This is a genomic window from Luedemannella helvata (genome assembly GCF_039528415.1).
In the GTDB taxonomy this organism is placed as follows: domain Bacteria; phylum Actinomycetota; class Actinomycetes; order Mycobacteriales; family Micromonosporaceae; genus Luedemannella; species Luedemannella helvata.
On record NZ_BAAALS010000022.1, the window covers coordinates 60,148 to 110,609 of the forward strand.

At 73.3% G+C, this 50,462-nt stretch carries 46 protein-coding genes (1 of these 46 running past the window's edge); 23 read left to right on the plus strand and 23 right to left on the minus strand.

Translation table 11 applies throughout. The features are described 5' to 3' along the window. Both ABD191_RS20805 and ABD191_RS20810 read right to left on the minus strand, forming a co-directional pair. Positions 1-2,069, minus strand: the 5' portion of a protein-coding gene (locus ABD191_RS20805; RefSeq protein ID WP_344084552.1) for a hypothetical protein. 1,714 nt of this gene lie to the left of the window's left edge; the window shows 2,069 of its 3,783 coding nt (coding positions 1-2,069); its start codon is at positions 2,067-2,069; its stop codon lies beyond the left edge, outside the window. A 47-nt stretch (positions 2,070-2,116) separates the two neighbouring features. Beyond that, positions 2,117-3,094: a PASTA domain-containing protein gene (locus tag ABD191_RS20810; RefSeq protein WP_344084554.1), complete on the minus strand. Its 978-nt coding sequence runs from the start codon at positions 3,092-3,094 to the stop codon at positions 2,117-2,119. Between the two features lie 410 nt (positions 3,095-3,504). On the opposite strand from ABD191_RS20810, the gene ABD191_RS20815 reads away from it, so the two are divergent. From ABD191_RS20815 to ABD191_RS20825, 3 genes are all read left to right on the plus strand, one after another. Continuing rightward, complete coding sequence (locus ABD191_RS20815) at positions 3,505-4,374, plus strand: YihY/virulence factor BrkB family protein (RefSeq protein WP_344084557.1); 870 nt, start codon at positions 3,505-3,507, stop codon at positions 4,372-4,374. Beyond that, a complete protein-coding gene (locus tag ABD191_RS20820) occupies positions 4,367-5,431 on the plus strand; it encodes a hypothetical protein (RefSeq protein ID WP_344084560.1) in 1,065 nt (354 codons plus the stop codon). Before ABD191_RS20815 ends, ABD191_RS20820 begins: the two co-directional genes overlap by 8 nt. A gap of 125 nt (positions 5,432-5,556) precedes the next feature. After that, entirely contained in the window at positions 5,557-6,900 is a 1,344-nt protein-coding gene (locus tag ABD191_RS20825) for an ABC transporter ATP-binding protein (protein ID WP_344084563.1), read from the plus strand. On the opposite strand, the gene ABD191_RS20830 is transcribed toward ABD191_RS20825, so the two are convergent. The 6 genes from ABD191_RS20830 to ABD191_RS20855 all read right to left on the minus strand — a co-directional run bounded on the left by ABD191_RS20830 (position 6,897) and on the right by ABD191_RS20855 (position 11,862). Further along, positions 6,897-7,109: a hypothetical protein gene (locus ABD191_RS20830; RefSeq protein WP_344084566.1), complete on the minus strand. Its 213-nt coding sequence runs from the start codon at positions 7,107-7,109 to the stop codon at positions 6,897-6,899. The genes ABD191_RS20825 and ABD191_RS20830 overlap by 4 nt on opposite strands. A 49-nt stretch (positions 7,110-7,158) precedes the next feature. Continuing rightward, positions 7,159-8,025, minus strand: a complete 867-nt coding sequence (locus tag ABD191_RS20835) for a serine hydrolase (protein WP_344084570.1) — start codon at positions 8,023-8,025, stop codon at positions 7,159-7,161. Between the two features lie 131 nt (positions 8,026-8,156). Next, positions 8,157-9,851 carry a collagen-binding domain-containing protein gene (locus ABD191_RS20840; protein WP_344084573.1) on the minus strand — a complete coding sequence of 565 codons (1,695 nt, stop codon included), beginning with the start codon at positions 9,849-9,851 and terminating at the stop codon, positions 8,157-8,159. A gap of 405 nt (positions 9,852-10,256) precedes the next feature. After that, entirely contained in the window at positions 10,257-10,523 is a 267-nt protein-coding gene (locus ABD191_RS20845) for a DUF6510 family protein (protein WP_344084576.1), read from the minus strand. Between the two features lie 35 nt (positions 10,524-10,558). Beyond that, positions 10,559-11,296: a ferredoxin reductase gene (locus ABD191_RS20850; protein ID WP_344084579.1), complete on the minus strand. Its 738-nt coding sequence runs from the start codon at positions 11,294-11,296 to the stop codon at positions 10,559-10,561. Next, positions 11,266-11,862 (minus strand): sulfite oxidase-like oxidoreductase, encoded by a 597-nt coding sequence (locus tag ABD191_RS20855; RefSeq protein WP_344084582.1) that lies wholly within the window; start codon positions 11,860-11,862, stop codon positions 11,266-11,268. The genes ABD191_RS20850 and ABD191_RS20855 overlap by 31 nt, the downstream gene beginning before the upstream one ends. 108 nt (positions 11,863-11,970) lie before the next feature. Here ABD191_RS20855 and ABD191_RS20860 point away from each other — a divergent pair, with 108 nt between their 5' ends. Further along, positions 11,971-12,684, plus strand: coding sequence for an HD domain-containing protein (locus tag ABD191_RS20860; protein WP_344084586.1), 714 nt, complete (start codon positions 11,971-11,973; stop codon positions 12,682-12,684). A 26-nt stretch (positions 12,685-12,710) separates the two neighbouring features. After that, positions 12,711-13,013, plus strand: a complete 303-nt coding sequence (locus tag ABD191_RS20865) for a GNAT family N-acetyltransferase (RefSeq protein ID WP_344084589.1) — start codon at positions 12,711-12,713, stop codon at positions 13,011-13,013. 30 nt (positions 13,014-13,043) lie between these two features. Here the strand turns inward: ABD191_RS20865 and ABD191_RS20870 are convergent, their stop codons facing one another. Next, entirely contained in the window at positions 13,044-15,896 is a 2,853-nt protein-coding gene (locus tag ABD191_RS20870) for a tetratricopeptide repeat protein (RefSeq protein ID WP_344084592.1), read from the minus strand. Between the two features lie 74 nt (positions 15,897-15,970). On the opposite strand from ABD191_RS20870, the gene ABD191_RS20875 reads away from it, so the two are divergent. Together ABD191_RS20875 and ABD191_RS20880 are read left to right on the plus strand one after the other, a co-directional pair. Next, complete coding sequence (locus ABD191_RS20875) at positions 15,971-17,641, plus strand: PucR family transcriptional regulator (RefSeq protein WP_344084595.1); 1,671 nt, start codon at positions 15,971-15,973, stop codon at positions 17,639-17,641. A 26-nt stretch (positions 17,642-17,667) separates the two neighbouring features. Further along, positions 17,668-18,513, plus strand: a complete 846-nt coding sequence (locus tag ABD191_RS20880; RefSeq protein WP_344084598.1) for a polysaccharide deacetylase family protein — start codon at positions 17,668-17,670, stop codon at positions 18,511-18,513. Between the two features lie 58 nt (positions 18,514-18,571). On the opposite strand, the gene ABD191_RS20885 is transcribed toward ABD191_RS20880, so the two are convergent. After that, positions 18,572-19,321 carry a DUF427 domain-containing protein gene (locus ABD191_RS20885; RefSeq protein WP_344084601.1) on the minus strand — a complete coding sequence of 250 codons (750 nt, stop codon included), beginning with the start codon at positions 19,319-19,321 and terminating at the stop codon, positions 18,572-18,574. 134 nt (positions 19,322-19,455) lie between these two features. On the opposite strand from ABD191_RS20885, the gene ABD191_RS20890 reads away from it, so the two are divergent. From ABD191_RS20890 to ABD191_RS20910, 5 genes are all read left to right on the plus strand, one after another. Further along, positions 19,456-20,385: a cellulose binding domain-containing protein gene (locus tag ABD191_RS20890; RefSeq protein ID WP_344084604.1), complete on the plus strand. Its 930-nt coding sequence runs from the start codon at positions 19,456-19,458 to the stop codon at positions 20,383-20,385. A 155-nt stretch (positions 20,386-20,540) separates the two neighbouring features. After that, entirely contained in the window at positions 20,541-24,050 is a 3,510-nt protein-coding gene (locus ABD191_RS20895) for an ATP-binding cassette domain-containing protein (RefSeq protein WP_344084607.1), read from the plus strand. A gap of 164 nt (positions 24,051-24,214) precedes the next feature. Further along, complete coding sequence (locus ABD191_RS20900; protein WP_344084610.1) at positions 24,215-25,516, plus strand: aspartate aminotransferase family protein; 1,302 nt, start codon at positions 24,215-24,217, stop codon at positions 25,514-25,516. Further along, the gene (locus ABD191_RS20905; RefSeq protein ID WP_344084613.1) at positions 25,513-27,000 is read left to right on the plus strand and encodes a CoA-acylating methylmalonate-semialdehyde dehydrogenase; all 1,488 of its coding nucleotides are present in this window, start codon (positions 25,513-25,515) and stop codon (positions 26,998-27,000) included. The genes ABD191_RS20900 and ABD191_RS20905 overlap by 4 nt, the downstream gene beginning before the upstream one ends. Positions 27,001-27,128: 128 nt before the next feature. Beyond that, on the plus strand, positions 27,129-27,497 hold the full coding sequence (locus tag ABD191_RS20910; RefSeq protein ID WP_344084616.1) for a YchJ family protein: 369 nt from the start codon (positions 27,129-27,131) through the stop codon (positions 27,495-27,497). 274 nt (positions 27,498-27,771) lie between these two features. Here ABD191_RS20910 and ABD191_RS20915 read toward each other — a convergent pair whose 3' ends face one another. From ABD191_RS20915 to ABD191_RS20925, 3 genes are all read right to left on the minus strand, one after another. Continuing rightward, the gene (locus ABD191_RS20915; protein WP_344084619.1) at positions 27,772-28,644 is read right to left on the minus strand and encodes a carbohydrate ABC transporter permease; all 873 of its coding nucleotides are present in this window, start codon (positions 28,642-28,644) and stop codon (positions 27,772-27,774) included. Continuing rightward, positions 28,641-29,552: a carbohydrate ABC transporter permease gene (locus ABD191_RS20920; RefSeq protein ID WP_344084622.1), complete on the minus strand. Its 912-nt coding sequence runs from the start codon at positions 29,550-29,552 to the stop codon at positions 28,641-28,643. The genes ABD191_RS20915 and ABD191_RS20920 overlap by 4 nt, the downstream gene beginning before the upstream one ends. A gap of 95 nt (positions 29,553-29,647) precedes the next feature. Next, the gene (locus ABD191_RS20925) at positions 29,648-30,949 is read right to left on the minus strand and encodes an ABC transporter substrate-binding protein (protein WP_344084625.1); all 1,302 of its coding nucleotides are present in this window, start codon (positions 30,947-30,949) and stop codon (positions 29,648-29,650) included. 175 nt (positions 30,950-31,124) lie between these two features. Here ABD191_RS20925 and ABD191_RS20930 point away from each other — a divergent pair, with 175 nt between their 5' ends. Beyond that, positions 31,125-31,895 carry an AfsR/SARP family transcriptional regulator gene (locus ABD191_RS20930; protein WP_344084628.1) on the plus strand — a complete coding sequence of 257 codons (771 nt, stop codon included), beginning with the start codon at positions 31,125-31,127 and terminating at the stop codon, positions 31,893-31,895. 55 nt (positions 31,896-31,950) lie between these two features. Here ABD191_RS20930 and ABD191_RS20935 read toward each other — a convergent pair whose 3' ends face one another. Further along, the gene (locus ABD191_RS20935; RefSeq protein WP_344084631.1) at positions 31,951-33,210 is read right to left on the minus strand and encodes an FHA domain-containing protein; all 1,260 of its coding nucleotides are present in this window, start codon (positions 33,208-33,210) and stop codon (positions 31,951-31,953) included. Between the two features lie 90 nt (positions 33,211-33,300). Beyond that, entirely contained in the window at positions 33,301-34,320 is a 1,020-nt protein-coding gene (locus ABD191_RS20940; RefSeq protein ID WP_344084634.1) for a lactonase family protein, read from the minus strand. 119 nt (positions 34,321-34,439) lie between these two features. Between ABD191_RS20940 and ABD191_RS20945 the strand changes: the two genes are divergently transcribed. Both ABD191_RS20945 and ABD191_RS20950 read left to right on the plus strand, forming a co-directional pair. Further along, positions 34,440-36,329, plus strand: a complete 1,890-nt coding sequence (locus tag ABD191_RS20945; protein WP_344084637.1) for a DUF1800 domain-containing protein — start codon at positions 34,440-34,442, stop codon at positions 36,327-36,329. Between the two features lie 4 nt (positions 36,330-36,333). Next, positions 36,334-37,680 (plus strand): DUF1501 domain-containing protein, encoded by a 1,347-nt coding sequence (locus ABD191_RS20950; RefSeq protein ID WP_344084640.1) that lies wholly within the window; start codon positions 36,334-36,336, stop codon positions 37,678-37,680. 121 nt (positions 37,681-37,801) lie between these two features. Here ABD191_RS20950 and ABD191_RS20955 read toward each other — a convergent pair whose 3' ends face one another. Then, a complete protein-coding gene (locus ABD191_RS20955) occupies positions 37,802-38,434 on the minus strand; it encodes an FMN-dependent NADH-azoreductase (protein WP_344084643.1) in 633 nt (210 codons plus the stop codon). 135 nt (positions 38,435-38,569) lie between these two features. Here ABD191_RS20955 and ABD191_RS20960 point away from each other — a divergent pair, with 135 nt between their 5' ends. The 3 genes from ABD191_RS20960 (at position 38,570) to ABD191_RS20970 (ending at position 40,057) form a co-directional block, all read left to right on the plus strand. Beyond that, entirely contained in the window at positions 38,570-39,055 is a 486-nt protein-coding gene (locus ABD191_RS20960) for a MarR family winged helix-turn-helix transcriptional regulator (RefSeq protein ID WP_344084646.1), read from the plus strand. A gap of 115 nt (positions 39,056-39,170) precedes the next feature. After that, positions 39,171-39,488 (plus strand): antitoxin VbhA family protein, encoded by a 318-nt coding sequence (locus ABD191_RS20965; RefSeq protein WP_344084649.1) that lies wholly within the window; start codon positions 39,171-39,173, stop codon positions 39,486-39,488. Further along, a complete protein-coding gene (locus ABD191_RS20970; RefSeq protein WP_344084652.1) occupies positions 39,485-40,057 on the plus strand; it encodes a Fic/DOC family protein in 573 nt (190 codons plus the stop codon). Before ABD191_RS20965 ends, ABD191_RS20970 begins: the two co-directional genes overlap by 4 nt. Before the next feature lie 197 nt (positions 40,058-40,254). Here ABD191_RS20970 and ABD191_RS20975 read toward each other — a convergent pair whose 3' ends face one another. Then, positions 40,255-43,044: an AAA family ATPase gene (locus ABD191_RS20975; protein ID WP_344084655.1), complete on the minus strand. Its 2,790-nt coding sequence runs from the start codon at positions 43,042-43,044 to the stop codon at positions 40,255-40,257. After that, complete coding sequence (locus ABD191_RS20980; protein WP_344084658.1) at positions 43,041-43,709, minus strand: DcrB/PsbP domain-containing protein; 669 nt, start codon at positions 43,707-43,709, stop codon at positions 43,041-43,043. The genes ABD191_RS20975 and ABD191_RS20980 overlap by 4 nt, the downstream gene beginning before the upstream one ends. A gap of 145 nt (positions 43,710-43,854) precedes the next feature. Between ABD191_RS20980 and ABD191_RS20985 the strand changes: the two genes are divergently transcribed. The 3 genes from ABD191_RS20985 to ABD191_RS20995 all read left to right on the plus strand — a co-directional run bounded on the left by ABD191_RS20985 (position 43,855) and on the right by ABD191_RS20995 (position 45,324). Then, positions 43,855-43,986: a hypothetical protein gene (locus ABD191_RS20985; RefSeq protein WP_344084661.1), complete on the plus strand. Its 132-nt coding sequence runs from the start codon at positions 43,855-43,857 to the stop codon at positions 43,984-43,986. Positions 43,987-44,070: 84 nt separating this feature from the next. Beyond that, on the plus strand, positions 44,071-44,817 hold the full coding sequence (locus ABD191_RS20990) for a hypothetical protein (RefSeq protein WP_344084664.1): 747 nt from the start codon (positions 44,071-44,073) through the stop codon (positions 44,815-44,817). 3 nt (positions 44,818-44,820) lie between these two features. Beyond that, positions 44,821-45,324, plus strand: a complete 504-nt coding sequence (locus ABD191_RS20995; RefSeq protein ID WP_344084667.1) for an RDD family protein — start codon at positions 44,821-44,823, stop codon at positions 45,322-45,324. A 3-nt stretch (positions 45,325-45,327) separates the two neighbouring features. On the opposite strand, the gene ABD191_RS21000 is transcribed toward ABD191_RS20995, so the two are convergent. Then, positions 45,328-45,729 carry a PIN domain-containing protein gene (locus tag ABD191_RS21000; RefSeq protein WP_344084670.1) on the minus strand — a complete coding sequence of 134 codons (402 nt, stop codon included), beginning with the start codon at positions 45,727-45,729 and terminating at the stop codon, positions 45,328-45,330. A 17-nt stretch (positions 45,730-45,746) separates the two neighbouring features. Beyond that, positions 45,747-46,592 carry an inositol monophosphatase family protein gene (locus ABD191_RS21005; protein ID WP_344084673.1) on the minus strand — a complete coding sequence of 282 codons (846 nt, stop codon included), beginning with the start codon at positions 46,590-46,592 and terminating at the stop codon, positions 45,747-45,749. 61 nt (positions 46,593-46,653) lie between these two features. Here ABD191_RS21005 and ABD191_RS21010 point away from each other — a divergent pair, with 61 nt between their 5' ends. Continuing rightward, complete coding sequence (locus ABD191_RS21010; RefSeq protein WP_344084676.1) at positions 46,654-47,364, plus strand: cellulose binding domain-containing protein; 711 nt, start codon at positions 46,654-46,656, stop codon at positions 47,362-47,364. A gap of 82 nt (positions 47,365-47,446) precedes the next feature. Then, positions 47,447-47,935 carry a hypothetical protein gene (locus ABD191_RS21015; RefSeq protein WP_344084678.1) on the plus strand — a complete coding sequence of 163 codons (489 nt, stop codon included), beginning with the start codon at positions 47,447-47,449 and terminating at the stop codon, positions 47,933-47,935. Here ABD191_RS21015 and ABD191_RS21020 read toward each other — a convergent pair. The 3 genes from ABD191_RS21020 to ABD191_RS21030 all read right to left on the minus strand — a co-directional run bounded on the left by ABD191_RS21020 (position 47,932) and on the right by ABD191_RS21030 (position 50,350). Then, a complete protein-coding gene (locus ABD191_RS21020) occupies positions 47,932-49,368 on the minus strand; it encodes a family 8 glycosyl hydrolase (protein ID WP_344084680.1) in 1,437 nt (478 codons plus the stop codon). The two genes, ABD191_RS21015 and ABD191_RS21020, sit on opposite strands and share 4 nt — an antisense overlap. A gap of 97 nt (positions 49,369-49,465) precedes the next feature. After that, the gene (locus tag ABD191_RS21025) at positions 49,466-50,089 is read right to left on the minus strand and encodes a hemerythrin domain-containing protein (protein ID WP_344084683.1); all 624 of its coding nucleotides are present in this window, start codon (positions 50,087-50,089) and stop codon (positions 49,466-49,468) included. Between the two features lie 117 nt (positions 50,090-50,206). Then, the gene (locus ABD191_RS21030; protein WP_344084686.1) at positions 50,207-50,350 is read right to left on the minus strand and encodes a GPGG-motif small membrane protein; all 144 of its coding nucleotides are present in this window, start codon (positions 50,348-50,350) and stop codon (positions 50,207-50,209) included. Positions 50,351-50,462: the final 112 nt, after the last annotated feature.

Below are 50,462 nucleotides of genomic sequence, written 5' to 3' on the forward strand. Positions count from 1 at the left end.
AGGGCCACCCGCAGCCGCGCGGCCGTCAGCTCGGTCACCGCCTCGCGGGCCGCCGCCGCGTCGGCGACCGCCAGGTGCCGGCCGCCGGTGGCCCGCGCGACGCACGCGAGCGCGTCGCCGGCACCGGCCGCCGCACCGTACGCGATGGTGTTGACCACCGCGAGGCCGTCGGCGGCGAGTGCCCGCGCGGCCTCGCACGCGTCGAGGCCGCAGGCGTCGCGCTGGTCGGAGATGAGCACGATGGTCGCGCCGGTGACGCCGGCGCGCCGCAGGTCGTCGGCCGCGGCGAGCAGCGCCGGGCCGGTCGGGGTGCGCCCGCCCGGGCGCATGCCGAGCACCTGGGTGCGCAGCCCGCTGTCGGTGGGCGAGGTGAAGCCGTAGCGCAGGCCGCCAGGGCCGCAGTCGTCGGCCGCGTCCGGGTAGGTGCGCAGGGCCACCGAGGCGGCCGGCGGCATCGCGTCCAGCGCGGCGAGCAGCGCCGCGTAGGTGCCCACCACCTTCGGGGTGCCCGCCTCGTCGGGCCCGGCCGTGGAGATGCCCGTGTTGACCAGGAACAGCACGCGCGGCGGCGCACCGGCGACCGCGTCGGGCGGCTGCACGTCCGGCCGGTACCGCACGGTGATCGTCGTGGGGGTGCCCGGCCGCAGCGCGGCGGTCGCGGTCAGCTCGGCCGCCGCCGTGGTGACCAGCCTGGCGGGCGCCGTCAGCGCCGTCAGCACGCCCGGGACGACCGGGGTGCCGACGCCCTTGGCGGCGCAGTCGCTGATCAGGCCGGCCACCGCGCCCTCGGCGACCTCGCCGCGCACCAGGCCGGGGACCAGCTCGGCGGCGCAGGACCGCGCAGCCGCGCGGGCGGTGCGGTCCGCGGCGCCGCCCGGGCCGCTGTCCACGAGCCCCAACCGCCCGAGTACGCCGTAGGTCGCCGCGTACGCCTCGATGCCGGCGTCCACGAGCGCGGCCGAGACGGCGACGCGGTCGCGGGTCGCGCTGATCACCGTCTGGGCGCCGTAGGAGCGGTCGATGACGAGATCGACCGGCTCGCCCGGGCGCACGACGACGCCGCGCCCGACGCCCGCGCGCGCCAGCTCGTCGGTGACCGCGTCGGCGACCGTCGCGCCACCCACACGGGGGTCGGCCTCCGGGCCGCGGCGCGACGTCACGCCGGTGCCCAGGCCCACCAGCACCGGGTACGTCGCGGCGCCCGTCACCCGCAGGATGAGCGCGCCGTCGACGATCGTGGCGCACCAGGTGACATCGGCACCCGCGCCGCTCACGTCGACACCGGCCGCGTCGAGCGACCCACCGGCCGGGCAGTCGTCCGCCCCACTTGACGTGGGGCCGCTGGTCAGGACCGCACCGGGGGGCGTGTCACGAGGACCGGGCTCGGTCGCCGGCCCGCCGGTGATCTTCGGGCCGCCACCCGGTGCGGTCGTGGTCGTGGTCGGGACACCCACGGCGACGCTCGTCGTGGGGCCGGGCGGCGTCGTCCCGGTCGACGACGTCCCGGGCGGAGGTGTCACGCCGGGCGTGGCGGGGTCGGTCGGCGGCTGTGGGGCGAGCGCGGCCAGCCACGGTACGGCGGCCGCGATCTCGTCCGCGAGGGCCGCGTGATCGAGCCAGGCGACCGTGAGGACGGTGGTACCGGTCAGTGCCGCGACCTCCGCGGTGGCCCAGCGCCGGTCGGCGTCGAGGCGGACGGGCAGGGCGCGCCACGGCGCGTCCGACGCGTCGGCGCGCAGCGCCAGCCAGGGGGTGGCGTCGGCGGGCAGTTCCGGGTCGACGCGCAGCCGCACGGTGGCGGGCTTGCGCAGCTCGACGACGCCCAGCTCCACGGCGAACGCGTCGCCGGCACGGGCCGCGTCGGGCAGCTCGGCCCGCTGCGGACGGGCGCGCAGGGTGCCCGCCTCGGACACCCCGTACGCGGGCACGCTGATCTCGACGCCCTCACCGCGTACGGTGGCGGTCTTCTCCGGGCTGACCTTCGCGGACAGCGACCGGCCCCGCTCGACGACCAGGCCGATGGCCACGGCCGCGCCCACGACCGCGACGCCCACGATCACGGCGACCACGCGCCACAGGGGGCGCGAGCCCCGACGGGTCCCACTGGTGACGGCGCTCACCCGCCGACCGCCCGCAGGGCCGCGATGGCCTCGGGGCCCGCGGTCAGGCGGCCGTCGCCGAAGACGAGGGACCCGCCCGGCGGACCCGACTCGGCGTCGACGACGATCGCCAGCCGCACGACGCCGGACGTGTCGAGCGACAGGGCGCGCGTCTGGCCGGCGCGCAGCGTGCCGTCGGCGATCTCCCTGCCGTCGGCGATGACGCGGAACCGGATGGCGCGGCCGGCGCCGTCCGTGTCGGGTTGGCCGACGACGGCGTCGAGGCGCAGCGCGCGGCGGTCGAGCAGGTACAGGATGTCCACGTCGGACGGGCAGCGCAGCGCGCGCTCGTAGCGCACGCCGTCGACCGTGACGGCGGCCCCGCCGCAGCCGGAGTTCGCGGCGGGCAGGTCCGCCAGGTAGGCGGTGGCCGGCGGCGCGGCCACCGTGAGGACCACGTGCGGCGCGGCGAGCGCGCCCTCGGCGGGGTCGCTGGCGAGCACGGAGTCGATCGGGGCGCCGGCCCGGTAGACGCGGCGGACCTCGACGGTCGCGCCGAGCTCCCGCAGGTCGCGCACGGCGGCCCGCACGTCCGCGCCGACCACCCTGGGCACGACCGCGGGAGCGGCGAGGGCGAGGGTCACCTCCCCGCCGATGGGCGCCCCGGCGGCGGGTTCCTGGGTGACGACCGTTCCCTGCGGCGCCACGGCCGGCTCCGACCGGGTGCGGACCTTCACCGCCGCGAGGCCCGCGTCGGCGAGCACCTGGCGGGCCGCGGCCTCGGTCAGCCCGCGCACGTCCGGGGTGAGCAGCTCGGTGGTGTCCCCGGCGGCGGGCGCGTCCGAGCCGGTCACCACGATGTCGGGGGCGTAGCGGGGGTGGTATCGGCCGGCCGCCCACCAGCCGGCGGCGGACCCCGCCGCGAACACCCCCACCAGCACGAGGGCGGCGGGCAGGACCGCCGATCGTCGGCGGCTGCGCTCCGCGCTTGTCATGGCCAGGTCCTCGCGGCGGTCGGGGGTACGGGCACCGCACACGCTATGCGGTCGCGTCGAGGGGCGCATCACCCGTACGCGCGGGCCCGGTGGGCCGCGCGGCGGCCCCGCGAGGCGCGTCGAGCAGGAATGGAACGACCCCCGGGGTTCCGCGTGAAGCGGACCGGCTGGACTGACCGGGCCCCGGGGGTCGGGTAGCTGTCTGGTATTCGCCACACCGCCGTCGGCGGTCACGACGAAGCGTGTCCGGTGAGGACGGCGGGCTAGCGGACAGCCACCTCACGAGTCCAGTTGCTATTCAACGTCGGACCACCTCCTCTCACGTGTACCGACAAACGTAATCGGCGTTCGGGGCACCCGCAAGAGCATTTTCGCCCCGCACGTATGCCCTGGTGGGGTGTGATGGTGACGTGCGCAACGTGATCGAGACCGCCAAGGATGTCCGCGCCGCGGTCAAGCGCCACCAGCTCCCGCTCGTCTCGGCCGGCGTGGCGTTCTACGCCATGCTCGCGATCTTCCCCGCGATGATCGCCATGGTCGCCGTGTACGGCCTCGTGACCGACCCGAACAAGATCGAGGACCAGCTGGCGCCGGTGGCCGAGAGTCTCCCGGCCGGGGCCGGGGAACTGGTCAGCGGCCAGCTGACCGCCGTGACCGAGGTCGACTCGGGCGGCCTCACGATCGGCCTGGTGATCGGTCTGCTCGCCACCCTGTGGGCGGCCGCTGGCGGCGTGCGCGCGTTGATCACGGGTCTGTCGATCATCCACGGGCAGACGGAGGAGGTCGGGTTCGTGAAGCGGGCGGCGACCTCCCTCGTGCTGACCCTCGGCGCGCTCGTCGTCGTGCTGGTGGCGATCACCCTCCTGGCCGTATTCCCGGTGGTGCTGGGCCACCTGGGCCTCGGCTCGGTCGCCGGGCTGGGCGCGCATGTGGGCCGATGGGTACTGCTGATCGTCCTTATCGGCCTCGGGCTGGCGGTGCTCTACCACTGGGGCCCGACCGGGGAACGCCCGCCGTGGCACTGGATCAGCTGGGGCACTGTCACCGCGTTGACACTGTGGATCCTCGGCTCGGTCGCCTTTTCGATCTATGTGGCGAACTTCGGCAGCTACAACGAGACGTACGGCAGCATCGCCGGTGTGATCGTGTTGATGTTGTGGCTGTTCCTGTCCGCCTTCGCGGTGCTGCTCGGCGCCGAGATCGACGCGGTACGCGCACACCGTGGCGGGACCGGGGTGGGCACCGCGGCGGACGGCGTGGCAAGCTCCGGTAGTGGGTGAACAGGGGGACTCGATCCTCGCCGCCGTCGCGACCCTGGACACGTGGTTGCTGTGGGCTATCTGGTCGGGCGTTGTGGTGCTGACGGGCTTGATCCTGCTGACGTACGGCGTCGTCGTCGTACGCCGCGATCGCAAACGCGCCCGGCTGGCTGACCGACCGTCCACTGCGGAGCCCCGGATCCCCCGGCAGCTGCCGTCGGCGCCGGCCCGGCTCGCGCTGCCCGCCGCCCCGACCGGACCGGCCTCCCCCGCACGCCCGCCGGCCGGGCGGCGCGAGCGGCGCCCGCCCGGCCCCCGTACGCCCGTGAAAGTTCCCCGGCAGCGGGGCCGGAGCACGGTCGAGACGCCGGCGCCCGAGCCCCCGGTGTCGGCGCCGCCGGACCTCGGCGGCAAGGCGCTCGCGGCGGCCACCACGACGACGGCCGAGCCGAGCAGGCCCGCCAAGCGGGGCCGGGGTGGGCGGCCCAGCGTGACCGAATGCGTCGAGCTGCGGCGGCGCTGCGAGGAACTGCGCCGGCAGGCCGCGGCGGCCAACGCGGCGGCCGCGCGCGCCACGGTCGCGGCCGAGCAGGCGGCCGACCGCCGGGTCGAGGCCCGGCGCGAGCGGGCGGCCGCCCAGGAGCGGCGCGACGAGGCCGCCCGGGCCACGGCGGCAGCGACCAGCGCCGCGCAGGCCGAGGCGCGGCGCCTGGCGGAGCGGCGCGGCACCGTGGACGACGAGGGCGAACGGGTGACCACACACGCCGCGTTCGCGGCGTTCCGGCGCGGCGACATCACCGCTGAGCAGCTGCGGGAGGTGTTCCGCCGGGCCGAGGGCTGGACGCCGCAGCAGGACGACCTGACCCACGAGGTGACCCGGTGCCGGGCCGTGGAGGCGGACGCCCAGCGGACACTGGACTTCGCGCTCACCACCGAACAGGTGGCCGACGAGCTGGCCGAGGAGGCCGCGCGCACGGCGCAGCAGCTGGCGGACGCGGCCCGCGCGGTGGGCGAGCAGGCGCGCGAGGTGTGCGCGGCCGCTGACGAGTGCGAGGGCGGCCGCAAGCGCCGGCGGTGACCCTCACGCACGCGCAGTGGCTGGCCAGTCACGGGAAGTTAACAGCGCATGAGCGGTATACGTCGATGGTGTTTCCGGGGCACTATTGACGCACGGACCCCACCACCCGTGCCGCGGAGTTCGCCATGTCCACTGTGGTCCTGCGCCAGCTCACGAAGACCTATCCGACGGGCGTCACGGCCGTCGACCATGTCGACCTCACCGTCGCCGACGGCGAGGTGATGGTGCTGCTCGGCCCGACCGGCTGCGGCAAGAGCACGGTCCTGCGCCTCATCGCCGGCCTGGACCCGGCCACCTCCGGCCACATCGAGTTCGGCGGCGCGGGCGTCGACGACGTCCCCGCGCGCGACCGCGAGGTCGCCATGGTGTTCCAGGACTACGGGCTCTACCCGCACCTCACGGTCGCGGAGAACATCGCGTTTCCACTGCTCAACCACCATGTCGAGGAGGCGGAGCGCGACCAGCGGGTGCGCGAGGTCGCCGACCTGCTCGACCTGTCGGACGTGCTGGACAAGCGGCCCGGCCGGCTGTCGGGCGGCCAGCGCCAGCGGGTCGCCATGGCCCGCGCCATCGTGCGCCACCCCCGGGTTTTCCTGCTCGACGAGCCGCTGTCCAACCTCGACGCCGCCGTGCGCGAGTCCGTACGCAACCATCTGGCCGACCTCATCCACCGCCTCGATGTCGCCACGATCTACGTCACCCACGACCAGACCGAGGCCATGTGCCTGGGCGACCGGGTGGCCGTCATGCGGCAGGGCCGCATCGAGCAGATCGGCACGCCGGAGGAGATCTACTCGGACCCGCAGTGCCTCTTCGTGGCCGCCTTCGTCGGCAGCCCCCGGATGAACCTGCTGCAGGCCGCCGTCCACATCGAGCCCGGGCGGCGCGCCGTCGTCGACCTCGGGGCCCAGACGCTCAGCCTGCCCTGGTCCAACGCGCGGGCCCGGGCGCTCGCCACGCACCACGGCGCGCGCGTCACCGTGGGCTTCCGCCCGGACGCGCTCGTGCCCACGGGTGACGCCGACGGCGCCGACCTGCACGGGGTGGTGCGTCTCGTCGAGCACCGCGGGCACGACGCGCTCGTCCACCTGGAGACCGGGTCGGTGCCCACCCCGCACCTGATCTCCCAGCTGGAGCTGCCTGACGCGCACGGGGAGCTGGCGCACATCCTCGGCGAGGAGCCGCCGGTCGCGCACCCGCTGCGCCGCCGGCTGGCGCGGATCGTGCCGCAGCCGCGCCGCGCCGACGAGCCCGGCCGCTACGCCCTGCAGCCGACCTACTCGCCCGAGGCGGAGCCGGCGCGCGAGGCGCTCGGCGACGTCACCGCGCGGGTGCCCGCCGCGTCCGCGCCCCGCGTAGGCGAGACCGTCAGCCTGCGCCTGGACGTCGACCACCTCTATCTGTTCGACCGCGCGGGCGACCGGATCGCGCTGCCCGCGACGTCGGTCGCCCTCCGCGAGGCGGTCTAGAGTTCGCGCCAGTCCTGGGTACCGGCCAGCAGCGAGCGCACCACGTCGAGGGCGGCGTCCTCGTCGTCGCGCGGGATCCAGCGGCTGCGCCCCTCGGCTCCGCCGGTCCGGTCCTCGATGAGCCACTGCCCGCCGTCCTCGTAGAGCAGCACGTCGCGGCGGGCCAGCCGTCCCCAGGATCCGTTCCAGAAGTGCCTGCGCTTCTCCATGCCGTTATTCGAACACATGTGCGATCTTCTGTGTGCCCGACGTCCGCATTCACCAGGCCAGATACTGCCGGACAAGCGTGACGACCCGCTCGGTCGTGGCGACTCCGGTGGACATTCCGGAATGGCCGTGGGATAGCACCGCCACCGTCAGGTCGGTCCGCGGACCTGTGATCCGGCCCACACTATTGATAATCCACCGGCCGCTCTCGGTGCCGCGGCTGAGCCAGCCGTTCTTCACGGCGGCCGTCTCCCCCGCCCGGGCGCCGGCCGGCACGCCCCAGTCCTGGTCGCCGTTCACGGTCGTCATCAGGCTCCTGATGTACGCCCGCGACGCCGCGGTCAGCGGCCCGGACCTGCCGAGCGCCTTGTTGACCAACGTGAGCTGGTCGCCGACCGTGGTGCGGGTCAGCCCCCAGCTGCTGCTCGGCGCGGTCGCCGTGAGGCCCAGCCGGCCGTTGGCCGCACGCAGCCCGCTGGCCCCGCCGACGCGCTGGAACAGCGTGGTCGCCGCCGCGTTGTCGCTGGCGCGCATCATCCGCTCCGCCAGGGACCGCTCGGTGGTGGTCAGCGACCGCCCGGCGTCCTGCGCCGACAGCAGCAACGCGGCCAGGATGTCCAGCTTCACGATGCTGGCCGTCTCGTACGTGTCCGAGGACCGGTAGCGGTACGTCACGCCGCTGCGGTTGTTGCGCACCGCGATGGAGAACTCGACCCAGCGGTCCAGCGGCAGCGCGGCCAGCGCCCTGGTGAGCCGTGCCGCGGCGCCCAGGCCTGTCGCGGCCGCGCCGGTCGGGGTGAGGGCGGCCGTCGCGGCGCGGGCGGCGGACGCCGCCGGGCCCACGAGCGCGGCCGCCGGAGCCGCCGGCGTCACCAGGTAGGCCCCGACGGCCGCGATCATGGCGACCGAGACACTCATCAGCACACAGAGGACAACGAGAGTGCGGGGCGACCGGCGCCGCCGCGCCAGCCCGCGGGAACATCCGCCGGCAACGGCACCGGGGGTGGGGCGCGCCGGGCGCGCCCCACCCCCGGGCCAGGTGCGTCAGGTCAGGCGCGGGACCGCCGGGCGGCGACCAGCAAGCCCATGCCGACGGCGAGGAAGGCGGCACCGACGAGCAGCCAGGTGAGGACCGACGCACCCGTGGTCGGCAGGCTCGGCCCGTCGGCCGGCGCCGCGACCGGCGCGGAGGTGGCCGGATCGCTCGCCGCGGGCGTGGTGGTCGCCGACGACGTCACCGGCGCGGACGAGGTCACCGGCGCGGACGACGTCACCGGAGGCGAGGTCGTGACCGGAGGCGACGTAGTGACCGGCGGCGAGGTCGTCACGGGAGGCGACGTGGTCACCGGCGGCGAGGTCGTCACCGGAGGCGACGTGGTCACGGGAGGCGACGTGGTCACCGGCGGCGAGGTCGTCACCGGAGGCGACGTGGTCACGGGAGGCGACGTGGTCACCGGAGGCGAGGTCGTCACCGGAGGCGACGTGGTCACCGGCGGCGAGGTCGTCACCGGAGGCGACGTGGTCACCGGAGGCGAGGTCGTCACCGGCGGCGAGGTCGTCACCGGAGGCGAGGTCGTCACCGGAGGCGAGGTCGTCACCGGAGGCGACGTCGTCACCGGCGGGCTGCTCGGCTTAGCCGAGGTCGTGGGTACGGCCGTGGTCGGGGGGACGACCGGCACGAGACCCTCGAACGGGTACGCGTGGATCTCGCCGCCGTCGCCGTTGGCGCCGTGCGAGAACGTCCTTGCGACGACCGCGCCCTCGATGTTGCTGCGACTGTGGTTCAGCAGGTTGGCGAACGGCGCGTAGAGGGTGCCTTCCACGGTGGACGAGTTCTTGTCCAGCGTCACGCTCGTCGCGTCGCCGAAGTTGATGAGCACGTGCTCGGCGTGGTTTCCGGCGAGACCGGCGAAGTTGGGCACCTGCCAGGTCAGCTTGTTCCCCGACCCGGTGGTGTCGATATTGATGACGAGGATGCGGCCGGGCGCCGGCTTGTCCCTGAAGGTGAACTCCCGGATGCCCGCCAGGTCGGCCGGGGTCAGCGTGACGACGTTCACGCCGGAGGCGAGCGGGAACGCCAGCTTGTCGCCGTCGCGGGTCGGCATCAGCGTCGGCGCGAGCCCGGCGATGCGCTGCGAGCGCTCGCGGAACTCGGCGAACAGCGACGACAGGTCGACGCCGCTGGGGCCGCCCACCGACGCGGCCGGCTGCTTGGCGGTGAGGCCGACGCGCGGCTTGCTGTCGTAGTCGGCGTTCTTGCGCACGACCACGGTGCCGCTCGGGGCACCGTTGCGGTCGCGATCGTAAACGGTCGCGTTGCTCAGGTCGCCGATCTTGATGTACCCGTTGTTGTGCACCTTGAGCTCGGCACCGGCGGCACTGTTGGCGAGGTCCACCCGACCGCCGACGAGCAGGGCCGTGCTGTTGGACTCGCTGGGGGCGGGCTGCCCGCCGTGCCCGTGCGTGAAGATCTGGTGGTTGCCGGCCAGGGTCAGGTCGCCGCCGATCGCGACGGCGCCATCGGTCTCGTTCGGGCCGAGCGTCGCGTCGCCGTCCACCAGGACGAGGAAGCCGCGGCTTCCGGCGAGGGGATCGATGCTGTCCGCCGCAGCCGCCGAAGGCGTCGCGGCGGCCACGGTGATCACGCCGGTGAACGTCACGGCCGCCAGCGCGAGGAAGGTGAGTGCGGTTCGGGACAGAACGTTGTGGCGGGTGAGCGACCGCCGGAGGGGGATGCGAGACACGGATACCGACCTTGCTGAGAAACCGAGGGAAGCATCACCGTATGCGCAGGTCAGAGGCCTGTCCACGTCATGATCGAGGCATCCGGCGCCCGTCCGGTTGCGCCGATACCCTCGCGAATGCGACAGGTCATGACTAGTACGTGATAAGCGGCAACCTGGGTAATAGCCACCGGGTACTAAACGGGACTTTTCGCCGGTCGGTCCGGTCACGCTGTGAAATACGTAACTCTTTCTCGCCACCAGGTGGGCGGCACGGGTCGCCGCCAACTGCCGGTGAGCGATGCCGCCGCCGCGCCACCCGTTGATGACGCCCGTGCCGTCGACCGCGTGGGGGTCACAAAAAACCTGCCCGGGCCGGCGTCCCTCCGGCCCGGGCAGGAGCCCGATACAACAACACTTAGCACGCTAGGGAAGGGCGAACTCCAGGCAGGTCACGCCGCGCAGGTCCAGCCACGCCCGGTCGGTGGCGCGGACCAGCCGCATGAGCACCGCGTCGCAGCCCGGGCAGCGCGCCACCAGGCCCGGCCCCCGGTCGTACACGTGGGCCCGGGCGACCTCGCCCGCCTGGCCGCACGCCACGCAGGTGCCCCGGGCGGAGGTCACGTCGACCGCGAAGAGCTCCCGGAAAGCCCCGGCCAGCTCGTTGCCGTCCACAAACGACGTACCGTCCACGCGCGCACCTCCGCCTCGTCCATCCTCTGCCAGTATCAGCCGAACCGCTCCGTTCGCACCCGCTCGGCGGCGTGTCCCGCACCTACCAGTAAATCTGCCACCGCCTCCACGAACCCCGTAGGGCCGCAGACGTAACAGGTCGGGGCGAACTCCGCGGGCCAGCCGGCCGCGCCGAGCAGGGCCGCGTCGATGCGCCCCGGTGGCCGGCGCGCCCCGCCGGGCGCGGCGCGCGTGAACGCGTACTCGATGTCCAGGCCCTTGTCCTCGCGGACCCGGCGGCGAAGCTCGTCGGCGAAGAGCACGTCGGCCGGCGTACGCACGGAGTAGATGAGGCGAAACGGCACGCGCGAGCCCGCCTCGGCGCGGGTGCGCACCATCGACATCAGCGGCACCAGGCCCGACCCGCCCGCCACCAGCAGCACGGGCGACGGGTCCTCGGGGTCCCAGGTGAAGTAACCGCCGACCGGGCCGCGCACCTCGCACCGGTCCCCCGGCGCCATGACGTCGGCCAGGTAGCCCGACACCTCGCCGCCGTCGACGCGCTGCACGGTCAGCTCGACCCGCCCGCCGGCCGCCGAGGCCAGGGAGTACGAGCGCTGGGCGGTGTAGCCGTCCTCGGCGGTCAGCCGCAGGTCGACGTGCTGGCCGGCGACGTGGCCGGGCCACTCGGGCACGTCGAAGACGAGGGTGCGGGCGGCGGACGTCTCGGCCCGGACGGAGACCAGCTCGGCCGGGCGCCACGTCAGTCGCCCCAGTACCGCTGCTCGCGCCACGGGTCACCGTAGTTGTGGTAGCCGACGCCCTCCCAGAACCCGGGCTCGTCCTCGGTCAGCAGGGTGATGCCGCGCACCCACTTGGCGCTCTTCCACAGGTACAGGTGGGGCACGAGCAGGCGGGCCGGGCCGCCGTGCTCCGGCGCGAGCGGCTCCCCTTCGTACTCGTAGGTGATCCACGCCTGCCCGTCAAGGAGGTCCTCCAAGGGGAGGTTGGTCGTGTACCCACCGTACGAGTGGACCAGCGCGAAGTCGGCGGCCGTCTCGACGTCCGCGAAGAGCGTGTCCAGACCCACCCCGACCCACTCGGTGCCGAGCTTGGACCACTTGGTCACGCAGTGCAGGTCGACGCGCGGGTTGTCCGTCGGCAGCGCCGTCAGCGCCGCCCAGTCCCAGGTGTGCTTCTCGCCCGTCTCGGTCGTGATGGTGAACTGCCAGGTCGCGGTGTCCACGCGGGGCGTCGGACCGGCCGACAGGACCGGAAAGTCGTGGGTCAGGTACTGCCCCGGCGGCAGGTGCGGATCGGCGGCGCCCCGACCTCGGAACCCCCGCGAGATGATGTCCACGCGGTCAGCCTAACCAACAGGATTGCGATCACGCGACGCCGCTGTGACGGCATTAGGTCACCAGCGCGGGCGTTACAGGTCGGCCGCACTTCGGTATACCTGTCAGGCATGGAAGGCGTATCCCCTCGGTACCTCATGACCATGCCGCTGCACGCGGTCACGGAGATCCACGGCGAGGCCGGCCTGCGGGAGCGCTTCCTGCTGGAGATCGCCGACCTGCCGGCGGCCGACCAGGCGGCGTTGTCCGACGCGCTGGAGCTCGCCGCCGAGCTGCACCGCGAGGACCGCCGGGTCCGCGAGCCCTACCTCAACCACCTGTTGCGCACGGCCATCCGCATCAAGCGGTACTACCACGTGGACGACGCCGACGTGCTGGTCGCGGCGTTGCTGCACGATGCGGTCGAGGACCACCCGGCCGAGCTGGCGGGTCGCGACGACGGCGATCCCGTGGAGGCGGCGCTGGCCGCGATCTCCGCGCGGTTCAACGCCCGCGTGGCCGACCTGGTCCGCGCGGTGACCAATCCCGAGTACGACCCGGAGCGCGACGCGGACGAGCAGTACCGCGAACACGTCGAGGCGAGCCTGACCCGCACCCCCTGGGCCCGGGTTATCAAGGTCAGCGACTTCACCGACAACGGGGTCGGCATCGTGCACACCACCGGCCCGAAGGTGGCCCGGGCCGCCACGAAGTACGCGCCGCTGGTGCCGACGCTGCGCCGGCTCGTGGCACTGCCCGACACCCCGCTGGCCGAGGACGTCAAGGAACACATCTATGAGCAGCTCGACACGGCCGAGGAACGATTCCGCGCCATCCTGAGCTGAACCGGCTGACGAGATAGGGTGAGCGCGTGGCCACGGAGATCATCAACAACGAGGCGGCGAACCGGTACGAGATCCACGTCGACGGCCAGCTCGCGGGCTACGCGCTGTACCGTACGCGGCCGGACGCCCTGGCGCTGACGCACACGAAGATCCTGCCCGAGTTCGAGGGCCGCGGCCTGGGCAGCCTCCTGGCCCGCGGCACCTTGGACGACATCCGCGCGCACAATGGACACATTGTTCCCTTGTGCCCGTTCATCGCGTCCTTCATCGCCCGCCACGAGGACTACCAGGATCTGGTCGTGGACCGGGCCCGGGACGGCCAGGCGTAACCCGCCCCGCCGTCCATTGTGGGCGTACGGTCAGCGGTCGGTGCACACCGGGGCTGACGTAGGCGAGGTCGCGTCCGGATAGATCAACGTGACCGTGGCGCACAGGTTCAGGTCCGGGCTGAGGCCGTCGAGGCGGTAGTGGTCGACGCCCGCCGGCATGTCGCCCTCGAAGAGGATCTGGCCGTCCCGGTTGACCTCCAGGCGGGCCACGGCGACGCCCTTGCTCGGGTCGTGCCACGAGATGGTCACGCTGCGCTGCTCGTCGCGCAGGCTCACGTCGCTCGCCGGCAACGCTTTGCCGCCCTGGCCGGCGGTGGCGCGGGGACGCGACGCCTTCGACGTGCCGGGCGGCGCGGAGCCCGCCGCGCCCATGACCGTCTCGGGCGACCCGCCCTGCTCGTCGCCGGGGGTGGTGATCACGGCGGCGGCGACCGTGCCGGCGATGACGACGAGGCTCGCCGCGAAGACCGGCCAGCGACGGCGCAGGACCCCCGTCACGCCGGTCAGCGTGTCCTCGTGCGGGTCGCCGTACCCGTCGTCAACAGGGCGGCGGGGCCGGCGACGGGGTGGCGGTGGCGCCCCGGGCAGGTCCACGGGCCGCCGCTGACCGGGCGCCGGGCGGCGGGAATCCCGGGGGGCGTCCGGATCGCGCGGGCCGGGTGCCGGCACCGGCCGGGGACCGCCGGCACGCGTACCGGTCGCGCCGTACGGACCTGCGACCGGCATCGCCTGCGAGCCCGACGGCGGCCGGTGGCCCGCGGCCGGGCCCGGACGCGGCGCCGCCTGACGGGGCCCGGCCGGGTCGGGTGGCGGCCCCTGCCGTTGCCCGGGCTCCGGGCCGCGGGCGGGCATCTGGTGCTGGCCCGTCGGGCCGAACCCCCGGGCCGGCGGCGACCGGCGCGGGCCGGACAGCGGCGCGGCCGACTGCGGCGCCGCGGACAGCGGCGCGGCCGAGTACGGGGTGGCGGAGAGAGGCGCCACGGACGACGCGTCGCCGCGGCGCAGCGGCCCGCCCGGCGGCAGCGCTCCCCCGCGCGGGCCCGCGTCCATGCGGGAGGGACCGGCCCAGGACGGCTCGTCGGCGGCCGGCGCGGCGTCCGCCGGGCGTACGGGCGGCCGGGACGCGACCGTGGGCGGCGTCGCGAACGGCCGCGGGCCGGACGGGAGTACGGGCGCCGAACCGGTCGCGGGCGCGGCGGCACGGCCGGACAGCGGGACCGGTCCGGAGGGGTCCGGGTCGGTGGCCGGCCGGTGGTGGTCCGCGGGCGAGAGCGGGGGCGGCGGCACGGCCACCATCGGCGGCGTCACGCGGGCCGACGCGGACCTCGCTTCGGGTCCGAACAGCTCCTCGGGCGAGACCCGCCGGGTGGCCGCCTCGGGCGGCACGGGCGGCATGCCGATAGCCGTGTCGGCCTCGTCCCGTGCCGCGGGCGGCACGCCCGGCGGCACGGCGCTCGACACGGGCGACGAGATCGGCGGCGGGCCGATGCCGGCCGGCGGCGGGCCCGCCGGCGCGGGCAGCCAGCCGGCGACCGAGGGGCGCGCCCAGGACGGCGAGGGTCCGTCGGATTCAGCGGGTGGCGCCCACGCCGTGATCGGCACGTCGCGCTCGACGCTTCGCCGCCTGCGCCGGCGGCGCGGCTGAGGTGGCGCCCAGCCGACGGAGGGCTCCGGCGCGGGGTCCGGCCGTTGCGGCGCCCAGCCGCCCGTGGCCTGCGACCAACTGCCCGACGCCGCCGAAACGTCCCAGACGCCGGAGGACCCGGACAGCGCACCGCCCGATGTCTGCGGATCCCGCTCGCCCCCGGCCGGCTCGGCACGCCGCCGGCCGCCGGGCACCTCCGCACGGCCGTGACCGCCCGACGAGTCCGGCAGCCAGCCCCCTGACGTCTCGGGCGCCAGCCAACCGCCGGACCCGTCCGGCACCTGCCGGCCGCCGGCGGGCTCCGGCGGACCGTCGGGGCCGGACCGACCGCCGACCGGCGGCTCGGCCCGGGGCCGCCCGCGGACAGGGCGCGGGGACGGCAGCCGGCCGCCCGACGAGGACCAGCCGTCCGACGAACTCCCGTCCTGCGCGACCTCCCGGTCCTCGGGCGGGCGGCGGGTGGCGCCGCGCGGGCGGGGTACCCGGCGTGGCCTGGGGCGGGCGCGCCACCGGGACGGCTCCTCGTCCTCGGCGTCGAGGGCCGGGTCGACGCCCGGCGCGATGGTCAGGCGGGCCGGCATCGGGGGCTCCACCTCGGCCAACGCCTGTTCCAGTTGGACCGTGAGCGGGTGCGCGTCGTCGAAGGCGCTGCGGGCGCCGGCGTGCGCCACCGTGAGCACCCGGCGCGCGGCGGCGATGTCGCCGAGCAGCCGGTGCAACGCCGCCAGCTCGACGCCGAGGCGCACGGCGTCGGGGTCGCCCGGCCCGTACGCCCGGCGGAACGCCGCGTACGCGCCGGCGAGCTGGTCGCGGGCCCGTTCGGGGTCGCCCCGGTCACGGGTGACCAGGGCGAGGTTCGCCCGGGCCAGCGCGACCGCGCGGCCGGCGGGCCCGGACGCGTCGCCGCCCGCCTCGATGACCTCGCGGTAGGTCTCCTCGGCGAGGTCCAGGTCGCCCCGGTCGTGCATGATCGCGCCGAGCAGCGCGGTCGCCCGTACGGTCGCGGGGTGGACCTTGCCCAGCATCCGGCGGCACTCGCGGACGGCGGCGTAAGCCAGGTCGTAGGCCGCGTCGTCGTCGCCGAGCTCGCGCAGGACCTCGGCCAGCATGCGGCGCGCGGTGGCCACCTCGCCGGGTGCGCCGCCGCGCTCGAGCGCGGTCCGCAGGATGTCGCGGGCCGCGGCGAACTCCCACCGGCCCTGATGGCCGGCGGCTACGGTGAGCAGTTCGCTCAACACGCAGCAAGACTATCGATTAACATCACCGTCCGCATCCCTCAGTTATGCGAAGGGTGATCGCTTAGCGTAGAGCCGTGTTCCCCACCGTCCGCGAGGTTCTCGCGCTGGATCCGGTTCGCAACGGCGCGCCGCAGGTGGTGGCCGGTGCGGCGGGCCTGGACCGGCCGGTGCGCTGGGTGCACGTGGCGGAGGTACCGGACATCGCGACCCTGTTGCGGGGCGGTGAACTTGTGCTCACCACCGGGATCGGGCTGCCCGCCGACGACGAGGGCCTGCGCTCGTTCGTCACGGAGCTGGCGGACGTGGGCGCCGCGGGCGTGGTCGTGGAGCTGGGCCGCCGGTTCACCGACCACCTGCCGCGCTGCATGGTGACGGCCGCCGAGCGGCGCGACCTGCCGCTGGTCATGCTGCGACGGACGACGCCGTTCGTGCGGGTCACCGAGGCCGTCCACGTGCTCATCGTGAACGCCCAGGTGACCGAGGTGCGGGCCACGGAGGAGATCCATCAGCGGTTCACCGAGCTGTCGGTGGAGGGCGCCGCGCCGGCCGAGGTGGTCAGCCAGGCGGCGACGCTGGCGGGCTGCCCCGTGGTGCTGGAGAACCTGTCGCGGCAGGTGCTCGCGTACGACGCGGCCGGCGAGCGACCCGACCTGCTCCTGGACGGGTGGGAGGCGCACTCGCGGCGCATCGCGCCGCCGGGTCGCACGGCCTACGACGCCGCCGCCGGCTGGCTGGTCACCATGGTCGGCGCGCGGGGCCAGGACTGGGGCCGGTTGCTGCTGCGCTGGCCACCGGCCGCGGACACCACGGGTACGGGCGGCACGCCGCCGTCGCGGCTGACCATCCTCATCGAGCGCGCGGCGTCCACGCTGGCGCTGGGCCGGCTGATCCGCCGCGACGCGGAGGGCCTGGAGCGCCAGATCCACGGCTCGCTGCTGGCCGCGCTGCTCGACCACAGCCGCCCGGTCGACGAGGTCGTGCTGCGCGCGAAGGCGCTCGGCGTACCGCTGGAGCGCCGGCGCCTGGTCGGTGTCGTCGTGCGCGGCCGGGGCGAGGACGGCGAGTCGGCCGAGGCGGCCCAGGCGTGGCTGCGCGACCTGGCGGAGGCCGTGGGTCAGGCGATCCGGGACGTCAAGCTGACAGGCCTGGTCGCGACGCTCGACGACCGCTCGGTGGGCACCCTGCTGGCGCTGCGACCCACGGACGACGAGCCGCACGCGGTGGATCAGCTGGCCGCCGTGTTGCGGCGCCTCGTCGGGGACGCGCCGCACCGCGGGACGGTCGACGGGCCCCGTACGGGACTGACCGTGGCGGCGGGCTCGGCCGTCGACAGCCCCCGGGAGGCGCGCCGCACGCTCATGGAGGCCCGGCAGGTGGCCGACGCGGCGCGGCACGACCGCCGCGACGTGCCGGTGTTCCGGCTGCCGGACGTCGGCCTGGCCGGCCTGCTGCACCTGCTGCGCGACGAGCCCCGGGTGCAGACGTTCGTGGAGCGGGAGCTGGGCGCGCTGCTGGCGCACGACGCGAAGCACCCGCGCGACCAGTTGCTCGGCACACTGCGGGCGTACCTGGAGCAGGGGCGCAACAAGTCGGCCGCGGCGAGCGCGGCGCACCTGTCGCGACAGGCCCTCTACGAGCGGCTGGCCCGCATCGAGCGCATCCTCAACACCGACCTGGAGTCCGTGGAGGCGTGCATGTCGCTGCATGTGGCGTTACTGGCGCTCGACGCCATCCGGGACGCCTGAGCAGGCAATTCAGGCATAATGGACACATGCGTAGTTGCTGGCGAGTCGGGGTCACCGTGGCGGCGTCCGCCGTTCTCGTCGCGGCCACCGCGTACTCGCTGGGTTGGCTCGCCGGGACGACCGCGGGCCCGGAGGCGCCCCGCGGCGCGCCACCGGCGAGCGGCTCGCGGCCCCACGTCGACGGACCCGCGCGCGTGCGCCCGGCCCCGCCACCGGTGAAGCGCCCGCGCGCGCCGACGACGCGGCGGCCGGGGACCGCGGACCGGCACGGCCCGTGGGGCGCGTGGGTGAGCACGGGCACCCGCGGGGTCGCGCTGACGTTCGACGACGGCCCCGATCCCCGCTGGACGCCGGACGTGCTGGGCCTGCTGCGCCGCTACCGGGTACGCGCGACGTTCTGCCTCGTCGGGCGCGAGGCGGCCCGCCATCCGCGGCTGGTCCGCGCGATCGCGGCCGGCGGCCACACGCTGTGCAACCATTCCTGGCGACATGACCTCGACCTGGGGCGACGCTCGCCGGCCGCGATCCGGGCCGACCTGGTCGCCACGACGCGGGCCATCGAGCGCGCCGCACCCGGGGCCACCGTGCACTACTTCCGCCAACCGGGCGGCCGGTGGCGCGAGCGCGTCGTCGCGGCGGCGCGCGGCCTGGGCATGACGTCGCTGCACTGGTCGGTGGACGCGCGGGACTGGCGCCGGCCGGGCCGGCGGGCGATCGTCGGCATCACCCTGCGCCACACCGGACCCGGCTCGATCATCCTGTTGCACGACGGCGGCGGCGTGCGGGCCGGGACGGTAGCGGCGCTACGGGAGCTGCTGCCCTCGCTCACGAGCCGGTTCGCGCTGGTGGCGCCGGCCACACGCGCGCCGTGACCCCGGCGGCCGTCGACCACCGGCCCGGCTTGCGTGGCCGCCTCGAAGAGACACCTGGTCAACTGAACGGAGTGCGGGGCCGTTCCCACCGCTCGCCGTCCACGACGAGGTCGACCTTCTCGTTGTAGAAGCACGCCAACCCGGCGATCTTCTGGCTCTCCGGCAGCGGCGCGCGGTAGATCCACACAAGGTCCTCGTGGCGGGTGCCGTTGACCTCCACCGACCAGTATTCGGCCGTGCCCTTGTACGGACACCGGGTGACCGTCCCGGACGGGCGCAGCAGGTCGCGGCGCACGTCCGACAGCGGCAGGTAGAACCGCACCGGCAGGCCGGTCTCGAACAGCAGGCGCGGCGCGCGCGACTCGGCGAGCACGACCCCGTCCAGCTCCACCCGTACGTGCCGGCTGCTGGCCAGGATGTCCACCCGCGAGTACGGGTCACGCGCGTGCACGTAGACCGGCTCGTCCTCCTCCAGCCACTCGTCCATGGCGCCCCAGTCGAGGCGTACCGCGTCGCGCAGCGCCTCGATCGGCGAGTCGGGGAAGCGCAGCCCGGCCTCGCTCGCCACGCCCGAACCGGTCACCACGTCGAGCACCCGCCCCTCGCCCCGGCTCGGCGACCGCTCGGTGGCGCCGGTCTCCCGCAGCTCGGCCCGCACGTCGGCGGCCGGGAGGTAGTACGTGGGGAAGTACGGCACCTCCCAGACCAGCAGCGGGGCGCGGGTGTCGGCGATCAGCTCGCCGTGCAGGTACACCCGCACCCGCTTCGTGCCGGTCTCGACCCTGACCCGTCCGCGCCGCCCGTCCACCCATCCAGGCTAGAACGTCGTCCTGCCGATCATGGACGGATCGTTCCTCCCCGATTCGTCGCCTCCGGTGTTACATTGCAATGTGTCTATGTTCTGGCTCTTGAACGTCCCCTTGAAGCTGGAAGGACACGCTCATGAGGCGTACCCGCACTCTGTCTCTCGTCGCCGCGACGTCGCTCGCCGCCGGCCTGTCCCTCGCCACGGTGCTGGCCGCGGCGCCCGCATCCGCCATCACGCCGGGTGTCGCCGCCGTCGTGACCGCCACCCCGCCCGCCACCACGGCGACCGCCACGGCGATCACCTCGCGGCCGCTGATCTCCCCGACTGTCACCCGCACGAGCCCGTCGCTCGTCGCCGACGCGATGTGCTTCGTCAACTGGTACGTCCAGAGCCAGACGGCGACGACGTTCCAGGCGCTGGTGACGTTCCGCAACCCGACCTCCGGCACGATCGCGCCGCCCTGGACGCTGTCCTGGAGCTTCGCCAACGGCCAGACCATCACCGCCATCCTGGGCGGCGCCACGTCGTTCAGCCAGACCGGCACGCGGGTGACCGTCAGCGGTACGGAGACCGTGGCCGGCGGCCAGTCGCACTCCTTCATCGTCACCGGCACCTGGAACGGCTACACGAACACCACGCCGACGGGCTTCTCCCTGAAACCGCCGCCCGGCGTGTACTTCTTCAGCTGCACGGTCACGACGGCCGCGCCGCAGACCACGCCAGCGGTGATCACGTCCGCCGCCCCGGCCACCTGCGTGATCGACTACCAGGTGCCTTCCTGGTGGCCGGGCGGCTTCCAGGCAAACGTCGCCATCACCAACAAGGGCGCGCCGATCACCGGCTGGACGGTGCGGTTCACCTTCCCGAACGGGCAACGCGTCACCCAGCTGTGGAGCGGGGTCAACCAGAGTTCCGGCAGCGACGTGGTGGTGGGCAACGCGTCCTGGAACGGCAACCTGCCCACCGACGGCACGGCCTGGTTCGGCTTCCAGGCCGCCGGTGACGGCCCGTCCAGCCAGCCGACGACCGCGACCCTCAACGGGGTGCCCTGCCAGGTGATCTAGCGATCGGAAGACCGGGCCCGGCCGGCCCTCCCGCCGGCCGGGCCCTCCGGTTCGTTGACCTGCGGGGTCCCGTGGTGACCTGCGCCAAATTCGCTTGAGTGATTTCTCCGGGAGGGCCACGCTGGGCGCATCCCCTGCCCCCCGGAGGCCCCCTCATGCGCCTGTTTCGCGACCTATGGGTCACTTCGCCGCGTTTAACCACGGCGGTGGCCCTGCTGATCGTGCTGGGCGGCGGTGGGCAGGCGGCCGCCGCCGCGCTGGCCGGCCCCGTGCTCGTGGACCGCTCCGTCGGGCTGTTCATCCTCCTGGCGGTCGCGCTGGTGATCGCGGTCCTGACCGACCTGGTGGTCGGACTCATGGCGGCCCGGCTGACCGCCGACTGGACCGCGGACGTGCGCCGGCGGCTGTGCCGGGTGGCCTTCGGCCAGGACCTGCAGACGCTGGAGCACACGCCCGTCGGCGAGCTGCTCGACCGCATCGACGGCGACGTCTACCAGGTCGGTTCCGAACTTCGCGGGCGCGGCGTCCGCATCGCGCAGTGCCTCACCGTCGGCGGCTTCTCGATCATCACGGCGCTGTTCGTCTGGTGGCCGGCCGGGCTTGCCATGGCCGCGCTCTCCGTCATCCTCTTCATCAAGCTGGCCGGCCCGATCAAAGCGATCGGCCCGGCCCGCATCGCCGAGGAGGAGGCCTGGTCCGACGCCGCCGCCGTCATGGAGGAGGCCATCCACGGCCAGGACGACGTGCGCACCAGCCTCGCCCGCCCGTACGTGCTGCGCCTGTACGCCCGCCAGGCCAGCCGGGTGCTGCGGCTGGGCCGGCGGGTGTGGTCCCTGTCGTCGCGGGCGTCGATGATCGCCTCCGCCATCATCCGGGCCGGCATCGCCGGGGTCGTCCTCGGCGGCGCGTGGGCGCTGGCCACCGGCAACATCGAGGGCGCCCGGCTCACCGCGATCTGGCTGCTCGCCCTCGCCTTCGGCGGCACGGTCGAGCAGCTCACCCGCATGATGCCCGAGCTGCAGAACGCCCTGGGCGCGTGGGCGCGCGTACAACTGCTGGCCGACGTGCCTCAGGAGCCGGACGGCGGGCTCGCCCCGGTCGACGGCGACCTGACCGTACGCGGGCTGACGTTCCGCTACGCCGACTCCGAACGCGAGCCGGTGCTGCGCGACATCAACCTGTCGTTCGAGCGCGGCAAGTCCTACGCCCTGATCGGGCGCACCGGCTCCGGCAAGTCGACGCTGGCCAAGGTGCTCACCCGGGCCGTGGACGTGCCGGCCGGCACGGTGCTGCTCAGCGGCGTGGACATCACCGAGCTCGACGTCGAGCAGCTGCGGCGGTGGATCGCGGTCGTGCCGCAGCGCACGGAGATCCTCGCCGGCACGCTCGCGGAGAACATCGCCCTGTTCGACCCCGACCTGCTCGACGCCGCGGCCGACGCGCTCGACCAGCTCGGCCTGGCCGCGTGGGCGGCCGACCTGCCCGACGGGCTCGACACCAGGCTCGGCGACGGCGGGTACGCGCTGTCTGCCGGGCAGGAACAGCTCGTCGCGTTCGCGCGCATCCTCGTGCGCGATCCGCACGTGGTCATCCTGGACGAGGCGACCGCCCGCATGGATCCGGTCACCGAGGCCCGGGTGCAGGCGGCCACCGAGCGGCTGCTGCGCGACCGCATCGGCCTCGTCATCGCGCACCGGCTGTCGTCCGTGAGCCGCTGCGACGAGGTCGTGGTGCTGGCCGACGGCGCGGTCGTGGAGGCCGGCCCGCTGCGCGAGTCGCGACGCTTCGCTCAGCTGCTGCGCGCGGGGCACCTGCCCGCGGCCGTGGGCGCCGGCCGCGGGGCGGGCGGTCCGGACGCGGACCTCGGTCTCGCGGAAGCCGACGACGACCTGTGGCCGCGGGCGCAGGACGAGGAGTCGTCCGATCCCGGTCGCAAGATCGAGCTTGCGGTCGCCGGCAAGACCGACCCGCCCGTACTGCCCGACCCGCCGAAAGCCCGCACGCTGCGGGAGATCTTCCGCCTGGCCACGAACGACGCCCGCTTCGGCCTGGGCGCGGTGGCGTTGTTCATCGTCATGGTGCTGCTCGGTCTCGACGGCGTGGTGCTGCCGTGGCTGTGGGCGGACCTCGTCGACGGCGCCGGCTCGCCCATGTGGCCCGCCGTGGCGATCACGGTCGGCCTGCTGGTCGCCCTCCCGGCGGTCTACTACACGGGCACCTGGTTCCCCGAGTGGTGGGTGCGGCAGATGCTGCGCATCGGCGTGCGGCTGGTGAACGGGCAGACCGGACCCCGCCGGATCAGCGCCCACACGCCGGCCGAGGTGATCGCGCAGAGCGGCGACACCGAGCGGGTCGTCATCCTCGCCGACAACCTCATCGACCAGTTCATCTGCCTGGTCTACCTGGTGGCCATCGTGGCGGTGTCCGGCTCGGTCGTCCCGGCGCTGTTCTTCTTCGCCACGATGGTGCTCTCGGGGCTGGCCGCCCTGCTGCTCGGCCGGGTGCTCGAGCGCTCGGCCCGCAGGACCGTGGCGGCCCGGGCGGCCTTCGCCACGGCGCTGGTCTCGTCGCTGTCGGCGGCGCGCACGGTCAAGCTGGCCGGCGCCACCCGCCCGGTGCTGGCGCACCTGGCCCGCCTCGACACGGTCCGCAGCGACCGGCAGCGGCGCGAGATCTCCGTACAGGTCTGGGCCCGGTCGACCCCGGCCCTGGTCGGCGGCCTGCTCCCCATCGGCGTGTGGGCGCTCTACCTGGGCGGCACCCTGTCGGCCGGCGCGGCCCTCGTCGCGGTGTCGTCGTTGAGCGCCGCCCGCTGGTTCGCCTGGACGACGGCGTCGCTGGTCTCCCAGCTGCCCTCGGCGCGCGTGTGGACCCGACGGACGGTCGCCATGTCCGGCACCTCGGCCTACTCGGCGCACGTACCCGGGGTGGACCTGTCGGCGGGCACGGCACCCGACGCCGCCGTGGCGCCGCGTCACCCGCTGCGCCGGCTGGAGCTCGCCCGGTTCAGCGCCGTGCACGAGGACGGCACCGTGGGCGTACGCGACGTGGATCTGGCCGTGGACAGCGGGCAGCTCGTGCTCGTCGTCGGCCCGGTCGGGTCCGGCAAGTCGTCGCTGCTGCGGGCGCTCGCCGGCATCGTGCACCACACCGGCCAGCTGCGCTGGAACGGCGAGCCCGTCAACGAGCCGGAGGTGTTCCTGCGGCCCAACCAGGTCGGCTACGTCGCGCAGCTGCCCCGGGTGCTGTCCGGCACGATCGCGGACAACATCCGGCTGGGCCGCGAGGTCGACGCCGAGAGCGCCGTGTCGACCGCGCAACTGCAGCACGACCTCGCCTCGGCGGGCGGGGGACTGAGCCTGGTCATCGGGCACAAGGGCACCCGGCTGTCCGGCGGTCAGCTGCAGCGGCTCGCGCTGGCGCGGGCGCTCGCCCCGCGTACGGAACTGCTCATCGCCGACGACGTGTCGTCGGCGCTGGACGTCACCACGGAGCTGGACCTGTGGCAGGCGCTGCGCGGCCATGGCGTGACCGTGGTGGGCTCGACCTCCAAGCGCGCCGCGCTGGCCCAGGCCGACCACGTCGTCGTCCTGGTCGGCGGCGAGGTGGCCGACCAGGGGCACTGGGACGAGCTCGCGTCGCGCTGGGGGCATTACGCCGGCTGACGCCGCAGCCGCCTGCTGCCCGCGCTGTCCTCGGGCCCAGCGGCCCGGTGGCGGTGGACGATGTGTCAGGTCGGCCGGCGGCGGGGCGTGCAGGGTGTGGCTTGCCTGAGGGGCCGCGGGATGCGAGCGTGCCAGGAGGGCCCGCTACGCGAAGGACGACCAATATGACCAGCGACGACCTGCTCGCCCGCCACCGCGCCGTGATGCCGGCGTGGATGCCGATCTACTACGAGGAGCCCCTGGAGATCGTCTCCGGGAAGGGGCGGCGGGTCACGGGTGCCGACGGGCGGGTCTACCTGGACTTCTTCGGCGGCGTGCTCACCAACATGATCGGGTACGACATCCCGGAGATCAGCGACGCGGTGCGCCGCCAACTCGACACCGGCATCGTGCACACCTCCACGCTGTACCTCGTCCGCCAGCAGGTGGAACTCGCCGAGAAGATCGCCCGGCTGTCCGGCATCCCGGACGCCAAGGTCTTCTTCACCAACTCCGGCACGGAGGCCAACGAGACCGCGCTGCTGCTCGCCACGGCGTACCGGCGCTCCAACCAGATCCTCGCGGTGCGCAACAGCTACCACGGCCGCACGTACGCCACGATGGGGGTCACCGGGCACCGCAGCTGGTCGGCGTCGTCGCTGAACCCGCTCAACGTCACGTTCCTGCACTCCGGCGACCGGCTGCGGGGGCTGCTCGCCCACCTCGACGACGACGCGCACATCGACGCGGCCGTCGCCGACCTGCGTGAGGTCCTCGCGACGACGACGAGCGGCGACGTCGCGGCCCTCATCGCCGAGCCGATCCAGGGCGTGGGCGGGTTCGTGCACTCCCCCGACGGGCTGTTCGGGGCGTACCGCAAGGTGCTCGACGAGACCGGCATCCTGTTCATCTCCGACGAGGTGCAGACCGGCTGGGGCCGCACGGGCGAACACTTCTGGGGCTACCAGGCCCATGGCGTCACGCCCGACCTGCTGACCTTCGCCAAGGGCGTCGGCAACGGGTTCGCCCTGGCCGGCGTGGTCGGCCGGGCCGAGATCATCGACGCGATCAACGTGGTGTCGTTCTCCACCTTCGGCGGCAACCCGATCTCAGCGGCGGCCGGCAACGCGGTCGTCGACTACGTACTCGATCATGATCTTCAAGCGAACGCGGCGCGGGTCGGCGCGATCCTGCATGACGGCCTGCGCGAGCGCACGCGCGACCTCGGCATCGTCGGCGAGGTGCGTGGCAAGGGCCTGATGATCGGCATCGAGTTCGTCGAGCGGGGCACCACCAACCCCAACCCCTACGCCACCACCCGCGCCTTCGAGGAATGCCGCCGGCTCGGGCTGCTCGTCGGCAAGGGCGGCCTCTACGGCAACACGCTGCGGATGGGCCCGCCGCTCACCCTCACCGGGGATGAGGCCCGCGAGGGCCTGAACATCCTGGTCGAGGCCCTGACGATCGTGGACGGGGAGACGGCGTGATCACCCATTTCGTCGACGGGCGGCCGTGGACCGCCGGCGCGGCCCGCCTCGGGGAGGTCTTCGACCCGGCCACCGGCGCCGTGCGGGCGCAGGTCGACCTCGCGTCCGTCGCCGACGTGGACGCCGTGGTCGCGGCCGCCGCCAAGGCCGCCCCGGCGTGGCGGCAGACCTCGCTGGCCAAGCGGACCCAGGTGCTGTTCGCCATGCGCGAGACCGTCAACGCGCGCCGCGCGGAACTGGCCGCCCTCATCACGGCCGAGCACGGCAAGGTGCTCTCCGACGCCGCTGGCGAGGTGCAGCGCGGTCTGGAGATCATCGAGTACGCCTGCGGCATCCCCACCCTGCTGCGCGGCGGCTTCTCCGAGGGAGTGTCCACCGGGGTGGACACCTACTCGATCCGCCAGCCGCTCGGCGTCGTCGCGGTCATCTCGCCGTTCAACTTCCCCGCCATGGTCCCGCTGTGGTTCGTACCGATCGCCATCGCCTGCGGCAACGCGGTCGTGCTCAAGCCGTCGGAGAAGGACCCGTCGGCGTCGGTGAAACTCGCCGAGTGGTTCACCGAGGCCGGCCTGCCCGACGGCGTGTTCAACGTCGTGCACGGTGACAAGGAGGCCGTCGACGCGCTGCTCGACCACCCCGAGGTGCGGGCGGTGTCGTTCGTCGGCTCCACGCCGATCGCCCGCTACGTCTACGAGCGCGGCACGGCCGCCGGCAAGCGGGTGCAGGCGCTGGGCGGGGCGAAGAACCACATGGTGGTGCTCCCCGACGCCGACCTCGATCTCGCCGCTGACGCGGCGGTCTCGGCCGGTTTCGGCTCCGCCGGGGAGCGCTGCATGGCCGTCTCGGTCGTCGTCGCGGTGGGTACGGTCGGCGACGATCTCGTACCGAGGATCGCGTCGCGCATCGGCGAGATCCGCACAGGCGACGGGCGCCGCCCCGGCTGCGAGATGGGCCCCCTGGTCACGGGAGCGCACCGCGACCGGGTCGCGTCCTACATCGCGGCCGGCGCCTCCGCCGGCGCCTCGGTGGTGGTCGACGGGCGCTCGGTCGTGCCGGACGGTTCTCCCGACGGGTTCTGGCTCGGCCCGACCTTGATCGACCACGTGCTCCCGGGCATGTCCGTCTACACGGACGAGATCTTCGGGCCGGTGCTGTCGGTCGTACGTGTGGCGTCCTACGAGGAGGCCCTGGAGCTGGTCAACGCCAACCCGTACGGCAACGGCACCGCCCTGTTCACCAACGACGGCGGCGCGGCCCGGCGCTTCCAGTACGAGGTGGAGGTCGGCATGGTCGGCATCAACGTGCCGATCCCGGTCCCGATGGCGTACTACTCGTTCGGCGGCTGGAAGGCGTCGCTGTTCGGCGACTCCCACGCCCACGGCACCGAGGGCGTCCACTTCTTCACCAGGGGCAAGGTCGTCACGTCCCGCTGGCTCGACCCCTCCCACGGCGGCGTCTCGTTGGGATTCCCGACCCAGACCTGACGATCCATCACCAGGCACCGGCGCACGCGGCCGGGCCCGGTCCGTGACGTTCGGCGCCCAGGCCACCCGCAGTCCCGATCGACGCCCCTCCGCCGATCGTTCTGACCGGCACCGGCCATGATGGGTGCATGGCCTGTCCGTGCGGATCCGGCGCACCCTACGACGACTGCTGCGGCCGGTGGCACCGCTCCCCCGGCACGGCACCCACCCCCGAGGCGCTCATGCGCTCGCGCTTCACGGCGTTCGCCCGCGGCGACGCGGCGTACCTGCTACGCACCTGGCACCCGGACACCCGCCCGCGCACCCTGGACCTGACCGGCGGCCCGCGCTACACGCGCCTGGAGGTCCTGAGCGCCGACGGCGGCACGATGTTCCACCAGAACGGCACGGTCCACTTCCGCGCCCACTACACCGACCGGGGCAGGCCCGGCGTCCTGGAGGAACACAGCCGCTTCACCCGCGAGAACAACACCTGGCTCTACGTCGGCCCTAACTGACCCCCGAGCCCCGCCGCCCCACCGCCCCGCCGAGCCCCCCGCCGCGCTGCCGCCCCGCCCCGCTGCCGCCCCGCCCGGCGCCGCGCCGCGCCGGGGCCGTTCGACGTTTGGGCAATTCCGCGTGTAATTCCAGCACCGGATAACACGCGGAATCGCCCAAACGTCGGCGGGATCGGGCGCGGGGCGCGCACCGGGCGCGCATCGGGCGCGCATCAGGCGCGGGGCGGGCGGGCGCGGGGCGGGCGGGCGCGGGGCGGGCGGGCGCGGGGCGGGGTCAGCCCTTGACGGCGCCCTCCATGATGCCGGCGATGATCTGGCGGCCGAACACCACGAAGACGAGCAGGAGCGGGACCACTGCCAGGGCCGTACCCGTGAAGATCTGGACGTAGTCGGTGCTGTAGTTGCCCGCCGCCAGGACGCTCAGGGAGTACTGCACGGTGGGGGTCTTGTTGGTCAGCACCAGGTACGGCCAGAGGAACTCGTTCCAGGTCTCCATGAAGGTGAGCAGGGCGAGCACGCCCGCCGCCGGCCGCACCAACGGGAGGACGACCTGCCAGTAGATGCGCCAGGTGGAGCAGCCGTCCACGCGGGCGGCCTCGATGAGTTCGTCGCTGATCGCCGAGGCGGTGTACTGGCGCATGAGGAACACGCCGAAGCCCTTCACGAGGAACGGCACGATGACGGCCTGCAGGCTGCCCAGCCAGCCAAGCTTGATCATCAGCATGTAGAGCGGGATGATGCCGAGCTGCGTGGGCACCATCATCGTCAGGATGATGATCAGCAGGAGGATGTTGGCGCCCCGGAACTTCAGCTTGGCGAACGCGAAGCCGGCCAGCGTGGAGAAGAACACCACCGAGATCGTCACGATCGTCGACACGATCAGCGAGTTGGCCAGGCCGATGAGGAAGTTGGCCTGGTCGTTGGCGAGCAGCCGCTCGACGTTGGCGACGAACTGACCACCCGGCAGCAGGGGCGGCGGGATGTCGTACACGGAGCTGTTGTCGCGTGAGGCGATGATGAACGACCACACGATCGGGAAGGCCGACAGCACGCAGGCGATGACGAGCCCGACATAGGTCAGCGGGGACGCCTCCCACAGGCGCCCGCCCGGGACCCGGCGCCGACGGGGCGTGACGACAGTGCTCATGTGGACGACCCCCGCACGGAACGGCGTACCAGAGAGAAGTTGAGCAGCGCGAAGGCGATGATGATCGCGAACAGCAACCACGACATCGCGGCCCCGTAGCCGTATTCGGTGTTGCCACGGAAGGTGCGCTGGTAGATGTACATGGCGATGGTCTGGTATTCGCCCAGCGGCCCGCCCTCGATGCGGCCGTAGTTGAACAGCAGCGGTTCGGTGAACAGCTGCATCCCGCCGATCGTCGAGATGATGATCGTGAACAGGATGGTCGGCTGGATCATCGGTACCGTCAGCCGCCAGAACTGGCGCGCCCGCGACGCACCGTCGAGCGCGGCGGACTCGTACATGTCGCGCGGGATGGCCTGCATCGCGGCCAGGTAGATCAGCGCGTTGTAGCCGATCCAGCGCCAGTCGACCATCACGGAGATGGCGAACCAGGCGGTCCCCCGGCTGCCGCGCCAGTCCACCACGTCGGCGCCGACGAGGTCGAGCAGCCAGTTCACCAGGCCGTACCGGTCGGCGAAGATGAAGCCGAACACGATGCCCACGGCCGCGACCGACGTGATGTTGGGCAGGAGCACGCCCATCCGGAAGGCGGTCTGCAGCCGCAGCTTGCGGTTGAGCAGGTTCGCCAGCCACAGGGCGATGAGCAGCTGCGGCACTGTGGCGACCAGGAACAGTCCGAACGTGTTGCCCAGTGCGTTCCAGAACCGGTCGTCGGTGAGCACCTCGGCGTAGTTGTCCAGGCCGACGAAGCCCCGGTCGCCACCCACCAGGCGCCAGTCGCGCAGCGACACCCACGCCGTGTAGATGAGCGGGAACAACCCGAACGCGGCGAAGAGCACGAAGAACGGGGCGATGTACAGGTAGGGCGCGGCGGAGCGGCGGCGTGGCGGGCCCGTATGGGCGGTCATGGGAGAAGGCGTCCTTTCGCCAGGGGTCGTTACTGTGGACGGGCCGGGCGGCGGAGCCTGGAGAGGACAGGCCCCGCCACCCGGCGTCTGGCGGGTCAACCCGTGGCGAGCTTCCTGCCGTCCGTGACCGCCTTGGCGAAGGCGGCGTCCGCGCTGAGGTCGCCCTTCTCGGCGGCCTGCATGGCGCGCTCGAGGACGTTCTCCCACAGCTGCTGGTGCTTCGGGCCGAGGTAGATCGGCTTGAGCGTCTTCACGCTGGCGCCGAAGATCTTGCCGACCGGCGCGTTGCTGAAGTACTCGTTGGTGGCGTTGGCGAACGTGGGGTCGTCCAGCGCGGCGATGGTGGACGGCATGCCGCCCTTCTCCTTGAACTCCGCCAGGTGCCCGTCCTTGCCTGTCAGGTAGGTGAGCAGCTTGTACGCCGCCTCCTTCTTCGTCGACTGCTCGGGGATGGCCAGGTACGAGCCGCCCCAGTTGCCGCTGCCGCCCGGGATCGTGGCGATGTCCCACTTGCCCTTGCCGGCCTCGCCGGCCCGCTCGGAGATGACGCCCGTACCCCACGCCGCGCACGGCACGGTGGCGAAGGCCGCGTTCTTGAAGGCGGCGTCCCAGTCGGGCGTCCAGCGGACCAGCTTGCTGGTCAGCCCGTCCGAGGCCAGCTTGAGGCCGAAGTTGTAGGCCTCGCGCACCTTCGGGTTGGAGTCGAGGATGAAGTTGTTGTCGCGGTCGTAGAACCACGTGTCCGAGTTCTGCATGATGTACGGCTGCATGATGCTGGTGGCCGAGTCGATCCAGGCCGCGCCGGTGTTGGCGGCCTTGAACGTGCGACCCTGCTCCGCGTAGGCCTCCCACGTCGGCCAGAGCTTGCTCACGGCCTCCCGGTCGGTGGGCAGCTTGGCCTTGGCGAACAGGTCACTGCGGTAGCACATGGCCAGGCCGCCGATGTCCGTACCGAGGCCGACGAGCTTGGACTTGTCGGCGGTGAAGCCGTTCTCCCACTTGTACGGCAGGTAGTCGTCCTTGAGGGACCCCGCGCCGAGGTCGAGCAGGTTCGTCCACTTCGACGGGTCCTGCAGGAACTCCAGCAGCGTGCCCTCCTCCATCATGATCACGTCGCCGAGCTGGGTTGAGCCGGTGGCGAGCCACTGCACGAGCAGCGGCTGGAAGTCGCGCAGCTGGCCGCGGTTCTCGGACTTCACGACGATGTCCGGGTTGGCGGACTGGAAGTCCTTGATCGCCTGGTCGAACCCGGGCGAGCCGAACCACTGGATCGTGATGGTCGTCTTGCCGTCCGCGGACTTCGGTTCCTCGGCGGAGCAGGCCGCGGCGCCCAGGACGAGTCCCAGGGAGAGCGCGGCCGCGGCGAAGCCCCGCAGGCGGCTTCGGATGGCGCCCATGTGTGACACCTTTCGGCAGTGATGGCGTGCTGTGACGGGACAGCGGCGCGCCGCTGTCGGCTAACACGGTGGCGCCGAAGGCGTGGAAAACGCGTCCAAGATCAGTGGAAGCGTGCAACCGGAAGGCATCGACCTGACTCGCAGTTGTTACGTCGACACGGGGAGGGTGTTGGACATGGAGATTGAGCTCGAGGTGCTGGGCCCGGTGCAGGTGCGTCGCGACGGCGCGCGGGTCCGCCTGGGGCCACGGCTGGTCGCGCTGCTGTCGGTGCTCGTCGTGGAGCTGGGCCGCGCCGTGCCCGCGAACCGCCTCGTGGACATGGTGTGGAGCGGCGGCGCGCCGGACGCCGCGCCGGCCACGCTGCGCAGCCACGTGTCGCACCTGCGGCGGGCGCTACGCGGCGCGCACGGCACGGCCCCGCTGACCACGCTCGGCAACGGGCACGGGGTGGGGTACCGCCTCGACGTGCGCGCCGAACAGGTGGACGCGCGCCGGTTCGAGCTGACGTACGCGCAGGCCAGGCCGTTGTTGACCGGCACGGCCGGCGATCGGGAGCGGGCCGTGCGGCTGCTGCGCGACGCGCTGGAGATGTGGCGGGGCCCGGCGTTCGCCGACGTGGCGGACCGGCCGTTCGCGCTGCCGGAGATCGCGCGGCTGGGCGCGTTGCGCCGGGCCGTCCGCCGCACGCTCGCCGAGGCGCTGAGCACGCTGGGCCGCCACGGCGAGGCCGTCGGCGAGCTGGCCGGTCACGTGGCCGAGGACCCGTACGACGAGGGCCTGCGCCGGCAGTTGGCGGTCGCGCTCTACGCCGAGCACCGCACGGATGAGGCCGCTCAGGTGTGCCGCGACGGCCTGCGGCTGCTGCGCGAGCGGGGCATCGAGGCCCCGGACCTGCACAGCCTGCAGTTGACCATCCTGCGCCGCGAGCTCGCCGTGCCGCGCTGAGGGCCCCCGCCGGCTGACGGGCGCGGTGGCTGGCCGCCGCGCCCGTCAGGAACCGTCAGGGGTCGTAGCGCAGCCAGCGGCGGCCCAGGATGACCCGGGCACCCGCGGTGAGGACGGTCGGCTCGCCGGCCGTGAGGCGGTGCCGCTGCGGGTCGCCGGGCAGCTCCATGAACGTGCCGTTGGCGGAGCCCAGGTCGAACACGCGCACCTGGCCGGCGACGACCGTGATGCGGGCGTGCCGGCGGGAGATGACCCCGTCCGGGTCGGCCACCCGCAGGGACTTCACGACGCCGGCGATGACCTCGGGGTCCTGACGCGGGTCGCGCCCGACCAGGTAGTCGCTGTCCAGCGGGAACGTCGTGCCGTCGTCGAGGGTCAGCGCGCCCGGGCCGGCGGCGGCCGGCTCGCCGCCATTGGACGACGACCCGGACATGCTCGGCAGGTCGTCGCGGTCGCGCATGAACGACAGCCGCGACTGCTCGGACTCCGCGGCGCGCGGCTCGGTGGCCACGGACGCCAGCGCGGGCGTGGGTACCTCGGCCTGGTAGGGGTCCGGCAGGGCGGGCGGCTCGACCCGGAACGGCTCCGGCTCGGCCACGACCTCGGCCGGCACGACCGGCGCGCTCACGGGTCGCGGCGGCGGCGGGGGCGGGGGCGGCGGGACGGGCGGGGCCGCGGGCTCGACGGCGGCCGGCTCGACGACGACCTCGGCCACCTCGATGACGGCCGGCTCGGGCGGGGGCGCGGGGCGCCCCGCGCTGGGACGGGCGGGCGCGGACCGGCCGGCCGACGGGCGCGACGAAGCCGGGTCCGGCTGGAAGATCAGTGGGGAGGCCACCTCGACGAGCACGCCCGCGCCGAGCACGACGCCGCCGTCGAGGCGCAGCCGCGGGTCGGTGCCGCCGGCGTCCGGCAGGTGCAGGCTCAGGGTCGACACCGGGCCGGGGATGAGCCGGTCGACCGAGGTGATCGCGTCGACGCCGGACAGTTCGACCAGGCCCGACTCCGTCTCGGCGGTGACCATGGCGGCCTTGTGGACCAGCACGGCGATGCGGCCGTCGGCGACTGGGCCGGCCACGGCGCACGCGGGATAGTCGCCGTCCTCATCGGAGGCCAGCAGCGCCGACACGCGCCGCACGAGCGCGTTGCCGTCCCCGCCGTTGCCCGCGACCGCCGCGAGGGCGGCGAGCAGGTCCTCCACACCGGCGCCGTAGTCCTCGCAGACGAGGACGAGGGCGTCAGCCCTGGCGATCACGCCGGGCCCGGACAGCGGCCGCACGACAACGTCGGCCGAATCGACTCCGATCGGGTTCATCCGCACCGCCCAAGGATCAAGGGTCGGGGTCGCCGGCGTCAACCTGACACCGCGCGCCCGCGAGCCGCCCCGGGGCGGACGGCCACGAGCTCAGCTCATCACACGCACACAAGTTGGGCTAGGCACGTGACGCACGCAACCCGTGGGCGCGGGCAGGCCCGTGTCCGGGTCGAGCCGGAACACCACCACGGTGTGTGACCGCTCGTTGGCCACGTACAGCAGGTCGCCCTCGCGGGTGACCTGCCGCGGCCATGAGCCGCCCGTTCCGACCTCCCCCACGAGCGTGGGGTGACCATCACGCAGCGCGAAGGTGGCGATGGTGTCGGGACCGCGACTGGCCACGTAGAGGAAGCGGCCGTCCGCGGACAGCAGGATCTCCGACAGCTGACCCTTCTCCGTGCCCCCGGCGACCCGGTCGTGCTCGCGCCACGCGCCGTCCGGCGTGTCCACCGCGAACACGGTCACGGACGAGTCCAGCTCGCCGCACACGTAGGCATAGCCGTCCGCGGCGGCGAGATGCCGCGGTCCGGTGCCGGGCCGCAGCGGCGTGCGGTCCACTTCTTCGGGTACGCCGTCGGCGAGGCGCAGCGCGTACACCGCGTCGCCGCCCAGGTCCACGACCCGCAGCAGGTCGTCGGACTCGACGACGACCTCGTGGGCGTGCGGACCGGCCTGGCGTTCGGGGTCCACCTTCGAGCCCTCGCCCAGCACGTGGTGCGCCGTGCGCCCGGCCAGCGCGCCGTCGGGGCCGAGCCGGTGCACGGTGACGCTGCCGTCGCCGTAGTTGGCGGTCACCAGGTGCCGCCCGTCCGGGGTGACGGCGAGGTGACAGGGCGACGAGCCGCCGGTCAGGTCGCGGCCGAGCGGGGTGAGGCCCTGGTCGGGGCCGATCGCGAAGGCGGCCACCGCGCCGGTCTCGCGCTCGTCGACCGCGTACAACACGGAAAGCGACGGATGCGCCACCAGATAGGACGGTGCCGGGGTCTGCGCCACCGTGACCGGCTCGTCGAGCGCGCCGGTACGCGGGTCGCGGCGGGCGAGCATGATCCCCGTTCCCTCACCACCCGCGCCTGTGGTGTAGCAGCCGAGATAGACATGGCCGGTACTCACAAGATCACCCTACCTGGTCGATATTGAGCCCACACGGACGAACCGCTAAGGTCCCCATTACTAGCTCCGCAGTCATATCGGCGACAGTCACCTATCGTGACGGAAGGCGCTACCCCTACATGGCTGGCCAGCGAAGCAACGACACGGCGGCGCCCGACGGCGACGCCGCGCTCATCGATCTCATCTTCCCCAACCGGGACGCGCCCCGCCAGCAGGCCTTCGAACCGACCGCCGCGCAGTTCGAACAGCTCGCCGGGTTCGGCCCCGAGGAGCGCCACGCGTTCCGCCACCGCCGGGTCCCCACGGTCGCCCGCTGGCTGCGCCGGGGGCGCCCGGTGCGCACCGTACGCACGAGCGCCCCGGTGCGCGCCGTGCGCGGGCGCCGGCGGGTGCTGCTGCGCCTCGGTGGCGGCGCGGCCGCGGTCGCCGGGGTCGCCGGCGCGGCCGTGGCGGTGAACAGCGTCGTGGGCGCCCTGACCCGCGACACCGTGCCCGCCGGCCCACCCATCAAGGACATCAACGCGCTGGCCGCCGGCGGCGTCGCCGACACCCTCGAAGAGGCCGCGCGCATCGCCGGCGCGGCGATCGCCGTCCAGCTCACCCCGCTGAGCCCCGAACCGGCGCTGCACCTGCTCAAGCGGGCCACCTTCGGCCCGACGCTGCCGGACCTGCTCGCGGTGCGTCAGCTCGGCCTGGACGCGTGGCTGGAGCGGCAACTGCACCCGAAGGACATCGCCGACCCGGAGGGCGAGCGGATCGCCTCCCTCTACCGGACCACCGGCATGTCGACCGCCCAGATCCGCGGCAGCGTCAAGCAGTACGCCTGGGACTCCATGTACGAGCTGGGTCACGCGACACTGGCGCGGCAGATGTGGAGCAGCCGCCAACTGTACGAGGTGATGGTCGACTTCTGGGCCAACCACCTCAACGTCACCAACCCGTTCGACGGCGGCTGGGACGTGCGCGCCCCGTACGACAAGGACGTCATCCGCAAGCACGCGCTGGGCCGCTTCTCCGCCATGCTGCACGACTCGGCGCGGCACCCGGCGATGCTGCGCTACCTGGACAACGCCAGCTCCGACCGGCGCAACGTGAACGAGAACTACGGCCGCGAGGTGCTGGAGCTGCACACCGTGGGGGTGGAGGCCAAGTACACCCAGCGCGACGTGCGGCACAGCGCGTACATCATGACCGGCCGCACGGTCGACCAGCAGGGCAAGTTCCGCTACGAGCCCTACCGGCACTGGACCGGCAAGGTGAAGGTGCTCGGCTTCACCCACAAGAACGCGTCGCAGTCGGGGGGCCTCGCGGTCGGTGACGCGTACCTCAACTACCTGGCCAAGCACCCCAAGACGGCGCGGCGCATCGCGCACAAGCTGGCCGTGCGCTTCGTGACCGACCGACCGCCCAAGGAGCTCGTCGACCGGCTGGCCAAGGCGTACCTGGACAACAACACCGCCATCGTGCCGGTGCTCAAGCTGTTGTTCCGCTCGGTGGAGTTCTGGGTCGCGACCGGGCTGAAGACCCGCCGGCCGCTGGAGAACCTGGTCGCCACCGCCCGGGTGCTCGGCGTGCGCGCCGGCAGCGCCGCCAAGGAGACCAAGGACGGCGTCGAGGGCCTGTACTGGCTCTCCGACCAGCTCGGCCAGACGCCGCTGGGCTGGCTGCCGCCCGACGGGTACCCCGACGTGCAGACCATGTGGAACTCGGCGCACGCCACGCTGGGCGTGTGGAACAGCCACCGGGCCCTGGCGGAGGGCTGGCACAAGGGCGTGAAGTATCCCGACCCCGAGCAGCTGGTCGGCCTCAAGCCCAAGACCGTCGGCGAGTACGTCGACAAGCTCTCCCAGCGGCTCGTCTTCCAGAAGATGAGCCCGGCCCACCGCAAGGCGGTGCTGGCCTTCCTCGGCGCGAAGGAGTCCACCAAGGTGCGCAACCTGAGCCTCGACGGCAAGGCCAAGCTGCTCGTACCGATGATTCTCGACTCCGTCTACCACGGGTTGCGGTGACCTCATGAGCCAACTGCGAGGCAGGGCCCGTCACCGGGCCGCCGACCTGCGCCGGCGCGGGCCCAACCTGACCGAGGCGGCCCTGCGGGTCGAGGCCGAGCAGGTCTGTTCCGACCTGACGGCGCAGCGCGAGGCGTGGCGCTTCGGCTTCACCCGGCGCCGGGTGCTGGCCGGCGCCGGGGCGGTCGGGGTCGCGGCGCTCGGCTCCCAGCTGGTCACGACCCGGGTCGCGTTCGCCGCGCCGGGGACGGACACCCGTACGCTCGTGGTCGTCTTCCTGCGGGGCGGCCTGGACGGCCTGTCGGTGATCGTGCCGGCCGGCGACCGCAACTACCTCAACGCGCGGCCGAACATCGGGGTGCAGACCAGCCGCCTGCTCGACGGCGACGGCACGTTCGGGCTGCACCCGGCGCTCGCGCCGCTGGAGCCGTTCTGGAAGGCGGGCACGATGGCGGCCGTGCACGCCGTGCACAACCCGGACGCCAGCCGCAGCCACTTCCAGGCGCAGGACTGCCTGGAGCGCGGGTCGGCGTCGCAGGTCGTGCGCACCGGCTGGCTGGACCGGACGCTGGGCGCGATGGGCCCGGGCACGACGTTCCGGGCGATCGCCGAGGGCGACTCCATGCCGCGCTCGCTGGTCGGCACGCAGGCCAAGCTCGTCCTCGACGGGGTCGAGGGGTTCCGCCTCGCCGGCCCCGACTACCTGCACGACAAGACGCTCAACGCGCTGCGCACGCTCTACACCGGATTCGAGCACCCGGTCGTGCAGCAGGCCAAGGTGACCCTGTCGGCGCTGGACGAGGCGCGCCGGCTGGCCAACACGCCCTACCAGCCGGTCGCGCCGTACCCGCCGGGCGGCTTCGGCAACCAGCTGCGCGACGTGGCCCGCCTCATCAAGGCCGGCGTGGGCCTGAGGGTCGCCGCGATCGACCTCGGCGGCTGGGACATGCACACCAACCTCGGCAACGTCGACGGCGGCGACATGGTCAACAACCTGCGCGCCATGGCGAACGGCCTGGCCGCCTTCGCCACCGACCTCGGCGACAAGTTGAGCGACGTCACGCTCGTGACGATGAGCGAGTTCGGCCGCCGCGTGGGGCAGAACGGCAACGCCGGCACCGACCACGGCCACGGCAGCCTGATGATGATGCTCGGCGGCGGCATGGCCGGCGGCAAGGTGCACGGCAAGTGGCCCGGCCTCGCCCCGTCCGCTCTGGACAACGGCGACCTCGCGGGCGTCAACGACGTCCGCGACGTGCTCGGCGAGATGCTGTCGCGTCGCTTCAACATCGGCGACGTCAAGAAGATCTTCCCGGAGCACGACTTCACGGCCATCGGCGCCTTCCGCTGAGCCGCCGCCGGCTGAGCACTGTTGTGGCGCCATAACGCCTCCGGCCCGGCGCGCCGGGCAACGCCCGTGCCGGCCGGGAGATGCTGCCGCCACGGGCCGGTCCGTGGCGGCAGCTCCACCATCAGGCGGGCAGGGGCACTGCCCCGAGCGCGCGGCCGGCCTCGCGGGCCGCCTGCAGCGCGCCGGCGTGCATCTGCGCGGCCTGCTCGGTGAACGGGTCCAGGGCCGGGTTGACGCCGACCAGGGTGAACTCCCGCTCCACGACGGACAGGTCGGCGCCCCACTGGTCGGCGAGGATGCGCCGCAGGTACGGGGTCGAGTGGTCCCAGCCCTCCCGCGGGGTGCCGCCGCCGTACGCGCCGCCGCGGACCGTGGCCAGCACGGTCGGCTTGCCGGCCAGGAACGACGGGCCCGACGCCCGCGGGTCGGTGCAGACCAGGTCGATGTACGTCTTGAAGTGCTGGGAGACGCCGAAGTTGTACAGCGGCACGGCGAACAGGATCGCGTCCGCGGACAACAGTTCGTCGGCGAGCGTCGCGGCGAGGGCGACGGCCTCCCGCTGCTCGGCGGTGCGCTCCTGCGGCGCGGTCATGCCGGCGGTGACCGCCGAGGCCCACGCGGTCGCGGGCAGGGTGTCGACACCGATGTGGCGGCGACGGACATCGTCGCCCGGCCGGGCGGCGCGCCACTCCTCCTCGACGATGTCCGCGATCTCGCGGCTCGCGGAGCCGTGGGTACGGATACTGGCGTCCAACCTGAATAGGGTCACGACCACTCCCAAGAAGTGAAGTTCAAGCTTGAAGTTCAATCTACCGGGACCAGACTTCAAGCTTGAACTGTTTGTGATGTGTGTTACTTCACGGCTGAAGCCGGTCGTATGCTGGCTGGCGTGCCGGACGAACCACGATGGTTGAACGATTGCGAGCGCGATGCCTGGCTGGCGCTCGCCAAGCTCGTCTTCAACCTCCCCGGCGCACTCGACGCGCAGCTGCTGCGTGACAGCAGACTGACGCTGTTCGACTACTTCGTGCTCAGCATGCTGTCCATGACGCCGGACCGGACGCTGCGGCTCAGCGAGCTGGCCAACCACATCGGAAGCTCGCTGTCGCGGCTGTCGAACGTCGTCAAGCGCCTGGAGCAGCGCGACCTGCTGCGCCGTGAGCCGGACCCGGAAAACTCCCGCTACACCCGGGCCGTACTGACCGACGCCGGGTGGGACACCGTGGTCGCCGCGGCGCCCGGCCACGTCGCCGCGGTGCGGCGCTACGTCCTCGACGGGCTCACCGAGGACCAGGTCAACGTGCTACGCGACATCGCCTGCCACGTCACCGAGCGGCTCGACAGGACCGCGGAGCAAGACGTACGCCGCGGCTAGCCATCCCCGAGGGGCCCATCCTTCGAGGTCGGCAGCGTGATCATCGACGGCGCAGCGAACCACGGCGCAACAAGGGTTGTGTCGAATCGTGTACACAATCGGGTACACTTTGTGAATGTTGATCCAGACGTTGTCTGTGCGTGAGGCCCGTGAGCAGTTGCCGAGCGTTCTCGAACGGTTCCGCAACGGTGACCGCACCCCGGTTGGCGTGGGTTCACATCGCAAGACCGAGGCGGTCATGGTGCCGGTCGAGGTGTTCGACGAACTCACCGCTGAGCGAACTCGGTCGCTGGCGCAGGCAGCAGCATCGGTGCGGGCCGAAGGTCTGACAGTCGCCGACGATGTCGACGCCATCACCGAACGTTGGGCGCGTGGTGAGATCACGACCGCACGCATGCGTGAGCTTGTCCGGCAACTTTACGGCGCATCGTGACCATCGATCCGTACGTGGATCCCGGCAGCGGGGTGCTGCGTAACCGGCTCGGCATTTCCGATCCCGGGCGACTGCGTGAGGTGGAGGCCGGACTGACGCTGGCCGCGTTGGCGGACCTGGGCACGCGGACGCTTCCTGGCGGCTACGACCTGACTCATTTGCGGTCCTTCCATTGGGAGATCTTCGGCGACCTCTATCCGTGGGCCGGCGAGATCAGGGCGGTGGGTATCGCCAGATCCGATCCGTTCTGCCTGCCGCAGCACATCGAGGCGTACTCGGCGGAGGTGTTCGGCAGCCTGGCGAAGGAGCGTCACCTGCGCGCGCTGTCGCGGGAGGGCTTCCTCGACCGGCTGACTCACTACTTCGCCGAGGTCAACGCGATCCACCCCTTCCGTGACGGCAACGGTCGGGCTCAGCGCGCCTTCTTTCGTCAGCTCAGCCGTGAAGCGGGTTGGCCCATCGACTGGTCGGATCTCCATCCGGACGCCAACGAGGGCGCGTCGATGGCATCTCTGCGCGGCGACAACGGGCCGCTTCGGGTTCTCCTCGATGGTTTGGTGGCTCGTTGACGTGTCGGCGCACCGCAGGGCTCGGCGACGGTCGACGTACGGCCGTGGACGCAGGTCGACGACCGCGGTCGGTGAGCTTGTCGGGGTGGTCAACATCCGTCGGGATGTTCTGCTGGCCCCGGACACGTACCGCACCAGTTCATTGCTTTGCATGATCCGTTTCCAGCACGCCCGAGGAACGTGATCGGCAGGATCCCCTATGCGGGTCGGTGAAGGCGGTCGCGGAGGCGGCGCACGGCCCCGGCGATGCGGTGAGCGGCGCTGCCCGCCCTGGTCTGCGGCATCTCTTCGCTGGTCGGCGCCACCTCGGCGGGGGTGTCACCGTCCGGCCCACTGGCCGACGGGACCCGACCGGACGAAGCGCCGTCCGGGGACGCGCCGTCCGGAAAGGCACTGTCCGGCGGCGGGTCGCCGCCGGCCGGTTCGGCGCCGTTGGGGACGGGTCGCATCCACGGGCTGTGCGCCGGGCGGGGCTGCTGAGGAACCGACGGCGTCCGCGCGCTCACCGTCTCGCCGCCGTTGACCGGTTGGCCGTCAGGTCCGGCGGACACACCCACGCCGCCGATCGCCGGGCCGTCGCTCCCGATCAGCTCGCCGGCCTCGACGGGCGGGACCGGCGGCAGGGCGGCGGGCTCGACGGCGAACGGGACCGGGTCGGAGGCCCCGGCCGGGCGGGGCAGCGGCACGGTGAGCGGGGCGTGGTCGCGGTGCGCGGCGACGGCCGCCTCGTGGTAGGCCGTCAGCTGGTCACGGAACTCCGGGTCGTCGTAGACGCTGCCGTCCACGAGCGGGCCGCGGCGGCGTTCGAGGACCGCGACGACGTCGTCGCCGGTGAGCGTCTTGTGGGTCTCCAGGGCGTGGGCCAGCGACAGCACCTCGCGCCGGTTGGCCTTGAGGATCTCGGTGACCTGTTCGAGCAGGTCACCGAGCTTGTCCTCGATGCGGTCGGCCAGCGCGGTGCGCACCTTCGTCTCGTCCTCGCGCTCCTTGCGGGGCACGCCGATGCCGCCGACCTCGAGCCGCTTCGCGGTGGAGTACGACGAGACCGTGGCGCCCATCCCCCAGTAACCCTCCATGTAGGAGGCGACCTGGGTGGCGGACTCCAGGTCGCCGGAGACGCCGGACGAGCTGTCGCCGGCGAAGAACATCCGCTCGCCGGCCAGCGAGGCGATCGACACGAGGATGTCGGCCTCGTACTCCGTGCGCCAGCGGGTGAACTGGTCCTCGGGCGGGATGCTGGCGACCATGCCGAGGTAGTCGCTGCCCTTCTCGATCGTCGCGATGTCGATCTCCATGTGCAGCCGGGTGCGGTAGGCCACGACGGCGTGGCACGCCTCGTGCACGGCGACGGCGTGGCGCTCGCGCTCGATGTACTCGACGTCCTCGGGCGGGCCCAGCTCCTTGAGCTGCTTGGCCTTGATCACGTCGGCCCAGGTGATGACCTCGCGGCCGTCGCGGATGGCGGTCACGAGCGCTTCGTTGACGGTGTCCTTGATGGTCGCGCCGGTGGCGTACGGGGTGATGGTGGCGAGCTTGTCGAGGTTGTCCTCGGTCAGCTCGTGGCGGACCTTGTCGAAGTACCCCCGGTAGGTGCGGATGCGCCCCGCCTTGCTCGGGTAGCCGACCTTGTAGATCCGGTCGATGCGGCCGGGCCGCAGCAGCGCCTGGTCGAGGGCCTCCGGCAGGTTGGTGGCCATCATGACCAGGATGCGGTACTTGGGCGGCGGCTTGGGCCGCATGCCGAGCAGCCGGCGCACGTACCGGTTGACGAACCCGCGCGGCTTCTTGAGGCCGGACAGCTCCGTGAGCAGGGCCTCCAGGGTGCCCATGCCGCCGCCGCCCATGCCCATGTTGCCCATGACGACCCGGGCCCGCGACCCGCCGCGCGGCTGCGCCGGGGGCGCGGACCGGTCCCGGGCGAGGCGCCACTGGCTGTCGGCCGACAGGTAGGAGAAGCCGTGACAGCCGCCGGTCGCCCACGGCGCGGGGGTCGCGCCGCGCGGGAAGCCCGGGCCGCCGCCCTGCGCGAGCGCGCCCCGGTTGCCCAGCGAGTCGGCCTCGTCGAAGAAGACGATCACCCCGCCGTACCGCAGGGCGAGCTTGCGCAGCTTGCGGAACAGGCCCTTGACCTTGAGTACGCCGACGCCGAAGAACATGTTGATGAAGGCGCCCGGGTCGACGAACACGTACGGCCGGCCGGTCTCGCCCGCGACCGCCTCGGCCATGAGCGTCTTGCCGGTGCCGGGCGGGCCCCACAGCAGGATGCCGCCGGGCACGTACCCGCCGCGCGACTCGATCGCCTCGGGCTTCTCCAGGTACAGGATGTTTTCCTTGACCCTTTCCAGGACATGGTCCTGGCCCCAGACATCGGTGAACCGGGTCTTGATGTCGTCCGGGTAGTAGACCTCGATGCCGCCCCGGGAAAGGAACCAGAAGATCGCCACGAATTGCCCGACGGCGATGAAGAGAATAAACATCATCTGGACGACGAACGGCAGGATCGACCAGATGATCGCGGGCGCCTGGAACAGTGCCAGCAATGGCGACGTCTTGAGAATCGCGCCGGCGACGAGCGCGATTATCGCGATCCAGACGGTCCATTTGATGACCCGGGCGAGCCGGAAGCGGGTCCAGTCGCTGAATCGACGGTGGGTGACCCGCTCGAATCCGCCGAAGAGCCTGTTGGTCCAGAAATGGTGATAGGCCGCGGACCGCTCGCTGATCAGGTAATGGATCTGGCGGGCCAGTTCGAGCCCGAACAGCACGTACCACCACGTGTACCTCGGCCACTGCTCGCGCACGGCGTCGACGAACGGCAGCAGCGGGTTGTCGGCCATCGCGGCCCAGATGAGGATCAGCCGGATCACCACGAGCAGCAGGAGGAACTTGATGCGGTCCCACGGTCGCAGCGGTTTCCGGGTGGGCCGCGCCGGCGCGGGCGGGACCTCGCCGGGCGGTCGCAGGCCGGTGTCCGGGGCGGTCGTCATGGCTTGCTCCTCACCGTGAAGGAGGTGGCGACGCCCTCGATCTCCCCGGCCCGCGCCTTGTAGCACCGGGCGGAGCAGCGGATGACCAGCATGTAGTACACGCTCGCGTCGTTGTTGACGTACGTCGTCTGGTCGAAGGTGTGCAGCACACCGTTGGGCAGCTCGTAGTTGTAGACGACCCGTACCCCGCGTACCCCGTCCGACGGCGTGAGCACCTCGTCGACGAGCAGCTCGAAGCCGGGCAGCAGGGTGCCGGCCTCGAACGCGCTGGCGCGGGCGCTGTCGGACACGGGCAGGAACAGGTTGCGCAGGGCGTCGAAGGAGACCAGGTTCGCCTGGTCCTCGGTGAGGTGCACGACCTTCGCGTACGCGATGGGCTCGTCGGTCGTGGTGAGGCTGAACAGGTGCGCGGCCGTGGGTTCGGCATGCGCGTCGTACGCCACCGACCAGGTCATCCGCTTGCGCACCTGGGCACTGACCGAGTCGGGATTGTCCTCGCGGGTCATGTAGTCCAGGCCCGCCTGATCGACCTGTCGCCAGGTCGCCGGAACGCGAAAGTACGTCTTCTCGCCGGAATTCTTAACGTACGTGTAATCCGGCGCTCCACACGCGGCTATTCCGGCCGCGATAATCGCGGTGGCCGCGACGGTGAGTGCCCGCCTCATGATCGACACGTGGACGCGACTCATATGCAGCCCCCAAGCGGTCGGGCTTGCTTTGAGGGAATTATCACGCGGCTTTCAGATAACGAACAGGCCTCGCCCGGCTCCTTTTCACAGTGGGTCAGACGGATGGTGTATCAGTAGTGAGGTGCGCATAATCATCACCGCGGCCGACAGCGCCTCCGATGACATTCCCGGCGTGGTCCTCGTCGGCGCCGCGCTGGGCGCCCTGCTGCTCATCGCCGCGCTCCGCGCCATGTTCGGCGGCCGGCGTAAATAGCCGGCCCGGCCCTGTCCGGGCACGTCAAGCGCCATAATCCAGGTGTCGGTCGGCGGCGTCGGCGGCCGGCGCGGGAGGTGCGCCATGACAAGCATCGCGGAGCCGGGCCGGCCCCTGTTCGGTGGATCCCTGACGGCGGCGGCCTCGGTCGCCGCACCCGGCCCGCCCCCACCGGCGGCGGCCCGGCAGGTCGTCGCCACGCGTCCCGTCGAGGGCGGGCGGGTCCTGCTCGGCCTCGCCGTCCTGGCCGGCGAGCGGCTGCGGGCCGGGGCGGCGACGCCCCGCGCGGTCGCCACCGCCGTGGGCCTGCCGGTGCAGGCGGCCGACGAGGCGGCCGCGCTCACCCGCCGGGCGGGCGCGGTCGCCGCCCGTACCCGCACAAGAGTGGCCGGGCTGCCGGGCTCGCGGCTCCTCACGGACCGCGTGGACCGCGGCCGCCAGCGCCTCGCGCGGGCGGGAGCCCGCGCCACGACCCGGGGCCGCGCGAGCCTCGCGCTCGGGCGCGCCGACGCGGTGCTGTTCGTGCGGCGGGCGGTCGACGACGGGCTGCGCTGGGCGGAGGGGCGGGCGGTGCCCCGGCTCGTGGACGCGCTCGTGCCGCACCTGGTGGCCGAGGTGGTGCCGCGGCTCATCGAAGGCGCCATCCCGCAGATCCGCGAGCGGGTGCTGCCGGTCGTCATCGAGGACCTGACCGCCGACGAGAACGTCCGCGAGCTCATGGTCATCCAGGGTCGCGGCGTCATCGGGGACACGGCCGAACAGCTCCGATCGAGTACGGCGCAGGCCGACGACCGCGTGGAGTCCGCGATCCGGCGCCTGTTCGGCGGCTGAGCGGTGCCGCCGGCGGCCGGCGGCCGGCCCTCGCGCAGCCGCTCCGGGGCGCCCGCGGACCGGCACCACCAGTACGCGGGGCTGGTGTCGCGGTGGTGCGCCCTGGCGGTGGACCTGGCGATCGTGGCGAGCGCCGCGGGAGCGACGGCGAGCCTGCCGCCGCTGGTGTGGCAGGAGGTCACCGGGACGGACGCGCAGTGGCTGGCCGCCGCGTCGACGCTGGTGGCCGCGGCGCTGCCGTGGACCTACTTCACGGCGTGCTGGTGGCTGGGCGGGCGGACCGTCGGGGCGCTGCTGCTCGGCCTCATGGTGACCCGCCCGGACGGCGGGCGGCTGGGCATCGTGCGGGCCGGCGCGCGCGCCGCCGCCGGCCTCTTCCTCGCGCCGGTGTGGTTGGCCGGAATGCTCAACGTGCTGTTCGACGCCGAGCGCCGCGCCTGGCACGACCTGGTCTTCAACACGGTGGTCCGCTATCACGCCGGTGCCCCCGAACGCTCCCGGCGATAACGGTCACGGCCGGCGGGGCACCGCGCGGGCGCCGCGCACCCGTACCCCGTAGGCGTCCAGGCGGTCGAGCAGGCCCCGGTCGGCGGTCACCACGACCGCCTCCCGGCGCGGATCCAGGCTCGCCACGAGGTCCACGATCGCGTCGTCGCCCGAACCGGGCGCCGCGACCACCCGTACGCCCGGGATGGCCGGCACGTCGCGGGCCTGGCCCTCCACGACCAGGACGACCTCGACGGGCCCGGGGATCGCCCGCTCGGTAGCCGTCGCCGGCAGGCCGGTGTCCGCGACCGGCGCCAGCGCGTCGCGCAACCGCGCGGTGGCCCCGGCGCGGTCGCGCCACCAGCCGTCGGGCACCGACCCGACGACGTTGGCGGCGTCGACCACCAGCAGAACCGGAGGGTCCACCGTGCCACCCGCTCCGCTCAAAGGCCGTTGACCTGGTACGAATCGGCGAACAGCGATCGGACGGTCGTCTCGGCCGGGTCCAGGGTGCCCACCATGGCCAGGTAGCCCGGGAACGTCCAGGCGGGGTCCGGGCCGTTCAGGTTCGGCTCACCGCGGCGCAGCCCGAAGTAGTGCCCGCCCGCCTGACGGACCATGAGGGCGCCCGCCGCCACGTCCCAGGCGTTGATGCCGATGCCGAGCGCCACGTCCACCCGGCCCGACGCGACATAGGCCAGATTGAGCGCCGTGCTGCCGGGGCGGCGCACGGTGGCGTACGTGGTGATGAGCTGCGCCGTGCGGGCCAGCACCCGCTCGCGGTCGGTCTCGATGCCACGCGAGCCGGGATAGCTGGTGACCAGCATCGCGGCGGTCTCCTCGGTGACCCCGGTGCTGTGCATGGGCTGCTCGTTGCACCACGCGCCGGTCGTCGACGCGGTGAACAGGTCCCCGCGCACGGGGTCATAGATCGCCCCGGCGACGACCGCGCCGTCCACCACGGCGGCCACCGACGTGCACCAGAACGGCAGCCCGCGGGCGAAGTTGGCCGTGCCGTCGATCGGGTCGACATACCAGTGCACCCGGCCGCTGCCCCGCACGCCGTCCTCCTCGCCCACCACGGTGCTGTCGGGCTCGGTCGACATGATGAAGTCCCGGATGCTCGCCTCGGCGGCCCGGTCGTGCACCGTCACCGGGTCGTGACGGTCGCGCTTGAACGCCACCTTGGGACGGGTCTGGAAGGCCTCCGCCAGCGCCGGCCCGACCAGGGTGGCCGCCTGCGCCGCGACCCCGGCCAGACGTCCCGCGTCCGTATCAATCGTCTCCACCCGGTCAGGCTATCGGTCGCGAGGTTGCGCGCCGGGCGGCCGATCATAGATCGTGTTCGCCGTGGGCAAGCACTTCGCGCCGGAGCCGCCGCCGGAGCGCAAGCGCGGGCTCGACCGACTCCCGCACTGGACGCGTGAACCCGGTCCGCTCGCACTCCTCGCCGTCGGCATCCTCATCGTGGCCTGCGGCATCTGGACCGTGGTCGATATGAACCGCGACAGCGGCCCGGCCAGCCTGGCGACCGGACCCGCCGACGGCGCGACCCTGGCGCCGTTGGCCCCGACCGCGGGCCCGGCCACCCCGAGCGGCGCCGCCCCCACCGGCCTGACCAGTGCCCCACCCGCGACGCCGACCGCCGCCGTCGGCGAGACCCCGGGCCCGCGACCCACGCCGCCGCCCGGCACGACCGCCCGGGCCACGACAGCGGCGGCGCCGAGGTCGTCCGCCGTCACCGCCTCGTACGAGCGCACCCAGCTGTGGGACGGGCGGTTCGAGGCCGCGCTGACGCTGCGCAACACCTCGCGGTCCGCGTCCACGTGGGAGGCCGCGATCGTCTACCCGGACGCCGTGACGGCGAACGCGGCCTTCTGGGTCGAGGGCGGCCAGACCCCCGCCGTGCGGCGGGAGGGGCAGCGCTGGGTGTTCACCTCAGCCGTGTCGATCGCGCCCGGCGCGACACAGACCCTCAAGATCCAGTTTGACCTGTCGGATCAGGGTGACGACGGCACGACGCCGGTGTCCTGCACGGTCAACGGGCGGGCGTGCGGTTGACGGCGGGGGGCGGCGTGAACCCCCGCCGCGCTGGGTAGGCTCAGATTTTCCGCAGATCCTTCCCAGGCGAGGAGAGCAGCGCGTGACGGAGCAGGCGGTCTACACGGACGAGGAGTGGGGGCTGCTCGTCGGTCTCCCGCAGGCGGTCATCGTGGCGGCCAGCGCCAGCGAGCCGGACAGCACCCGCAAGACGATGGCGGAAGCCGCCGCCGGCCTGGAGGCGATCGCCGCGGGCCGCGACTCGGGCAGCCCGCTCGTCGAGCAGGTCGCGCTGTGGGTCGTGGAGCAGGTCGGCGACCCCGAGGAGGGCGCCGAGGCGCCCATCATCCGGCCCGACGACATCGACGCCCAGATCGCCGACGTGCTCGACCGGGCCCGGGCGGCGACCACGCTGCTCACCCACAAGGCCGGCGAGGGCGAGGCGGCGGCGTACAAGTTCTGGCTGGTCGGCATCGCCGAGGCGGTCATCACGGCGGCCTCGTCGGGCGGCGTGCTCGGCATCGGCGGCGCGTGGGTGAGCGAGTCCGAGCGCCGCTTCATCGACGAGCTGTCCGACGTGCTGGAGAGCTAGGGAACCCAGTAGTTCCCGCTCACGACGATCATCGACAGCAGCTGGACGCTGGCCGCGTAGTAGCCGTGTGAGCTGACCGGCGTGGCGACCAGGTGCCGCCACAGCGCGTCCAGCCACGGTTGCGCGGTCGGGTCGCTGAGGGCGGCGACGGCCAGGGGCGCGACGAACGCCGGGTGGGCCCCGGCGGCCAGGGGCGTACCGTCGAGGGCGTACCCGCTCGACACGGCGGCCGGGTCGCCGCCCGTGGCCCGTCGCACCCACCGGGTCACGGCCCGCGCGGCCGCGACCGACCGCGCGTCGCCGCTGGTCACCGCGTCCACGCCGACACGTAACGGCACGCGGCACGCGTTCCACGAGTACTGCCCGTCGTGTTCGCTCTCCAGCACGCGGCCGGCGGCCGGGCGCGGGGCGGCGTGCGTGTCCACGACGAAGTCGGGCACCAGCCCGGTGCCCGCGCCGGGCCCGGCCAGCAGGTTCGACAGGGCGCGCTGGTGGGCGCGGCGGACCATGTCCCAGTACGGGTCGCCGGTGGCGCGCCGAAACGCCCGCAGGTGGTCGAGCATCCAGTCCGAGGTGCGGCTCGTGCGGGCGAGTTCGCCGGAACCGGTGGCCCAGTCGCCCAGCCGCAGCAGGTGGGTCACCGGATCGACCTCGCTGCGCGCGATCGCCGCGATGCGCCGCAGGGCGAGGACGCGGTAGTCGTGGCGACCCCGCGAGCCCCACTGCCGGTGGGCGAGCAGCAGCGCGTACGCGATGTCCAGGTCGGCGTCCGTGGCCGAGTCGCCGCCGTTGACGTCGCGGCAGTACGCGTCCTGCTCGGCGGCGAGCAGGTCGCCGTCGCGGCTGGACGGGTGGGCGAGCACGTACCCGAGGATGGCGTCGAACAGCTCGCGCGCGCCCGGGTCGGCGCCGGCCAGGTACGCCGCGACGAGCAGCCCGTAGCCCTGCGCCTCCCCCACCACCGGGACCTCGGCGTCCGGCGAGATGACGTGCGCGCCCACGCAGTGCGTGCGGACGAACGCCGCCCGCCACTGCCGGTAGAGGGCCACGACCCGCGCGTCCACGTCGGCCCGGGTGCCGGTGGGTCGCAGCGCGCCGGGCGCGTAGGACCGGCGGTGGCCGCCGAACGGCACCGCCGGCGCGCGGGCGGCGCCGGCGACGGCCGGACCGGGCAACGTCGGGGCTGCCGGACCGGGCAGCGTCGGTGCGGCCGGCGGGCTGTCGTTCTCCGGGGCCGGCACGGGCGCCCCGGTGGGGGTGCCGGGTGGCAGGGGCGGCGCGTTGCCGGGCGGGGTCAGGCCGGCGCCGGCGGTCACGGCCGCGAGGGCGCACACGACCGGTACGACGGCGGCCGGGTTGAGCCCGCGCGCGGTACGCCCCGGGGTGGCGTGCCGGCCGCCCGCGCCGTCCCCCGGCACCGCTGTGCGTGTCATCGTTGGCCAGCATGCCGGGCGGCCGGCCGCCCGGGCGGTAGCGCCACACGGCGACGGACCGGCTGTCGCACAGCCGGTCCGTCGGTCGGACGTTCGTCTACAGGTCCTCGGCGTACGTGGTGCGCCGGGTGAGCAGGTCGCGGGTCTTGTCGACGACGCCGAGGGCGGGGTCGACCACGGCGTTCCAGGGCCGGGCGGCCGGGGCGGCGGGGTGCGGCCGGGTGGGCGCGGCCTCCTTGACCATCTCGACCCGGTTGCCGAGCCGGATGAGCTGCTCGTCCGTGGCGGCCTCGCGCAGCGGGGCGAGCAGCGCGGCGGTGTCGGCCGCGTGCCGGTGGACGATGTCGGCCACCTCGTCCACGCGGCCCCGGAACTCGGGGTCGGCGACGCCGGTGCCCTGCAGGTCCTTGAGGGCGCGCAGCAAGGTGGCGTCCTCGGCGCCGCCCGCCTCGGCGAGGGCGTCGCCGTCGGGCAGCAGCGCCCGTACGGTCGGGTAGAGGTACTGGCGCTCGGCGGACACCTGGCGGGACAGCTCGGCGACGACCACGTCGGCGAGCTGCCTACGGCGCTCGTCCGGGGTCTCGTCGGCACGCAGCTCGTCCACGAGCGTCGTCACGGTGGCCAGCTGGTCGTCGAGCACGTCGACGAGGCTGCGGCCAGGTGGCACGTGCTCGACGTCCTCGCCCGGGATGGGCGGCAACGGCGGCAACGGAACGGTCATCACTGCTCCTCAGTCACGAGGGGGTACGAAGAAGACTTCGGGGGGCGCGGCGCCTGCCGTGCCCCCCGACGCCCACCCGCGCGGGCGCACCGCCCGTCCGGGTAAGTCAGTGGTGAGTTAACTGAAGATGCTGACACCACCGGGACCGACCAACAGGCCCACGATGATGAGAACGACGCCCCAGAGCACCTGTCGCCGGAAAAGGGCGAAGATGCCAGAGACCACCAGGATTACGGCGAGGATCCACAGTAGGGTGTTCATGACTCTTAGGTGCCCCACCCCGGGCTTTCGTAAACCTCTCAGACTTCCGCGTCGAGTTGCTCGCGCAGTTTGGTCAGGGCGCGGGCGAGCAGGCGGGAGACGTGCATCTGGG

What these genes read in the sequence shown, in the direction of transcription:
- ABD191_RS21025 (WP_344084683.1), bottom strand. Translation starts at nt 50,089, where the DNA reads ATGACCGTTCCGTTGCCGCCGTTGCCGCCCATCCCGGGCGAGGACGTC.
- ABD191_RS21030 (WP_344084686.1), bottom strand. Translation starts at nt 50,350, where the DNA reads ATGAACACCCTACTGTGGATCCTCGCCGTAATCCTGGTGGTCTCTGGC.
- ABD191_RS20880 (WP_344084598.1), top strand. Translation starts at nt 17,668, where the DNA reads ATGCGTAGTTGCTGGCGAGTCGGGGTCACCGTGGCGGCGTCCGCCGTT.
- ABD191_RS20910 (WP_344084616.1), top strand. Translation starts at nt 27,129, where the DNA reads ATGGCCTGTCCGTGCGGATCCGGCGCACCCTACGACGACTGCTGCGGC.
- ABD191_RS20915 (WP_344084619.1), bottom strand. Translation starts at nt 28,644, where the DNA reads ATGAGCACTGTCGTCACGCCCCGTCGGCGCCGGGTCCCGGGCGGGCGC.
- ABD191_RS20860 (WP_344084586.1), top strand. Translation starts at nt 11,971, where the DNA reads ATGGAAGGCGTATCCCCTCGGTACCTCATGACCATGCCGCTGCACGCG.
- ABD191_RS20895 (WP_344084607.1), top strand. Translation starts at nt 20,541, where the DNA reads ATGCGCCTGTTTCGCGACCTATGGGTCACTTCGCCGCGTTTAACCACG.
- ABD191_RS20965 (WP_344084649.1), top strand. Translation starts at nt 39,171, where the DNA reads ATGTTGATCCAGACGTTGTCTGTGCGTGAGGCCCGTGAGCAGTTGCCG.
- ABD191_RS20950 (WP_344084640.1), top strand. Translation starts at nt 36,334, where the DNA reads ATGAGCCAACTGCGAGGCAGGGCCCGTCACCGGGCCGCCGACCTGCGC.
- ABD191_RS20835 (WP_344084570.1), bottom strand. Translation starts at nt 8,025, where the DNA reads ATGAGTGTCTCGGTCGCCATGATCGCGGCCGTCGGGGCCTACCTGGTG.
- ABD191_RS20900 (WP_344084610.1), top strand. Translation starts at nt 24,215, where the DNA reads ATGACCAGCGACGACCTGCTCGCCCGCCACCGCGCCGTGATGCCGGCG.
- ABD191_RS20975 (WP_344084655.1), bottom strand. Translation starts at nt 43,044, where the DNA reads ATGACGACCGCCCCGGACACCGGCCTGCGACCGCCCGGCGAGGTCCCG.
- ABD191_RS20810 (WP_344084554.1), bottom strand. Translation starts at nt 3,094, where the DNA reads ATGACAAGCGCGGAGCGCAGCCGCCGACGATCGGCGGTCCTGCCCGCC.
- ABD191_RS20825 (WP_344084563.1), top strand. Translation starts at nt 5,557, where the DNA reads ATGTCCACTGTGGTCCTGCGCCAGCTCACGAAGACCTATCCGACGGGC.
- ABD191_RS20935 (WP_344084631.1), bottom strand. Translation starts at nt 33,210, where the DNA reads ATGAACCCGATCGGAGTCGATTCGGCCGACGTTGTCGTGCGGCCGCTG.
- ABD191_RS20930 (WP_344084628.1), top strand. Translation starts at nt 31,125, where the DNA reads ATGGAGATTGAGCTCGAGGTGCTGGGCCCGGTGCAGGTGCGTCGCGAC.
- ABD191_RS20925 (WP_344084625.1), bottom strand. Translation starts at nt 30,949, where the DNA reads ATGGGCGCCATCCGAAGCCGCCTGCGGGGCTTCGCCGCGGCCGCGCTC.
- ABD191_RS20980 (WP_344084658.1), bottom strand. Translation starts at nt 43,709, where the DNA reads ATGAGGCGGGCACTCACCGTCGCGGCCACCGCGATTATCGCGGCCGGA.
- ABD191_RS20945 (WP_344084637.1), top strand. Translation starts at nt 34,440, where the DNA reads ATGGCTGGCCAGCGAAGCAACGACACGGCGGCGCCCGACGGCGACGCC.
- ABD191_RS20920 (WP_344084622.1), bottom strand. Translation starts at nt 29,552, where the DNA reads ATGACCGCCCATACGGGCCCGCCACGCCGCCGCTCCGCCGCGCCCTAC.
- ABD191_RS20990 (WP_344084664.1), top strand. Translation starts at nt 44,071, where the DNA reads ATGACAAGCATCGCGGAGCCGGGCCGGCCCCTGTTCGGTGGATCCCTG.
- ABD191_RS21020 (WP_344084680.1), bottom strand. Translation starts at nt 49,368, where the DNA reads ATGACACGCACAGCGGTGCCGGGGGACGGCGCGGGCGGCCGGCACGCC.
- ABD191_RS20830 (WP_344084566.1), bottom strand. Translation starts at nt 7,109, where the DNA reads ATGGAGAAGCGCAGGCACTTCTGGAACGGATCCTGGGGACGGCTGGCC.
- ABD191_RS20890 (WP_344084604.1), top strand. Translation starts at nt 19,456, where the DNA reads ATGAGGCGTACCCGCACTCTGTCTCTCGTCGCCGCGACGTCGCTCGCC.